This window comes from Pseudomonas sp. PDM18 (assembly GCF_014852585.1).
Taxonomy (GTDB): domain Bacteria; phylum Pseudomonadota; class Gammaproteobacteria; order Pseudomonadales; family Pseudomonadaceae; genus Pseudomonas.
This window is the reverse complement of the sequence record NZ_JACVBX010000002.1, coordinates 627,028-683,671: the sequence shown is the minus strand read 5'-3', so window position 1 is coordinate 683,671 and position 56,644 is coordinate 627,028. Positions and strand designations below refer to the sequence as shown.

Sequence of the window (56,644 nt, the reverse complement as noted above, 5' to 3'; positions counted from 1 at the left end):
TGCTGGAAGGTGCGCCCTATACCGTCGACTGGAAGCACTTCCAGTCCGCCGCGCCGGTTGCCGAAGGCCTGCAGGCCGGTGCGCTGGACCTTGGCTTCCTCGGCGACTCGGGCTTCATCTTCCTCGCCGCCAAGGGCGCGCCGGTGAAGCTGATCGGCATCTCCCGGCAGAACCCCGACACCATCGCGCTGCTGGTGCCCAAGGACTCGCCGGTGAAGACCATCGCCGACCTCAAGGGCAAGAAGGTCGCCTACTGGCCCGGCGCCTGGAGCCAGCAACTGACCCTGCGCGCGCTGGAAAAGGCCGGCCTGCCCAGTGACTACGTGGAGTTCGTCAAGCTGATGCCGATCGACGCCGCCGCCGCGTTGCCGCGTGGCAGCATCGACGCCTTCCCGGTGTGGGAGCCGTACATCTCGCAGCAGATCGTGTTCTCCGGCGCGCGCCCGATCCTCACCGCTCGTAACCTGATGCCGGGGCTGTCGAGCATCGCTGCCAACGCCGACTCCATCGAGCCCAAGCGTGCGCAGATCGCCGACTTCCTCGCTCGCCTGCAGAAGGCCCGTGCCTGGGTCGAGGCGCACAAGGAGCAATACGCCGACATCTGGGCGAAGAAGGCCAACCTCGACCAGTCCGTCTCGCGCCACTGGATCGGTCAGGCGGCGATGAGCGTCGGTCCGGTTGACCAGCAGGCGGCTGCCGATTACCAGGGCACCGCCGATTTCCTCCTGCAGACCGGGGCACTGCCCAAGGCCTTCGATACCTCCAGCGTGATCGACGCCTCGTTCGCCGGCTCCTTCCACTGAGCAACGAGCTCACCACCCAAAAGCGACCCGCGTGCAGGGGGCCATGTCCCGTTTGGCGCGGGTTGCGTATTGGCCAGGCAGTGCCGGCGCCGGCATTAGTTAAGAACCAGAAATTCTTTATTCGTTGTTTTTTATATCTGTAATCTCGAGCGACCGGACCACCGGAGTCATCCCGTCTTATCCGACCTGTCCTGTGGTCCGCCCTCGCTCAGCGAGCGGCCACGCCGTTTCCGAGGAGCCGTATCCATGTCCCGCCCGCTTTTCCTGCGCCGTTTAGCCATAGGCCTGAGCGCCTCCGCCGTCCTGTTCGGTGCCCTGACCGCGCACGCCGAAGAGACCCTGCGCATCGGCTTCCAGAAGTCTTCCACGCTGCTCACCATCGTCAAGGCGCAGGGCAGCCTGGAGCGAGAGCTGGGCAAGCAGGGCATCAAGGTCACCTGGCATGAGTTCCCCAGCGGCCTGCCGCTGCTCGAATCGCTCAACGTCGGCAACGTCGACCTGTCCGCCGACGTCGCCGATACCGTCCCGGTGTTCGCCCAGGCCGCCGGCGCGCAGCTGACCTACTTCGCCCGCGAAACCCCGTCGCCTACCGCGCAATCGATCCTCGTCCCGCAGGACTCGCCGCTGAAGTCGCTGGCCGACCTCAAGGGCAAGCGCGTGGCGGTGACCAAGGCGGCTGGCAGCCACTACCTGCTGATCGCTGCGCTGCAGAAGGCCGGGCTGAAATTCTCCGATATCCAGCCGGCGTACCTGACTCCCGCCGACGGCCGCGCCGCCTTCGAGAACCACAAAGTCGATGCCTGGGTGACCTGGGACCCGTACGTCGCCAGCGCCCAGCGCCAGCAGAACGCCCGCGTACTCGCGGATGGCAAGGGCCTGGCCAGCTACCAGCGCTACTATCTGGCTTCCACCGCCTATGCCAAAGCGCACCCGGAAGTGCTCAAGCAGGTCTTCGCCGAATTGCAGAAAACCGGCCGCTGGGTGAAGGAACACCCGACCGATGCCGCCAAGGTGCTCGGCCCGCTGTGGGGCAACCTGGATGTCGCCACTGTTGAGCAGGCCAACGCCCGCCGCAGCTACGACGTGCAACCGGTGCGCGCCGACGGCCTCGACGAGCAACAGCGCATCGCCGACGCGTTCTTCGCCGAGGGCCTGCTGCCCAAGCCGGTGGACGCCCGCGCGGTGCCGGTCTGGCAGCCGGACGTAGCGAGCAACTGAGTGCGGGGTCGCTTTCGCAAGGGCGAGCACAGCCTCGCTGTGACCAGGCGCGGCCAGATCTTCATCCGCTAGACGCAGTGAACTGCAGGGTGACATGCCGCTGACTGTCCAGCCGACGGCGGGGTTGCCGGGATCACGCCTGGATTGCCAGCGCGACAAAGCAGCAAAGTGGTGTGCCCCGTCGGGTCAGGGGCAGCATTTCCAGTATTCGAAGGCTGGCCGGCAACCTCACCTGCCATCGACTCGACGCGACCGGCCGAAAATCTTCAGGCACGCTGCGCTCGCAAGAGGGCGCGCGCCTGGATAGAACTGCGCGCCTTCAAATCTGCGGGTATTCCGTCAGAAGCAGAAACGCCCAGCCTGCTACATCAGCCGTGACGGGAAGTCCGCCTGCACGGCCACGGACACCGCATCCGGCCGCCAGAATTCCTGGTCGAACTCCACCAGCAAGCCATCCTCGACGTAGTTCAGCCGCTCCAGCACCAGGTTGCTGGCGCCAGAGGCCAGTTGCAGCAACTCGGCATGGTCGTCGTTGACCGTGCCCAGGCGCAGGTTGAGCGTGCAGCGCGTCTGCACCTTGCCGAAGCGTTCGCGCAGCACGGTCGTCAGTGAGCGATCCAGGCGCGCGTCGAGCAGGTCCGGGCACCAGCTGGCGAGCAGGGTGTTGATCTCCACCAGCACCGGGCGGCCGTCGATCAGCCGGCGGCGGTGCAGGCGGAAGACGGGTTCGTCCGGTGATGGCAGGTTCATCCGCGCCGCCAGCCAGGCGCCGGCGCGGCGGCGTTCGGCGCTCAGGCACTCGGTGAGGGGCTCGCGGCCCTGCAGGCGCACGTAGTCCATGAAGCTGACCAGCCGTGTCGGGTCGTAGTCGATGCGCGGCGGGCTGAGGTACCAGCCGCGGCGGTTCTCGCGGTAGATCAGCCCCTCGGTTTCCAGTTGCTGCAGGGCCTGGCGCAAGGTCACGCGGGTGCACTCGAAGCGCTCGGCGAGGTCGCGCTCGGGCGGCAGTTTCTGGCCGGCGAGGAAGCGGCCCTGGGCGATGTCCGCGGCCAGCTGGTCGCGGATGCGCGCGTAGTGCGGCGGGATGGCCTGGTAGAGCATGGCGATCCTCAGGAATGGCCGGCCGCGAGTGCCGGAGGTTCGTCATGCAGCTCACGCCGCCACGCCAGCAGGCCGTAGATCGCCAGCACCACGAAGCCGGCGTAGAGCCCGGCGGTGAGGTACAGCGACTTGTAGAGGAACACCCCGGTGTAGACCACGTCGAGGATGATCCACAGCCACCAGCTGGCGACGTACTTGCGTGCGGCCCAGAAGCTCGCCACCAGGCTGAAGGCGGTGAGCGCGGCGTCCAGCCAGGGCAGGGCCGCGTCGGTGTGGGTGTGCATCGCCCAGCCCAGGGCCAAGGCGCCGACTGCGCCGGCTAGGCAACTGGAAATGGCGGTGGAGGAGGGCAGGCGTTCGACGCGCACCTTGCCGTGGTCGCTGCCGCCCTGGCTCCATTGCCACCAGCCGTAGAACTGCAGCACCACGAAGACCAGTTGCAGGAGCATGTCGGAATAGAGCTTCACGCTGAAGAAGATCCACGCGTAGAGCAGCACCGCCACCACGTTCACCGGCCAGCACCAGCGGATGCGCCGGGCGGTGAGCCAGACGCCGAGCACGTTGACGATCACCGCGATGATTTCCAGAGTAGACATACGCGCTTACCTCAGAAGTTGACGCTCGCCGTCAGGCGAGCCGTGCGCGGCGCACCCTGGAACAGGTAGCCGTCGCCGAAATATTCACCGACATCGCGCCAGTAGCGCTTGTCGAACAGGTTGTCGACACTCAGCCGCAGCGTGGTCGGGTAGTTCCCGATCCGTGTGCTGAAGCGTGCGCCGGCGTCGTAGACGGTGTAGCCGCCGACCTCCACCGCGCCGTCGCGGTCGGCGTACTTGGCGCCGCTGTAGCGCGCCGCGCCAAGTAGCGACAGTCCCGGCACCGCGGCCAGCGCGTAGTCGGCCTGCAGGCTGGCGCGCAGGCGCGGGACGTTGATTGCCTGGTGGCCTTCGTAGTCGTCCGTGTCGCTGCCCACCACCCGCGAGCGGATGGCCGCGACGCTGCCGCTCAATTGCAGCGCGGAGGTTACCCGGCCACTGGCGGACAACTCCAGCCCGCTGTTCTTCTGCTGGCCCTGCTGCACGTAGGTGAAGGTGCCGTCGCCGTTGGGCCGGGCGAACTGGTAGGCCTGGTGGATCTGGAACAGCGCGGCGCTCCAGTCGAAGCCGGGCAGCTCCTGCTTGATGCCGAACTCGACCTGGCGCGAGGAAGTGGGCGCCAGGGTATCGCCGGCGTTGCTGGCGAACCAGGGCGCCTCGCCGCCCAGCGACAGGCCCTTGCTGTAGCTGCCGTAGATCGAGATGTCCGCGCGCGGCTTGAAGATCAGCGCGCCATTGGGCAGGAACTCCGAGCGCTGGGTATGGCGGGTGGTGTCGCCGTCGCTGTCGAAGGTGCGTTCGTCCAGGCGCACCTGGCGGCCGCCGAGCACCAGCTGCCACTGTTCGCTCAGGCTGATGCGGTCGCTGGCGAACAGGCCGTACTGGCGGCTGTCGAGGTGGCGGTAGCTGTGACCGGGCTCGCCGTCGAAGGGCTCCACGGGGCCGATGCCGGTGTAGATGTTGCCGGTGCCGACCCATTCATTGAGCTCCGGGCGGCTGTCCAGCACGCGGCGGAAGGCCGAGGTGCCGACGGTCAGCTCGTGGCGCAGCCAGCCAGTGGCGAACTGGCCGTGCAGCGCGGCCTCCAGTTCGTCGTTGCGGCGGGTGTCGTCCGGGCTGCGGAAGTCGTAGAGGTCGTAGTCGCCTTCGGGGCTGAAGTAGTTCGGTACGGCCGAGTCGGCACAACTGGCGGCGCCGTAGCAGCCCCAGGGGAAGGCGCTGTAGTCGTCGATCACCACCTTGCTGCGCGAGGCGCTGAGGGTGCCGGTCCAGGCGTCGTCGAAGCGGTACTCGAAGCGCGTATTGAGATTGAGCGATTCGATGCGCACCGGGTCGGCCCAGCTCTGGTAGCCGAGGCGGTCGCGCGGGTCGATGCCGTGGGGCAGTTTGCTGCCGCCAAGCAGTTGGTAGCCCGGCGCCGAGGGCTGGCGACGGTTCTGGTATTCGGCGTCGAACTGCCAGAGGGCGTTGGGCGAGAGGTTCCAGTCCAGCGCCAGGGAAGCGAAGTCACGCTTGCCATCGGTATGGTCGATGTAGGAGCGCAGGTCCTCATGGGCGAGGTTCACCCGCACGCCGACGGTTTGCTCGGAGTCGAGCCAGGCGCCGACGTCGGTGGCCAGGTAGCGACCGCCTTCATCGTCGGTGCCCAGGGTCACCGAGCGCACGTCCTGCGGCCGCTTGGTGACGTAGTTGATCACCCCGCCGGGTTCGGACACGCCGCTCTGCAGGCCGGACAGTCCCTTGAGCACCTCGACCTGTTCCTTGTTCTCCAGCGCCACGTTCTGCTCGCCGGTGATGGTGCGGCCGTTGATCTTGTAGCTGCTGGCTGCGTTGAGCGAGTAGCCGCGGATCTCGAAGTTCTCGTAGTAGCCCACCGGCGCGTAGGCCTCGCCGGTGGAGGCGTCGTTCTTCAGCACGTCGCTGAGCAGGCGCGCCTGCTGGTCCTTGAGCAGCGCCTGGTTGAACACCGAGATGGAGGCGGGCGTGTCCAGTAGCGGCGCCTCGCCGAAGCCGCCGACCGAGGCGCGGTCGCTGGCGTAGCTTCCTGTGTCCTGGCCGATCACCGTGACGGTATCCAGGGTGGTGGCTTCCTCGGCGTGACCGGGGCCGCTGGCCAGCAGCACGGCCAGGGTCAACAGGCTGAGGGGAAATCGCGTGCGCGCTTGGCGCGGCAGGTACTGCATGGAACGCTCCTGAATATTGCCGGGGCGTGCGCCGGGAATGTGCGGGGCATAGCCCCTCCCGCGCGAAACGGATGGCCGTGGATGTAAGACGTGATTGCCCGCGGGCGGGCTGTCAGACCGGAGCTGCTCCGGTGGTCAATGGCAGCGAAGGCTCTGCGGCCCACTCCTGCAGCGAGCCGTCGTAGATCGCGACCCGTGTTTCCCCGGTCATTGTCAGCGCCAGGGCGAGGGCGGCGGCGGAGATGCCGCCGCCGCAGTACAGCAGCAAGGGCGGTTCGGCCTGGCGCAGCCCGGCGAGGGTTTCGTCCAGCGCCGCGCCACGCCGGTAGCAGCCGTCGTCGTCAAACAGGCTGCGCGCCGGCAGGTTGCTGCTGCCGGGGATGTGCCCGCGACGTGCGTAACGGGTGACGGCGCTGCCGTCGAACAAGACGGCGGACAGGGCGCAGACCAGCGTGCCGTCCGCTTTGCCGGCCACGACCTTCTCGACGTCGTGACGGTCGATCCAGAAGCCGTCGCGATACTGCGCCGGGGCCGACAGAGCCGCGCTGCTGATCGCGGGCGGCGCGCCTTCGTCGAGTGGATAACCGGCGGCGATCCAGGCACGCAGGCCACCATCGAGTACCGCCGCATCGATGCCCAGGCTGCGCAGCATCCACCACAGACGCGCGGCCCAGAAGCCGTCGCTGCGGTCGTAGATCACGATCAGCGCATCGTCATGGATGCCCAGCTTCCGCAATGCATCCAGTGCCGCTTGTGCCTCCGGCAGGGCGAAGCTGAAGGGCGCGCTGGCATCCGCCAGATCGCCCAGCAGGTCGGCATGCCGCGCGCCGCGAATGTGCCCGGCGCGCCAACCGGTGTGGCCGCTCTGCACGCGGTAGTCGCCGTCGAACTGCGGGGCGGCCAGTTCGACGCTGGCGTCGAGCAGGCACAGGCGTGGGTCGTCCAGCAAGGCGGCGAGCCCATTGGCGCTGATCAGGGGGGCGCTCATCTCAATCCACCTTCGCCGCCAGTTGGCGCACATGGTTCAGCAAGCGCTGGCCTTCGCTGCCGAGGAACCAGCGGGTGTGGCCGATCAGGTAGTTGTCGTAGGCCAGCGAGGCGCTCTCGGCCGAGCCAAGGATGCCGTGGAAATAGATGACCTCTGACAAGGCGAAATCCGCATGCACCAGCGGCAGCAGAGCCGCCAGAGCGAGCAGATCGTCGCGGCTCAGCGAGCGAACGCTCGCGTAGCCAGCGAGCAGTGCGTCGAGGGCATCGAGATCGGCCTCGGCGGCGCGACCCTGGTCCAGCTCCAGCCAGGGCACGAGGTTGCGTTCGATGGCAGTGGCCAGGTCGAACAGCGCGAAACTGCGGTCGCTCAGGCCGAAGTCCAGCACCGAGACCACCTGTGCCCGCGGGCCGCTCTCGCTCCACAGGAGGTTCGAGGCGTGCCAGTCGTTGTGGGTCCATAGTGCGGGCTGGCGCTGCAGGTAGGGCAACAGCGTGCGCTGCAGCGGCAGGTGCAGCTCGCTCAGAGTTTCCTTCCACGGGCGCGCCTGCAGATAGTCGGCGAGGGCGGGCGCCAGGGGGAAGGTCGCCTCGATGGCGGCGAGCGGGTCCGCCGCGCCGAACAGGTTCAGGTTGCTGAGCAGCACGCCCGCGCTGCGCGAGGGGGCGTCGAAGCCTTCGGCGGCGCGGTGCAGTTTGGCCAGCGCGGCGCCGGCGGCGAAGGCGTGGGCGTTGTGCTGGAAGGGCGTCCAGGATAGCGCGTCGCGGTACAGGTCCAGGCCTTCAGCCTTCTCGTGGACTTCGTAGGTCCAGCCGTCCCGTTCGATGGCGCTGCGGCCCTGGTCATCGCGCAGAACCCGGGCAACTGGCGCACCTCGTCGGGCCAGGTGATCGAGGAAGGCGTGTTCTTCTGCCAGCCAGCCAGCGTTGCGTACGCTGGGGTGGTGGCGCTTGACGAACAGCGTGCCGCTGGCGTTCTCCACCAGTGCGGCGGCGGAGAATGGCCGGGGGCTGTGCCAGCTCAGACGGGCCTCCGCGCCCTGCGGGAAGTCAGCCAGCAGAGCAGCGACCTCCGCTTCGGTCAGCGCCGGCCAGTCGGCTTCCACCGCTTCCAGGCCCATGCCGTGGCTCAGGCGTTTGGTCATGCTGGGTTCTCCACTTGCCAGGCATTGCTGGTGGCGCCGCGCCAGATTTCCGGGTCGCGCAGCACACCATATTCATGCAGCCACTGGGCGTAGGGCTGCAGCAGTTCTTCGCGCTGTTCGCCCCAGCAGCCCTGATGCAGCCAGCTGGGCGCGATGCGCCGCAGGGATTCTGCCAGCATCTCGCGGGGAAAGTAGGGAATGGTGCGCTCGTAGACCGGCAGAGCGGCTTCCGGCTCGGCCGCGGCGGCGAGGAAGCCGCGTGCGGTGACGGCGAGAAAACGCCGCGCCACGTCCGCATTTGCGTCGAGCCAGTCCTCGCGAGCGCCCAGCAGGTAGCTGTGGTAGGGCGGTGCGCCGATCTCGTCGACCGGCAGCACCACGCGGCGATCTTCGGCGATGGGGCTGGGCAGCAGCGCTTCCCAGGCCCAGTAGCCGCCGAAGCTGGCATCGGCGAGGCCGGCGGCCAGGTCTTCCGGGCGCAGTTCGCGGAAGCCGGCATCGACCAGCTCCACCGCATCCGGATCGCCGCCATCGCGGGACACCAGGTGGCGCACCATAGCCAGGCCGCGCGGCGTCGGGTTCAGCGCGAGGCGCTTGCCCTGCAGATCACGGGGTCGGCGGATGCCGCTGTCGGTGAGCGTCTGGATCGACTCCAGGCCGCGATGGTTGATCGCGGCCACACCGATCAGAGGCTGGCCCAGCTCGCGGCGCACCAGCAGACGGTTGCTGGGGAACACGCCGAACGCGGCGGCACCGCGCGCCAGGTGCTCCAGGGTGTCGCCGTGATAGGGATCGTGCACCACCAGCTCCACGTCCAGCTCCGCGTCGCGGTACCAGCCGCGTTCACGGGCGAGGTAGAAACCGGCCGAATTGGGCCAGGGATGGAAGTATTCGAGCATGACCCGCAAGGCAAACATGAAACCTTTCTCCGATACGGCCAGCGGCCGGCGACTGCGATGGAGCGTATTGAAGGGGAGAGTATTTGGTATATACCAATATGAATTTCACTGGTTTTTATAATCGCATGGAATAAAAGACCCGTCGGCAAGCTGGAGTCACGCCAGCAGGAGGCGAGAACGGGGAAATTCACTCAAATCGCTCTGGCACGGGCGTTACGGGTTATGAACTCATGCGATTTGGATATTTATGGTTATAAGAAGTAGAAGATAAAGTAACGGCTTCATCTAAGGCAGGTTGCAAGCAGGACCCATGAGCCAATCACCCTGGGGCGCGACTCCCGTCCTGACCTTGCCGCAGGGCGAGAAGCAGCCGCTGTCCATTCGCGCCAAGGCGCTGGTGTTCGCCGATCCGCGCTCGCGCCAGTTGCTGGAATTCCTCGACCGCGTCGGCCCCAGCGAGGTGCCGGTGCTGATCAATGGTGAGACGGGCACCGGCAAGGAGCTGGTGGCGCGCTACATCCACAGTGCCAGCGGGCGCAAGGGTGCGTTCGTCGCGGTGAACTGCGGCGCAATCAACGAGAACCTCGCCGAGAGTGAGCTGTTCGGCCACGAGGCCGGGGCCTTCTCCGGCGCGACCGGACGCCGTGCCGGTTGGTTCGAGGAGGCCGACGGCGGCACCCTGTTCCTCGACGAGATAGGCGACCTGCCGATGCCGCTGCAGGTGAAACTGCTGCGCGCCTTGCAGGAGCAGGAGATCGTCCGCGTCGGCTCGCGCAAGCCGATCAAGGTGGACATCCGCCTGGTCACCGCGACCAACGTCGACCTGGAGCAGGCAGTGGATGCCGGCAATTTCCGTCTCGACCTGTTCTACCGTATTAACGTCGCCCAGGCCCGCGTGCTGCCGCTGCGCGAACGCCCGCTGGACATCATGCCGCTGGTAGAGCACTTCCGCCGTATCTACGCCCAGCGCCTGAAGATCGCCGAGCCGATGTTCTCCGAGGCTGCCGTCAGCGCGCTGCTGGACTACGCCTGGCCAGGTAACATCCGCGAACTGGAGAACGTCGTGCACCTGGCCCTGCTGGTGGCGGGGGAGAAGGCGGTGCGACCCGAGCACCTGAAGTTCTCCGCCGCGCTGTCCGCTCAGCGCATGGGCGCGGGAGCGCCGACCGGATTACCGCAGGAGATCATCCGCGACCAGTTGCAGCGCCTGTTCGAAGTGCCGGGGGAGACCCTGCTGCATGATATCGAGGACCTGATCGTCCGCGAGTCCTTCGCCCACTGCGGCTTCAACCAGCTGCGCACCGCGGCGCTGCTGGGCATCAGCCGCAACGCCATGCGCACGCTGCTGGTCAACCACGGCCTGCTCAAGGGCCGCGCCAAGGCCTGATCAGTCGCGGCTGCGCTGGCGGGCCTTGGCAGCGGCGGCGTCGCGGCGCAGCAGGGGCAGCAGCTCCTCGCCGAGGTGGATCGCCTCTTCCAGGTGCGGGTAGCCGGAGAGAATGAAGGTATCCACGCCCAGTTGGTGATACTCCTCGATTCGCTCGGCGACTTCTGCGTAACTGCCCACCAGCGCCGTGCCAGCGCCGCCGCGCACGAGGCCGACGCCTGCCCACAGATTCGGTGAGACTTCCAGGTCGCGCACGCGATGCGCGCGGCCCTGAGTCAGGCTGATCTGACGTGATTGCCCCACCGATTCGTAAGCCGCCAGTTGCTGCTGGGCGCGCTCGATGGCGTCGCGGGGAATCTCGTCCAGCAGGCGCCCAACGTGCGCCCAGGCCTGCCGCGAATCGGCGGCGGCGAACACGTGCAGGCGCAGGCCGAAGCGCAGCTCGCGGCCGTGGGCGGCGGCCAGTTCGCGCATGCGCAGAATGCGCTCGCGGATCATCGCCGGTGGTTCGCCCCACATCAGGTAGGTCTGCGCGTGACTGGCGGCGATGCGCTCGGCGACGTCCGAAGCGCCGCCGAAACAAATCGGCGGCAACGCCGCCTCCCGGGGAATCGGCACGGGACTGCCGGTGCGGTAGTGCCGCCCGTGGTGCTCGCGCCCGGCCCAGGTGGCGCGGAATACGTCGAGAAATTCGGCACTGCGGGCGTAACGCTCGTCGTGTTCGAGGAAGTCGCCCAGGGCGCGTTGTTCGAAACGGCTGGAGCCGTTGACCAGGTGCAGCAACAGGCGGTTGTCGCTGAGCTGTTGCAGGGTGGCGGCCTTGTGCGCGGTGTAGGCGGGCAGTTCGACACCTGGGCGCAGGGTCAGCAGGAACTTCAGTCGGCGCACTTCCTGGACCATCAGCGCGACGATCAGCCAGGGGTCTTCGAAGCCGCTGGCGGTGGGCACCATGATGCCGTCGAACGCCGCCTGCTCGGCCGCGCGCACAACCTGGCGCAGGTAATCGAGGGTCGGCGCGCGCTCGCCCTGCTGGAACAGCCCGACCTTGGGCAGGCCGCTGCTGGTGAGGTGGTGGCCGTCGCCGTTGGTGGGCAGGAACCAGTCGATCTCGAGGGGTCGGCGTTTGGGTTCAGCGGCCAATCCGGGTGTCCTTTTCAGCTTGTTGGCGCAGCAGCGGCAGGACCCGTTCGCCGAAGCGCAGGACCTCGCGCACCGAGTTGGGCGCATGCAGGATTATCTGGTCGAGGCCGGCACCGTGTAGCTCACGCAGGCGGCTGGCGACCTGGTTGTAGGTGCCCACCAGCACGGGCGACTCGCCGGGGGCGGGCAGCCACAGGTTCGGATGGATCTCGCGGCGTCTGGCGGGGTGCTCGGCGCGTTCGGCGAGCAGCTCGACCACGCTCGCCTCGGCGCGGCGGCGCTTGCTCCTGGCCGGTGCGGCGAAGGCCTGCGCCTGCCTTGCGGCCTCATCCCAGGCCTCCTCCTCGCTGTCGCGGGCGATGATTCCGAAGCTGGCGACATGGCCCAGCGTGCGCCCGGCAGCCTGGGCGGCTCGGTTCAGGCGCGTGATGGTTTGGCCCAGCTGCGCGACGTCGGTGGCTGGAACAAAGCAAAAATCGGCGCGGTTGGCGACGCGTTCGGCGCCCAGGCTTTCGTCCAGCAGCAGGAGCGCGGGCGGCAGGTCGCGCAGGCCCAGGCCGGCGTTCTCCAGGTGGAAGTAGCGGCCGTTGTGGTCCAGCGGTGTGGCGGGGGCGTGCAGCAGGCGTTGCAGGATGTCGAGGAACTCGTCGATGCGTTCGTGGCGCTGATCGCGATTGAGCACTTCGCCGAAGGCCCGGCGCAGGCTGCCGCGATCACTGTCGGGCAGGTGCAGGCGTACCCGTCCGGCGGACAGCGATTGCAGGCTTTGCAGGGTAGCCGCCAGTGCCGCCGGGAGCATGGCTTCCGCCGGCAGGCTCAGGGTCAGACCGAGCAGTCGGGTATGTGCGCACAGGGCGGCAGCGACCATCAGGCTATCCGGCTGGCTGGGGCCTCCGGGCAGGTAGAGGTCGTCGAAGCCTGCGTATTCCACGGCCTGGGCCAGCTGCACCCATTCCGCCGGCTGCGCCTGCCAGTCCAGCCCACCCCTTGCACCGCTCGCGCAGAGCTTCCAGGCGAAGCGCAGGCTCATCCGGCCACCGCGAGCGCTTGGCCGGCGGGCGTCCAGCCCAGCGCCGGGGCGATGTCCCGGGCAAGCTGTTCCAGGCGCCGCAGTACCTGGACCTGGGTGGAGCTTTCCGACTGCACCACGGCAATGAAGTAATCCGCGTAGGGCAGCAGCGACGGGTCGTTGCGCACGCTGGCGATCACTTCCTCAGGATGGCCGTGGTGCACGTTGAGCAGTCGCAGGTGGCTTTCCAGGTCGGCGGCCTCGTCGATCAGTCCCTCGCGGATCAACCGCGGCACGTGCAGTTCGATGTCCGGTGCGAGCTCCGCGCGGGACTGGTTCTTGTCCTGCGCCGGGAACACCGCGCGGACCACGCCGATACGCGGCCGCCGGGTTTCGTCCTGCCAGGCGCTAAGGTAGGCGTCGGCCAGCGGCTTCTGCACCGTCAGCGGATCGTGGGTAGCGGTGCCCAGCAACAGTCCGTTGCCTTGTTCGGCGGCGTACACCGCGCCGGCCGCGCTGCCGTGGGAATGCCAGAGCCGTTCCCGCAGCCCGGCTGCCGGCGGATGCAGGCGCAGTTGCGCCTCACCCGGCAGCGGCGCGCCGAGCAGGGCGGCCTGCAGGGCGCGCTGGGACCGCTGGAAGTCCTCCTGGCGGCGCTGGGCGTCGCGGTTGAAGGCGCTGAACATGTCCAGGTTGGCGCCCCCGCTGCCCAGGCCCAGTTGCAGGCGGCCAGCGGACAGTGCGTCGAGTACGGCGGCGTCTTCAGCCAGGCGCAGCGAGTCTTCCAGCGGCAGGGTGACCACTGCCGTGCCCAGTTCGATGCGCCGGGTGCGCGCGGCGATGTTGGCGAACAGCAGCAGCGGCGAAGGCAGTTGGCCGAAGCCGCCGCTCAGGTGGTGCTGGGCGATCCAGCCGCCGTCGAAGCCCAGCGCCTCGGCGAACTCGAACTGCTCCTGCAGGTCGCGGTAGACCTGGCGTGGGTCGCTGCCGAAGGCGTGGGTGAGGAAGCCGAGCTTGAACGGCTTCTGCGGTTTCACTGCGCTCATGCCGGGATCTCCTGTGCGGTGGCACGCTGCTGGCGCGGTTGCCAGCCCAACGCGGGGGCGATGTCGCGGGCGACGGTTTCCAGGTGGCGCAAGGCTTCGCCGAAGCCGGTCGAAGTGGTCTGCACCTGGACGATCAACTGGTCATTGGCACCCAGCGGTGCATCCGCGCGCAGCTGTTCGGCGATCTTCGCCGGGTCACCGTGCAGCACGCCGAGGGCGTCGAGCACCGCTTCGAAGCCCTGTGCCGGGTCGGCGTGGCCGATGCCGATTCGGCGCTGGCGCTCGACGTAGGTGAGGATGTCCTGGCGCAGGGTCGAGCCGGCTGCGGCAGCGTCGGCACCGGGGAAGACTGCGCGCACCAGGGCAACGCGGGGCGCTCCGGCGTGGGTGGGATTCCACGCCTGGCGGTAGCGTTCGATCACCTGCGAGCGCGGCTCGGCACCGGCGTTGGGGTTGGGCGCGAGGATCAGTCCGTTGCCGCGCGTGGCGACCTGTTCGACGCGGGACGTCGCCTCCCACAAGCGTTGTTCAAGGCCATTGGCGGCGGGGCGCAGCACGCGCCCTTCGGCATTCAGCGGCTCGCCGGCCAGCGCCTGGCGCAAGCGCTCCAGGCGCTGGTCGTACTGCGTGTGGCGGCCCTCCAGGCGCTGGCCGAAGGCGGCGAAGCTGTCCGGGTCGAAGCCGGCGCCCAGGCCCAGTTGCAGGCGGCCCTGGCTGAGCAGGTCGAGCACCGAGGCGTCCTCGGCCAGGCGCAGGGCGTTCTCCTGGTTGAGCACGACGATGCCGGTGCCCAGCTGGATATGCCGCGTGCGCTCGGCCGCCGCGCTGAGCAGTACCAGCGGCGAGGGCAGGCGGCCGTTCTCGCTGGCGAAGTGGTGCTGGGCCAGCCAGCCGCTGTCGAAGCCCAGCTCCTCGGCGGCTTCGAACAGCTCCAGGGTCTGCTGGTACAGGCGCGGCTCGAACTGCGGGGCATACACGCGGTTGAGGAAGCCCAGGCGGAAGGTGCGGTGGTGAGTGGGGGGGCTCATGGTTGGCGCTCCTAGTCGATCTGCCCGAGCAATGGCGCCAGCGCGACGCCGAGGCCTTCGCTCGCGGCTGGCGCGCCGGGCAGGGCGTTGAACGGGCTGAGGGTGAGGTAGCCCTTGGCGACCCACACCGCTTCGTCCTCGGCGTTGCTGGCGTCCGGTGGTGGCGACCAGGCGAAGCCGATGCCCGGCTTGCCGGCCAGCTTCGCGTCGAGCTTGCCGAGATCCTCGGTGTAGAGGGCGTGGAAGGGCACGTAGCTGCCGATGCGGGTCAGCCGCGCGCCCTGGAGTTTTTCCAGCGGCGGCAGGTTGAGGTTCAGGCCTACGCCTTTGGGTAACAGCGCACCGCCGGCTTGTCGGTGCTTATCCAGCGCGTCCACCAGACGGGTGACGATGGCGGCGATGCGCGCGCTGTCCTGTTCCTTTAGGTCGGCGCTGACGGCCAGGGCGGGCACTCCAGAGAGCACCGCGACGCTGGCGGCGTTGAAGGTTCCCGAGGCGCTGTTGAGAGCGCCGAGGTTGTTGCCGGGGTTGGGGCCGACTATGACCAGGTCCGGATGCGGCACCACTTTCTCCAGCCCCAGCAGCACCGCCATCACCGGCGTGCCGCTGATGCGGATGTCCACCTGCTGGCCCGCGCAATTAGTGCTTTCGCACTGGCCCTTTTCGGTGGTGGTCAGGTAGTAGCTGTCCGGATAGGCCGGGTCATCGTCGCGCCCCACCTGCGTCTCGCGGCCGAAGAAGAAGGCGCCGCCGCGCGCGCTCTGGTCGCTGTAGGGCGCGGCGATGCGTACGGTGTGCCCGTCGGCCTTCAGTGCGGTGTACAGCGCGCGGATGTTCGGGTGGCGGTAGCCGTCGTCGTTGCTGAGCAGGATGTTCAGCGCGAACGCCGGCTGCGCAAGGGCGCAGCCGGCGGCCAGCAGCAGGACGGCGAGCCTCATGCCGCGCTCCCGGCGAAGCGGTTGGCCGGGCGCGCCAGGCCGAGGTTCTCGCGCAGGGTCGCGCCCTCGTACTCGCGGCGCAGCAGGCCGCGCTCCTGCAGCAGCGGCACCACCTCGTCGACGAACACCTCGATGCCGCCCGGCAGGTACGGGAAGAACACGTTGAAGCCGTCGCAGGCGCGGGCCTGGAACCAGGCGTCGAAGGTGTCGGCGATGTCCTCGGCAGTGCCGATCACCGGGTTGCCGCCGGCCAGGCGCAGGTACAACTGGCGGATCGTCAGACCCTCGTTGCGCGCCAGTTCCAGCACCTTGTCGCGGCGGCTGCCGCGCTGGCCGACCGGGGTTTCCGGCAGCGGGCCGTCGAGGTCATGGACGGAGAGGTCGATGTCTTCGCCGAGGGTATCGGCCAGCAGGCGCAGGCCGAGCACCGGGTCCACCAGGCTCTGGAATTCCTCGAACAGCTCGCGGGCCTCTTCGCGGGTGCGGCCGATGAAGGGGGTGACGCCGGGGAGGATCTTGATGCCGTCCGGGTCGCGGCCCAGCGCGGCGGCGCGTTGCTTCACGTCGCTGTAGAAGGCCTGGGCGGCGGGAACTGTCTCGGCCATGGCGAAGATGACTTCCGCCACACGCGCGGCCAGCGCCTTGCCGGCATCCGAGGCGCCGGCCTGCACCAGCACCGGGTGGCCCTGCGGCGGGCGCGCCACGTTGAGCGGCCCACGCACCGAGAAGTACTCACCCTTGTGATCGAGCACGTGCAGCTTGGCCGGGTCGAAGTACTGTCCACTGGCCTTGTCGCGCAGGAAGGCGTCGTCTTCCCAGCTGTCCCACAGGCCCTTGACCACGTCGTGGAATTCCTCGGCGCGGCGGTAGCGTTCAGCGTGGTCAATGTGGGCTTCGCGGCCGAAGTTCCAGGCTTCGTCGGAGACCACCGAGGTCACCAGGTTCCACGCGGCGCGGCCCTTGGACAGGTAGTCGAGCGAGGCGAACTTGCGAGCGATGTGGTACGGCTCGTTGTAGCTGGTGGTGGCGGTGGCGATCAGACCGATGCGGCTGGTGACGGCGGCCAGCGCGGCCATCAGGGTCAACGGCTCGAAGTGCTCGCCGCGCGCGGTGCGGCTCAGCGCGTCGAGGTGATGGCCCCAGAGGGCGACCACGTCGGCGACGAACAGCGCGTCGAAGCGGCCGCGCTCGGCGGTCTGCGCAATCTGCTTGAAGTAGTCGAAATCCAGGCTGGCATCGGCCTGGGCCTTGGGGTGGCGCCAGGCGGCGACGTGGTGGCCGCTGTTGGCGAGGAAGGCGCCGAGCTTGAGCTGGTCGGTGCGGCGGGTCATGTCTTGTCTCCCGTTCGGGCGGGCGCCGCGTGGGCGCCCGCTGGCTTGCGCCAGGTCAGAAGTTGTAGGCCAAGCCCGTGTACCAGTAGCCGCCGGTGGTGCCGTAGGGCGAGAAGTTGCCGTACGGGAAGGCCCCGGAGGTGCTGGGCAGGTTGGTGCGGTCGGGGTAGACGTTGAACAGGTTGTTCGCCCCGGCGGTGAGGGTCAGGTTGCGGGTCAGGTGGTAGTCGACGTTGAGGTCGGTGATCCACTGCGGGTCGAAGGTGCGGTCGTAGACCTCGGCCGTGCCGTACTGGGTGTACTCGCCGTAGCGGGTCAGGTTCAGGCTCACGTCGAACTGGCCGATGCTCCAGTCGGCGCCCAGCAGCAGACGCGATTCGGGCTGGCCGTGCTTGAGGTTGCCCTGGCGCTGGCGGTCGTAGCCGCCGTCCGGGCCGAGGGCGGACTGGGCTACGGAGGAGGCGTGGATCTTGTCGATCTCGGTAGTGTTCCAGTTGAAGCCGGCGTTGTAGCGGATGCTGCCGTAGGCGCCCAGCTGCTGGCGGAAGTCACCGACGATGTCGACGCCGCGGGTGGTGGTGTCCAGGGCGTTGGTGAAGTAGGTGACGGACTGATTGGGGTTGAGTCCGGCATCGACGAGGATTCCGCGTATGTAGTCGGTGCCGCCCAGGTAGCCGGTCTGTGCGATGCGGTCGCGGATCTTGATCTGGTACGCGTCGATGGTCAGGCTGCTGGCGGGGGTCGGCTGCAGAGTCAGACCGACGCTGTAGTTGGTGGATTTCTCCGGCTTGAGCGTGGACGCGCCCAGGGCTTTGGCCACGTCGGAATTCACCGCGACGTTGCGGTAGTCGATCAGGTTGCCGTTGACGCTGCTCTGCGACGTCGAGCTGTAGATCTGCTGGGCCAGCGAGGGCGCGCGGAAGCCGGTGCTGGCGGTGCCGCGCACAGCCAGGATCGGGGTCAGCTGGTAGCGCGTGGAAAGCTTGCCGTTGGTGGTCACGCCCGAGCCGTCGTTGTAGTGCTCGTAGCGCCCGGCGAGGTCGACATGCCATTTGTCGGTGAAGTCCTGGCCGATCTCGCCGTAGCCGGCGTAGCTGGTGCGACCCTTGGAGGCAGCGTCAGCCGGCGTGGTGCCGGCGCCGGAGATGGTGCCGGGGGCGATCAGCGCGCCGTTGGCGCCGTACTGGTAGTCGCCGTAGCCGTAGGAGGCGTACTCGCCCTTGCCGATCTTGTAGTTCTCGTAGCGATGCTCCAGGCCCCAGGAGATCTGCGTGGGCTTGGCCAGGCCGAGGTCGAAGGCGCGGGTCAGGTCGAGGTTGCTGGTCCACTGACTGAAGGTCTTCACGCCGGTGTCGACGTTGGTCGGCGAGTCCGCGCCGTAGCTGAGGTTGTAGGTGTCGGTCAGCGTGGCACGGGCGTGGTCCTGGCCGTAGGTGGTGGACAGGTCGTAGTCCCAGCCGGCCGCCTCGCCCTTGCCGCCGAAGGCGAACTGGAAGTCGTTCTCGATGAACCGCAGGTTGTCCTCGATGCCCTCGGGGTAAGGGGTCGGGATGCCGTTGAAGCTCGCCGGCTGATGGAACGCCAGCGGCTTGGAGGATTCGCGGTTGGTGTAGGTGGAGAAGGAGTACAGGGTCAGCGCGTCGTTCACCGGCAGCTCGGCGTTGTAGCCCAGGCTGAAGTTCTCCACCTTCGGCAGGCCGGTGCCGTAGTAGGTGTGCTGCAGGCTGGTGTTGCCGGCGGAGTCGGTATAGGGCGCGTTGTCGGAGCGGTCGGAGACGTTCTGGTGCTTGTAGTCCAGGGCGAAGTTGACGAAGCCCTCGTTGCCCAGTTCGAAGCCGATGTTGCCGCTCTGGCGGGCGGTCTCGCCATCGCCATTCTCGTAGTTCTGCCCGTAGGTGGTGGCCAGCCGGCCGCCGTGGTCGGTCTGCTTGAGCACCACGTTGATCACCCCGCCGATGGCGTCGGAGCCGTACTGCGCGGAGGCGCCGTCACGCAGCACTTCGACGTGGTCCACCAGGGCGGTGGGAATCATGTCCAGGTCCACCGGCTGCGAGCCGGAGTTCAGGTAGGTGCCGTTGTTGAGCAGGGCGCTGTTGTGCCGGCGCTTGCCGTTGACCAGCACCAGCACCTGGTCGCCGTTGAGGCCGCGCAGGCTGATCGGGCGCACCACCGAGGTGGAGCCGAAGCCGGACGACGCCGGCAGGTTCAGCGAGGGCAGCACGCGGCTCAGGGCGCGGGTCAGGTCGCCCTGGCCGGTGGCCTCCAGCTGCTTGCTGGAGATGACGTCCACTGGCGCCGGGCTGTCGGCCAGGGTGCGCGCCTGGCCACGGTTGCCGACCACCACCACGGTGCTCAGGCGGTTGTCGGTGGTGCTGCCGTTGGCGCTGGCATCGGCATCGGCGGCGCGCGCCGGCAACGCCTGGGTAACGGCGAGGAACAGAAGGCTGTGGGTGAACAGCGTGCGGGCGCTCGATGCGCTCCGGGCACGGGTGACTGCGGTCATGGTTACGCTCCAAGGTTTGCTCCCGGCTGGCGCCCGTCTGGGTGGCCGCTGCGGGTTATCGTGTCGACGGCATCGGGGCCGCGTTGGCGAACGGCTTGTTGCTGGGAGGGACTGGTCGCGTTCAGTCGGAAGGCAGGCTCAAGCTCATGGTGCTGACAAGGCAAGCGCTGTGCCAGTCTGCAAAGGCCTTGTTTTTCATGGGCTTGCACGGGGCGCTGAAAATTCCCTGCTGGGTTTGCAGCAGCGCCGATCCAGGCTGTTGCTTTTCTCCCAGCCACGGGCGAGGCGGGATTGGACGATGACGCGATGCTGCATTTGCAGCACAAGGCATACAGGCTGTCCCGGAGGTCTGGCAGTCCGCTGGCACAGGCCTTGCTCCGGCGCTGCTTTCCCTTATCTGCCTGGAGAGACGCATGCCCAGACCCGGCCCGCGCAACCTGATCACCGATATCCCCGGCCTGTTGGTCGGCCACGCCACCGATGAACGTGTGCGCACCGGCGTCACCGTGCTGCGCCCGAATGGCGTGTGGACCGCCAGCGTTGATATTCGCGGCGGCGGCCCGGGCGGACGGGAGTCTGCCGCGCTGGAGCCGGAGAATATGGTGGGGCAGCTGCATGCGCTGGTGTTTTCCGGTGGCTCGGTGTTCGGCCTGGGCGCGGCGGATGGCGTGAGCGCGGAGCTGTCCGCACGCGATATCGGCCTGCACCTGAAGGCCGGCGCACCGGCCATTCCCATCGTGCCGGCGGCCGTGCTGCACGACCTCGCCAATGGCGGCGACAAGGTATGGGGAATCGACCCGCCGTACCGCGAACTGGGCCGTGAGGCGCTGGCCAACCTGGATGTGGAGTTCGCCCTCGGCGCGGTCGGCGCCGGGCGCGGTGCCATGGCCGGCGTGCTGCCTGGCGGTCTGGGGTCGGCCTCGCTGGACCTGGGCGATGGCCTGGTGGTTGGCGCGCTGGTGGTGGCCAATCCCATCGGCAGTGTCTACATGCCTGACGGAGAGACGTTCTGGGCCTGGCCCTGGGAGCAGGGCGGCGAGTTCGGCGGGCGTGCGCCGGCGCAGCGGATGGATTGCAGCGAGCCAATGCCGGAGCTGTCGCGGCTGGATTCCATGGGACGCCTGCAGGCCGGGGCCAACACCACGCTGGCGGTGGTGGCGTGCAATGCACGGCTGACCACCGCCGAGTGCAAGCGCCTGGCGATCATGGCCCAGGATGGCATCGCCCGCGCGGTGCGCCCGGCGCACCTGCCATTCGATGGCGACAGCCTGTTTGCCATGGCGTCAGGCGATGTCGAGCTGGTGGATGGCCAGCGCCGTCAGGTGGAGCTGTCGCGCATCGGCTCGGCGGCTGCCGACTGCGTGGCGCGGGCCATTGCCCGTGGCGTGTACCTGGCCCGTTCCCTGTAGGAACGGGCAATGCCCGCGATCGCGCCCACGGGCGCTCAGTGACTGGGCAAGTACGGATTCTCGCCCAGTACTCGCGCCACCCGGCGGGCCGCGCGAGCGGCTTCCTGGGGGAGGCCGAGGGCGCTATAGACCCGCTCGAGATGGCGGTTGCCAGGCACATCCTGGGCGTCGTAGCGGCGCCGCAGTTCCAGCGCCTGTTGCGCCGCCAGCCATTCCCCGGCGCGCAGTTGCGCATCCAGTTCGATCAGTGCGAACAGGTCGCGCTGGGCATGGCTGCCGCCGATCTCGCCCAGGCGCGGCAAAGCCTGGCCCAGTCGTCGCACCGCCAGTGCGTACTCGCCACGGGCATGGGCGTACAGGCCTTCGGCGGCGGGCAGGGTCACCTCTGCCCAAGCTGCGCGGCTGAAGTCCGGTGCCTGGCGTGCCTGCTGTCGCAGCGCCTCCAGTAGCTCGCCGGCTTCTTCCTGACCGGCGCGGGCCAAGCCGTAAAGGTACTGCAGGCTGAGGAACGGCTGCACGACATCTGCCCGGCGTTCGCGCAGGTAGGGCAAGAGCGCCTCCCAGCGCGGGCCGACGTCGATGCCGGCGAACTCCAGGCGGGCCAGCAGCGAGACGGCGCCGATCTGGTCCTGGGAATACTCGGGAAAGATGCCCCATACGTGCCGGTCGTAGATTTCCAGCACGCGCTGCTGATTGCCACGCGCCAGGTGGAAGAGCGCCAGGTGCCACCAGTTGTGGGTGTACATGAAGGAGTTGAGCCCCTGCCAGCCGGCGCTGGCTTCTTCGAGGAACTGGGTGCCTTCCTCAATGCGGCCGCGTGTCAGCAGCACGTGGGCGAGGGCGTGTTGCGCCCAGGGCTCGCCGGGCAGCAAGTGCAGGGCATAGCGCGCTGCCGCTTCGGCTTCCTCCAGTAGGTGGCACTGCTCGTAGGCGAAGGCCAGCATGCCGTATGCCTGGGGTACTTCCTCCGCGCCTTTCACGGCCTTCAAGGCGATGCGCAGCATGGCCGGCGAGTTGCCGCGGTTGAACTCGAAGTACTGGTTGAGCTTGGCCGCCAGCAGGTCGCGCGGGTGCTCATCGAGCAGCAGTTCGCTCAGGCGCAACGCCTCGGGCAGGTCGTCGGCGCTCCAGGCGGCGAGCAGCGCGGTGTAGCGTTCGGCGCGGGGAATTCCGGGGCCCGCTGCCCAGGCCCGCTGCAGGTAACGCGCGGCCAGGCTGGGCGCCTGCGGCGATTCGGCGAACATCATCAGCAGGCCGGCGAAGGCGTTGGCCAGCACCGAGGCCGGGTCCGCTTCGGCGCCGGCGAGGATGTTTTCCGCGCGGGTCTGGTAGGCGAGCACGCCGCCGGTGAAGTCATCGATGGCCTGGCGGGTGTCTTCGCGCTCGCTGTCGATGGGGTTGCCGAGATAGTCCTGGCTCATGCGTTACTGCTCCAAGTAGAAGATTCAGCCTAGTCGCAAAGCCTGTGCCAGTCGCGCAGGCTCGGTTTGCCCAAGGCCTGCGCCCGTTCGCCGCAATACGCCGCAGCGCCCGCTCTGCGTAGGAGCGAGCTTGCTCGCGAACCGCCGTCCTGCGCTCCTTCAGCTCCGTCATGGAGGACCGGCGTCGCGCGCTTCCGCTGCGAATGAACACTCGCAACGGAGGAAGTGCTGCTTTTCAGGCAATGCGCCGCCCTCACTGTGTGATTTGCACCAGCGGCCTTGCACCCGAACGCCGCGAACCCCACAGCGGCGGGGCTGCGGGGCCATGGCACAGCGCTTGCTCAAGTCCCTGCAAAGCCGATTCGCGGCGTGATCCAGCAGGAGCCTCCATGTCCAGTCCCACCTTCCGCCTTGCGCCCCGACGTCCTCGACACGCCCGGCTGCTCGCCGGCCTGCTGGCGGCCGGCCTGGCCATGGCCGGCGCCGCCGTGGCGGAGCCGACCCGCGGCGGCCAGCTCGACCTGGTGGCGCAGCCCGAGCCGCCATCGCTGTCCCACGCGGTGGTCAGCCACGTCGCCACCCAGTATGTCGGCGGCAAGATCCTCGAAGGGCTGATCACCTTTGACACCGACCTCAAGCCGCGGCCGGTGCTGGCCCGCAGCTGGACGGTGTCGCAGGACGGCCTGACCTACACCTTCGCTCTGCAGCCCGGCGTGAAATGGCATGACGGCCAGCCCTTCAGCGCCGACGACGTGGTTTTCAGCTTCCAGGACTTCTACCCGGAAGTGGACAAGCGCATGGCGAGCATCTTCGGAGAGTACGTGCAAAGCGTGCAGGTCAAGGGCGCCGACCAGGTGGTGTTCCAGCTGAAGAAGCCCTTCTCGCCGCTGCTTTCGGCGCTGGGCAGCGGCCTGCGGCCCATCGTGCCCAAACACCTGTATGCCGGTACCGACTACCGCAGCAATCCCTACAACCTGAAGCCCGTGGGCACCGGGCCATTCGTGTTTCAGGAATGGAAACGCGGCGCTTACATCCGCCTGACGCGTAACCCGGATTACTGGCACAAGGGTCTGCCATACCTGGACGGCATCGTCTACCACGTCATTCCTGACGCCGCAGCCCGCGCGGCTGCCTTCGAGCGCGGGGAGGTGCAGGTGCTGCGCAGCGGCGATGCCGATTTCGCCGACCTCAAACGCCTTTCTCAGTTGCCGGGCGTCGAGGCGTCGGAGAAGGGATACGAGCTGTATCCAGGGCTGGCCTTCCTGCAGATCAACACCCGCAAGCCGGGCCTGGACAACCCCAGGGTGCGCCAGGCGATCCTCTATTCGCTGAACCGCCAGTTCATCGTCGACAACATCTTCTTCGGCACCGGCCGCGTGGCCACCGGGCCGTTCCTTGGCGCCTTCCATGACCCGAAGTTGCCGCAGTACGGCTATGACCCGGCCAGGGCCAAGGCGCTGGTCGCCGAATCCGGCGTGGACGTGAGCAAGCTGCGCGTGCGTCTGCTCAATGGCGAGAAGGGCGGCGCCTGGGAGCGCCTGGCCGAGTACACCAAGCAGGCGTTGCAGCCGCTGGGCATCAAGGTGCAGGTGGCGACCTCGGACGCCGCCACCTGGTACCAGCGCGCCAGCGACTGGGATTTCGACCTGACCTACAACTTCATCTTCCAGATCGGCGATCCCTATCTGACCACCGCCTACCTCTATCGCACCGACTACATCCTCAAGACCTCGCCCTTCGCCAATATCACCGGCTACAGCGACGCCGCCGCAGACGCGCTCTGGCAACGCGTAGCCAACACACCGGAGGGCCCGGAGCGCCAGGCCGTGTATGGCGAGTTGGAGCGCAAGCTCAACGATGACCTGCCGATCGCGCCGATCTCCGAGATGCGCTTCCCCACCCTTTACCAGCAGCGCGTGCACAACCTGATCCGCAGTGCCACCAGCCTCAACGACAGCTACGCCGAGGTCTACCTGGAGCCCGCCAAGCAATGAATGTGCTGCTGTACGCCAGTGCGCGCCTGGGGCGCGCACTGGCCCTGATAGTCGCGGTGCTGGTCGGCGCCTTCCTGCTGCTGCGCCTTGCACCGGGCGACCCCGCGCTGCTGATGGCGGGCGAGGCGGGCAGCGATGACGCCGACTACATCGCCCGGCTGCGCGGCGAGATGGGCCTCGATCTGCCGCTGCCCGTGCAACTGTGGCGCTACCTTGCGCAGATTGCCCACCTCGACCTGGGCTACTCCTACCGCAACCAGGAAAGCGTCTGGCACCTGATCGCCGAGCGTCTGCCGGCGACGTTGCTGCTGATGGGTTCGGCCTTCGCCGTGTCACTGACCTTGGGCGTCGCTCTTGGTGTGTTGGCTGCACGCAGCCAGCAGGGCAGTGGCCGCCTCGACCGCTTCATTGGCCGCGCCGTCTGGGTGCTGTTCGCCACGCCGCCGTTCTGGCTGGCTCTGTTGCTGGTGCTGCTGTTCTCGGTGCAGCTGGGCTGGCTACCGGCCTTCGGCATGCAGAGCATTGGCGCGGACCTGAGCGGCTGGGACTGGTGGGCGGATCGCCTCGGCCACCTGCTGCTGCCATGCCTGTCGCTGAGCTTCCTGTCGCTGGCGATGTACGTGCACCTGACCCGCAGCGCCATGCTCGACATCCTGCCCCAGGAACACGTGCGCCTGGCCCGCGCCAAGGGGCTGGGCGAAGGGCGCATCCTGCTCGCCCACGTGCTGCGTAATGCGCTGGTGCCGGTGGTGACCTTCGCCGGCCTGCAACTGGGCCAGCTCGCCAGCGGCGCACTGCTGATCGAGGTGGTCTACGCCTGGCCGGGCATTGGCCGGCTGCTCTACGACGCGCTCAGCCAGCGCGACTATGCGTTGCTGCTGGGGGTATTCCTGGTGATCTCCTGCCTGGTGGTGGCGTTCAACTTCCTCACTGACCTGCTGTGCCGCCTGCTGGACCCGCGCATTGGCGCGGCGGGGGAGGCGCGATGAGCCTGCGCCGCGCGTTTAACCGCCCCGGGGCGTTGCTCGCTGCCGGTTTTCTGATCCTGCTGGCGGCGGCAGCCATCCTGGCGCCCTGGCTGTGCTCGGCCTCTCCTTGGGAAATGCTGGCGCGGCCGCTGATCCCGCCCTTCAGCGATGCCAGCCACTGGCTGGGCACCGACATGCTTGGCCGCGACATCGCCACCGGGCTCCTCTACGGCGCCCGCACCTCGCTGACCGTCGGGCTGCTGGCGACGCTGGCGACCCTGTTGCCGGCACTATTGATCGGCGCAACCGCCGGCTATTTCGGCGGTTGGATCGACGAATTGCTGATGCGCGTCGCCGAGTGCTTCCAGATCATCCCGCAGCTCGTTCTGGCGGTGGTGCTGGTGGCGCTGCTGGAACCTTCGGTGGGCTCGGTGGTGCTGGCCCTGGCGCTCGTAGCCTGGCCGCCGGTGGCGCGGCTGGTGCGCAGCGAATTCATGAGCCTGCGTCAGCGCGAATTCGTCCAGGCGGCGCTGGTACTTGGCCAGCGGCCGGCACGCATCGTCTTCGTGCAGATCCTGCCCAACGCGCTGTCGCCACTGCTGGTGAGCCTGACCTTCATTCTCGCCGCCGCGATCCTTACCGAAGCCGCGCTGGCCTTCCTCGGCCTGGGCGATCCCGAGGTGATGAGCTGGGGCTACATGATCAACGCCTCGCGCAACCTGCTGCGCGAAGCACCCTCGATGAGCCTGCTGCCGGGCGTGGCGATCCTGCTCACGGTGCTGTCCGTGCAGCGTGTCGGCGAAGCCCTGCGCGAAGCCGTGCAGGCGCCTGGAAACCAGGGAGGACGCCCATGAGCGAGAAACTGCTGGAGGTGCGTGACCTGCGCATCGACCTGCCGCCGGGCGGCGACCGTGCCAGTGCGGTCAGCGACCTGTCCGTCGACCTGGCGGCCGGTGAAGTGCTTTGCGTGGTCGGTGAGTCCGGCTCGGGCAAGTCGATGCTCGCCAATGCCATCCTGCGCCTGCTGCCGGGGCACCTGAACCCGGTGGAAGGCAGCATCCGTTATCGCGGCGAAGACCTTGCCCGGCGCAGTGAAGCGGGCATGCGCGAGCTGCGCGGCAAGGACATTGCGATGATCTTCCAGGAACCCATGAGCGCGCTCAACCCGCTTATGAGCATTGGCCGGCAGATCGATGAAAGCCTGCGTGCCCACGGGGTGACCTCAGCGGCGAAGCGCCGCGAGCGGGTGCTCGACCTGCTCGGATACGTCGGCCTGCCGGAGCCGCAAAGCCTCTATCACAGCTATCCCTTCCAGCTCTCCGGCGGCCAGCGCCAGCGGGTGGTGATCGCCATCGCCCTGGCGCTGGAGCCGGCGCTGCTGATCGCCGACGAACCGACCTCGGCGCTGGACGTCAGCACCCAGGCGCAGGTCCTCGAATTGCTGCGGCGCATCCGCCGCGAGAAGGGCATGGCGGTACTGCTGATCACCCACGACTTCGCTGTGGTGGAGGCCATCGCCGACCGCGTGCTGGTAATGGAGAAGGGCCGCGCCGTCGAGCAGGGCCCACTGCGCCAGGTACTGGATGCCCCGCAACATCCCTATACTTGCCAACTGCTGGCGGCGCTCAATCACGGCCAACGCGCCCCGCGCCGTTTCGAGGCGGACGCCGCGCCTTTGCTGGAAGTGAGCGGCCTGCACAAGCACTACGACAGCCGCCAGAGTTTCTGGCGCCGGCGCCGCGTTACCGCCTTGGCCGACGCCTCGTTCAGCCTGCGTCCGGGCGAGTGCTTGGGCATAGTCGGCGAGTCCGGCTCTGGCAAGACCACCCTGGGCCGCGCGCTGGTCCGTCTGCTGCGCCCAGACGGCGGGCAGATTCTGCTGCACGGCCAGGACCTCGCGTCGGTGTCTCAGCGCCGACTGCGCCCGCTGCGCCAAGAGGTGCAGATGGTCTTCCAGGACCCGTTCGCCTCGCTCAATCCGCGCCAGCGTGTCGGTCGGCAGATCATGGCCGGACCGTTGGCCCACGGTGTTTCCGCCGCCGAGGCGGAACGCCGAGCGCGCGAGTTGCTGCAGCAGGTCGGTCTGCCGGAAGCTGCCTTTGAGCGCTACCCACGGGACTTCTCTGGCGGCCAGCGGCAGCGTATCGGCATCGCCCGTGCGCTGGCCCTGCAGCCCAAGGTGCTGGTGGCCGACGAATGCGTGTCGGCGCTGGATGCACTGGTGCAGCAGCAGGTGCTGGAGCTGCTGGAAAAACTCCAGCGCGAACTGGGCCTGAGCCTGGTCTTCATCACCCATGACCTGCAGGTGGCCGCGCGCCTGTGCGATCGCATCGCGGTCATGCAGGGCGGGCACATCGTCGAGCTGGGGGAGGCGCAGCAGGTATTGCGCGCCCCGCGACATGACTACACACGCCGGCTGCTGGCCTCGCATCCGCTGCGCGACGTGGAGGAGCCTGCATGACGGCGCCGCGACAGATGGCGCTCGGCGCGTTTCTCATGGCCACCGGACATCACCTGGCAGGCTGGCGGCATCCCCGCGCGCACGCTGCTGGCGGGCTGGATGTGGCGCACTACCAGGCACTGGCACGCACCGCCGAGCGTGGCTGCTTCGATGCGATATTCCTCTCCGACACGCTGGCCATGCTGCCTGGCAAGCTGGATGCGCTGAGCCGCATGGCGCGCACCGAGCACTTCGAGCCGCTGACGCTGCTGGCGCATCTTGCCGTCAGCACCCGGCACATCGGGCTGGTGGCGACCGTCACCTCCTCGTACAACGACGCGGCGAACGTGGCCGACACCTTCGCAACCCTCGAATCCCTCAGTGGCGGGCGCAGCGGCTGGAACCTGGTGACCTCGAGCAACGCCGAAGAAGCCGGCAACTTCGGCCGCGACCGACACTTCGACCACGCCTGCCGCTACCGCATGGCTGAGGAGTTCCTCCAGCGCGTGCGCGAGCGCTGGGCGGCCCGCGGCGTGGCACCGGTGCAGGTTCTGGCCGGCGCTTCGGAAGCCGGTCGGGAGCTGGCTGCTCAGCGGGCTGAGGTGCTGTTCACCGCGCAGCCAGAACTGGCCGGCGCCCAGGCTTTCTTCCGTGACATCAAGCAGCGGGCGGCACGCCACGGGCGTGACCCGGATGCGCTGAAGGTAATGCCCGGCGTTCTGCCGATCCTCGGCGCCAGCCGCGCCGAGGCCGACGAGCGCCGCGCACAGCTGCAGGAGCTTGTACAGCCGGTGGTGGGATTGTCCCTGCTCTCGGATGTGGCCGGCGGCTTCGACCTGTCGCGGTTGCCGCTGGATGGCCCATTGCCGGAGCTGCCGCCGACCGAATCCGGTGTGAGTCGCCAGCACCTGCTGCTGGAGCTGGCGCGGCGCGAGGGCCTGAGCATCCGCCAGCTCTACCAGCGCATCGCCGACGCCCGTGGCCACCGCGTGGTCGCCGGCACCGCCGTGGACATCGCCGACCAGTTGCAGGAATGGTTCGAGTCCGGCGCAGCGGACGGTTTCAACATCATGCCGCCGTACCTGCCCGGCGGCCTCGACGATTTCGTCGCACAGGTAGTACCGCAATTGCAGCACCGCGGCCTGTTCCGCCGGCGCTACAGTGGCCGGACCCTGCGCGATCACCTGGGCCTGGCCCACAGCATGGAGACTGCCGAACATGGCTGAACACTGGACGCAAGCCCTGCCGCTGGTACGCGGCGCGCGCGTGGAAATCCGCCCCGGCCGACACATCAGCCTGGCCCACAGCAGGGGGCATAGTCACCCGCAGACCGTGGTGTTCTTCGCCCACGGAGGCGGCGGCAACAAGGACCAATGGCGCGAACAGTGGCGCGAGCTGGAGAACGAAGGCTACAGCCTGGTGGCCTGGGACCTGCTGGGCCACGGCGCCAGCGACAAGCCCCGGCGCAAGACGGACTACGCCTGGGACGAGCTGGTGGCCGATCAAGTCGCGGTACTGCGGCGTTACGCCGGTGAGCGCAACATCCTCGCTGCTCACTCCTTCGGCACCGGCCTGAGCGTCAGCAGCCTGCTCAAGCTTCAGGCCGAAGGGCAGGGCGCGTTGATCGACGCGTCGCTGCTGTTGGGTACCCAGCTTGCGCGGCCATTGGGGCGCGGCGGTCTGCTGTCGTTGCCGGCGTGGCTGCTGGAGTGGTTGCGGCCTGTCCTGTCGAAGGGCTTTCGTGAGCGCGCTTGGCACGCTGACGCCGACCCGGAGTTGGTCGATTACGAAGAGCGGTTGACCCGCAGCAACCGCCTCGATGTGTTCAAGGCGCTGGTGAGCCAGGCTTCCTGGCTACCGGAAGCGGAACTGGATCGCCTGCTGCTGCCGGTACGGATCGTCTCGGGCGACAGCGACGGCCTGACACCCGCCGAGCGTGCCCGGTCCCTGCACCAGCGGCTGCCCAATTCGCACTTCGAAGTGCTGGAGAACTGCGGCCACCAGTTGATGCTGGAAAAGCCGCAGGCCATCAATCAGCACCTGCGCGAGTTGCTGGCACTCTAAAGCGAGGGCGGCGAGTGCCCATCATTCATCGGCTGTGGCACGGACCGGGAAACTGGCGAGCCGCTTGCCGAAGCCGCGTACTCAGTTGGCCGCTCGACGGAAGGCTCCGGGCTGCTGCCCAGTTGCCTTACGGAAGGCACGGGTGAAGGCGGCGATGGACTGGTAGCCGACAGCCGCGGCAACTTCCGCCACTCTCTGGTCGGCTTTCAGTAGCCGGCACGCCTGGCCCATGCGCAGGGCCAGCAACACCTGGCCAGGCGACTGCCCGGAGGTTTCGTTGAAGCGTTTGAAGAAGGCCGAGCGCGACTGCCCGGCACAGGCCGCCATGTCCTCCAGGGTCCAGGGCAATTGCGGCTGCTGGATCATCTGCTCCAGCAGGCCGGCGAACTGCGGCTGGCGGGCGAGGGCGACCAGTCCGCCCAGGGATGGGTTTGCCACCACCTGCTGGCGCAGGACGTAGAGGAACAGCAGGTGGCTCAGGCGTTCGAGCATCTGCTGGGACGGCGCAGGCTGTCGCTGGCACTCTTCCAGGATCAGTTCGAACAGGCTGCGCGCTGCGCGCTGGGACGGTTCCCCGGCACGCAGCACGAGGAAGGCAGGCAGGGCGTCGATGATCAACGCCGACAGGCCGGAGTCGAAGTGGAAGAAGCCACAGACCAGACCAACGCCGTCCTCGGCCTGCCACTCCAGCGCAGTCATGCTCTGGCGCGGCTGGCAGGCAGCGTCTTCGGCGCTGGCCTCGCTGGACAACCGGTAAGGAACGTCGCGCAGGATGAACACTGCGTCACCGCTGTCCAGGCGGCAGGGCGGCTCGTTCTCCAGATGCAACCAGCAATGTCCCTGCACCACCAGGTGGAAGCTCGCCCGTGCCAGACCGTGGGTAGAGGCGTGCCAGCCGCCGCAATAGCGCCCCACATGGAACAGGCTCGCGCTCAGTTCAAGGCTGTCTAATAACCAATCTACCAGGGGGCTGGACGAAATCATCTAATGGAAAGACTCATGAGCAAGTGATAGCGACTTTAGAATATTGAATGGATTTCTTATTACCAACAGACTTTTTCGACACCCCATTTCCCCGGAGTCGAACCATGTCCCGCCTGCCCATCCAGACCCTCGACAGCGCCCCGGAAGCCGCCAGGCCCTTCCTTGAGAACGCCCTCAAGGGCTCCGGTTTCATCCCCAATCTGCTGGGAGTTCTGGCCAACGCACCGGCCGCCCTGGAAACCTATGTGACCGTTTCCGGCCTCAACGGCAAGTCCGACCTGGGCCTGCCGGAACGCGAGGTGGTCCAGTTGATTGCCGCCACCACCCACGGCTGCGACTTCTGCGTCGCCGGGCATACTGCGGTGGCCTACAACAAGGCCAAGCTGCCTGAGGAAGTCATAGCCGCCCTGCGCGAACAGCGCGAACTTCCCGATGCCCGCCTGGAAGCCCTGGCCGCTTTCGCTCGCGAGTCCATCGCCACCCGGGGCGCAGTCAGCGATGCGAGCCTCGCGGCTTTCCGCGCCGCCGGCTTCAGCGACGGCAACGCTCTGGAAGTGCTGCTGGGCATCAGCCTGGCGACCCTGTGCAACTTCGCCAATGTGCTCGCGCAGACCCCGCTGAACCCGGAGCTGGGCCGCTATCGCTGGGAACAGGCCGCCGTCTGATTTCGTGTGACCGGCGGCCCGCGCCGCCCCTGCAAGGAGAGCACCATGCTCGACCCGATCCTGAGCCGCTGGCTCGACGAGCACGCCGAGGGCCTCGACCTCGGCCATTCCGATCCGCAGAGTGTACTGCCGCAACTCGCCGCTGCCGGCCTGTTCGCCATCGGTGTGCCGACAGAACGCGGCGGCAGCGGCGGCACTGTGCTTGATGCGATCGACGCCATCGCCGAGGTCGCCAGCCATTCCCTGACCGCCGCTTTCGTCTTCTGGGGCCAGCGCGCCTTCATCGAATACCTGCTGCAGAGCCCCAATCGCGAACTGGGCGACCGCCTGCTGGGCGAATTGCTCGATGGCAGCCTGGCCGGCGCCACCGGGCTTTCCAACGCCATGAAGTTCCTCTCCGGCATCGAGAACCTGCAGGTGGCCGCCACGCCCGCCGGCGATGGCTGGACGCTGGACGGCCGCCTGCACTGGGTCACCAACCTGCGCAAGGGCCGCTTCGTGGTGGCCGCCGCCATCGAGCGGCCGGGCGCGGCGCCGCTGGTGGCAGCCATCGCCTCCGATAGCGACGGCCTGACCCGTTCGGACGATCTGCAACTGCTCGGTCTGCAATCGAGCAACACCGCGGCGCTGGATTTCTCCGCCGTCGAGCTGCCTCGCGAGTGGCTGCTGCACGACGATGCCCGCCAGTACCTGCCGACCGTGCGCCCAGCCTTCCTCGGCCTGCAATGCGCGATGACCATCGGCCTCACCCGCAAGGCCCTGGAAACCGTGCGCAGCCACTTGAGCGACCGGCGTTCAGTGCTGCGCGAGGAAGAACAGCGTTTGAGCGAGGAGCTCGACGAGCTCATTGCGCAGCTGCGCGACGGGCTGCTGAAAGGCGTCTTTCTCGGCGAGCCGGCGAAGCTGTTCCGCATCCGCATCGGCCTGGCTGAAGGCGCGGCAGCGGCCGTACAGCTGGAGCTGCAGGCCAGCGGCGGCAAGGCCTATCTCAGCGAGTACGGTGCGGCGTTCGCCCGTCGCTGGCGCGAGTCGGCCTTCGTACCGATCGTCACGCCCAGCCTGGTGCAGCTGCGAGCCGAACTGCAGAGGCAGGGACGGGCATGAGCGAGGTGATCCTGCAGGCCAGCGACGTTGCCCTGGGCTACCCCGGCAACAACGGCTGGCGCAGTGTGCTCGAAGGCTTCGCGCTGGAGCTGGCGCCGGGGGAGGTGGTGTCCATCCTCGGCCCCAGCGGCGTCGGCAAGTCCAGCCTGCTGCGCGTGCTCGCCGGATTGCAGAAACCTGCCGCCGGCAGCGTGCGGTTGCTCGGCCAGCCCATCGATGGCCCGCACCCGCGCGTCGCCGTGGCCTTCCAGGACCCGAGCCTGCTGCCTTGGCTGAGCCTGGTGAAGAACGTCGCCTTCGGCCTCGACTTTACTCGCCAGCCGAAACTCGACAAGGCCACGCTGCAACAGCGCGTGGACGACGCCATCGCCGCGGTCGGCCTGAGCCACGCCCGCGACTTCATGCCCGCGCAGCTGTCCGGCGGCATGGCCCAGCGCACCGCACTGGCTCGCTGCCTGGCGCGGCAACCGCAAGTGCTGTTGCTCGACGAACCCTTCGGCGCGCTGGACGAAGTCACCCGCGCCGACATGCAGCAACTGCTGCTCGGCGTGATCCACCAACGGCGCACCGCCGCCGTGCTCATCACCCACGACATCGACGAAGCCCTGCTGCTTTCCGACCGTATCCTGCTACTGGGCGACACCCCGGCGCGGACGTTGGGCGAGTGGCGCATTGACCTTCCGCAACCCCGTGCGGACCTGGTCGAGGAACTGGGCGCGCTGCGGGTCGAGATACTCCTAACCCTACGGCGGGCAAGCCGCACCCACGCAAATATCCCTTCTGCGCAGGAGCCTGCCCATGTGCCTGGACGACCCCACACACTCCCGACGTGACATCCTCAAACTCGGCGCGCTGCTTTCCGCCGCCGGTGCTTTGCCACTGCTGACCAGCCTGCAGGCGCGCGCCGCCAGCGAGCCGGATGCGCCGGTGCGCATCGGTTACCTGCCGATCACCGACGCTACGCCGCTGCTGGTAGCCCACGCCAATGGCCTGTTCGACGCCGAAGGCATCAAGGCCGAACGCCCGGTGCTGCTGCGCAGCTGGGCACAGGTGATCGAGGCGTTCATCTCCGGCCAGGTCAACGTCATCCACCTGCTGTCGCCAATGACCGTCTGGGCGCGCTACGGCAGCAAGGTGCCGGCCAAGGTCGTCGCCTGGAACCACGTCGGCGGCTCGGGCCTGACCGTGGCTCCGGACATCAGTGACGTGAAGCAACTGGGCGGCAAGACCCTGGCGATCCCGTTCTGGTACTCGATCCACAACGTGGTATTGCAATCGCTGCTTCGCGACAACGGCCTGCAGGCGGTGAGCAAACCGGCCAACGCCGCACTGGCCGCCAATGAGGTCAATCTGGTGGTGCTACCGCCGTCGGACATGCCGCCAGCGCTGGCGTCCAAACGCATCGCCGGGTACATCGTCGCCGAGCCCTTCAATGCCCTGGCGGAAAACCTCAAGGTCGGGCGCATCCAGCGCTTCACCGGCGACGTCTGGCGCAACCATGCGTGCTGCGTGGTGTTCATGCACGAGCACGACCTGAACAACCGGCCAGAGTGGTCGCAGAAGGTGGTCAACGCCATCGTCAAGGCGCAGCTGTGGACGCGCGACAATCGCGCCGAAGCGGCCAGGCTGCTGTCCAAGGACGGGGAGAATCGTTATACGCCCCATGCCCCCGAAGTGCTCGGCCGCGTGCTGGCCCCGGCGGTCAGCGAACGCCAGCAGTACCTGGCAGACGGGGCGATCCGCCATGCCGACTGGCACGAGGAACGCATCGACTTCCAGCCGTATCCATTCCCCAGCTACACCGAGGAACTGGTGCGCCGCCTGAAGGACACGCTGATCCAGGGCGACAAGAGCTTCCTCGCCGCGCTGGAACCCACGCAGGTGGCGAAGGACCTGGTGGACGACCGCTTCGTACGCCAGGCGCTGGCCGGCGTCGGCGGACTGGGCGCCTTCGGCTACCCGGACAATTTCGAACGCCGCGAGGAGATCACCACGTGACACCGGTCGTGCTTTCCACGCGCAGCCACTGGGCGCTGGGCCTGGCCGGGCTGCTCGCGCTGCTCGGCCTGTGGTGGCTCGGCGTACGGATGTTCGGCGGCGACGGCCTGGGGCAGCTGTTTTCGCCCCGGACCACCTTCACCAGCCTGGGCGAGCTGCTGGCTCGCCCTGAGCTGTACGAACACGTGTTGGTGAGCCTGAAACGGGTGCTGATCGGCCTGCTCCTGGCGTTGGCCGTGGGCGTTCCGCTGGGGTTACTGGTGGGGGCGTCCCGCCAGTTGGAGGCGGCCACCACGCCGGCGTTCCAGTTCCTGCGGATGATCTCGCCGTTATCCTGGATGCCCATTGCAGTAATGCTGATGGGTGTGGGTGACTCGCCGATCTATTTCCTCCTGGCCTTCGCCGCCGTCTGGCCGATCCTGCTCAACACCGCCGCCGGCGTGCGTCAGCTCGACCCACGCTGGCTGCAGCTGTCGAAGAGCCTGAGCGCCACGCCGTTCGAGACGCTGCGCAAGGTCATCCTTCCCGGCGTGCTCGGCCACGTGCTGACTGGCGTGCGCCTGGCCATCGGTATCCTCTGGATCGTCCTGGTGCCCTGCGAGATGCTCGGCGTCAGCGCCGGGCTCGGCTACTACATCCTCGACACGCGGGATCGCCTGGCCTACTCGGAGCTGATGGCCATGGTGCTGCTGATCGGCGTACTGGGCTTCGCCCTGGATGCGCTGGCGCGCAGCCTGTACCGGCGGCGCGGGTAGTTGGAGATGCACAGGCGGCCCAGGGGAAGACGTTAGGGAAGGCCTTGAAGGCGGCCGGTGACCTGGGTGTGGGTCTTGCCGCCGATCCAGATATGGCCCGCGCTATCGCGTGATACGTGGACCCGCCCGTGCAGGCCGAGTCGGGTTCCCTGCGCGGCGACATAGGCCCCATCGATCACGCCGGTGGAGAACAGCCACTGCGCCAGGGAAGCGTTGAGGCTTCCCGTGACGGGGTCTTCGACGATGGTGCCCAGGTGATTGTTGAAGAACGCGCGGACCTCGACGGCGGCATCGCCCTGGAAGTGCGGCCCGACCACGCCGATGTCGATCCTGCGCGGCCAACTGCGTTGCGGGGCCAGCGCCAGCACTTTTTCCGCCGAAGCCAAGCGGATTCCCAGCCAGCCCGGACCGTTGTCGACCCACGCGGCATCGACAATCTCGCCTGATTCTATCCGCAGGAATGCAATCGCTTCACTCAACTCTTCCTGCGTGGGGCAGCCGCTGCGCATGAGCGGTGGCGCGGCAAAGGAGAGAAGCTCGGGCTCACGGCGAATCGTCACCAGGCCAACGCCGCACTCCTGGACGATCTCCGTCGCTTTCCTCGCGGCGCGCCCGGTGGACAGCCAGGCATGGCAACTGCCGAGGGTAGGGTGCCCTGCAAACGGCAACTCCCTGTCGAGCGAAAATATCCTCACCCGGTAGTCCGCCGCCGGGCGGGTGGGCCGCATCAGGAAGGTGGTCTCCGATAGGTTGAGCCAGCGCGTCAGGCGCTGCATCTCCCCGGTCGTAAGCTCATCGGCGCCCAGCACGACCGCCAAGGGGTTGCCGGACAGAGCCCGGGTGCCAAACACATCGATCATCTGAAATTCATGGGTCACGACACCGCTCCTTGCCTGGGTACGGTTGGATGGGGATCGATTAGGAGCCTCAGTTGGGCGCGACCAGAAGCTTCACGCCCGCGACGGCGAACAGCGTCGAGAAGAGCCCCTGAATCCAGCGGCCGAGCCTGGAATAGACAGCGATCATCCGGGCGGTCGAAAACAGGAGGGCGTAGCCACCGAATATGCAGATCCCGAGCACGGCACAGCCGCCGATGATCGTCGGCAAGGTGCCGCTGGGAGCGCCTTGCTGAAGTCCCAGCGACATGATTGCCAGCCAGGACATGATCGCCTTGGGGTTGCTGATGTGCATCAGCACGCCCTGGCGGTACAGAGGTACATAGCGCGGAGGCGTTCGTGGCGCATCGGCGCGGGTGAAAGCTTCGATCGGCCGGAGGGCTGACCTGCCGGCGCGTACCGCCAGGTAGAGCAGGTAAAGGCCGCCCAGCACCTTGATGACGATGAGCGCCTCGGCAAAGGTGGCCAGCAAGGTGGAGAGACCGGTCGCCGCCAGCCCTGCCCAGGTGAGCGAGCCCGTCATCACCCCGCACGCGAGGACGAGGGCGGGAAGGCGGCCGTCGCGCATTGCCGTGGCCATGATCGCCATGTTGCTCGGCCCCGGACTGGCCGCGGCCAGGAAGTAGGAGCAGAAGGCGAGGGCGATGGTGCTGCTGATCATCTGGCCTCCGTTGCCTCGCCGTGCCAGCGAGGCTGTGGTGGAACGGTTGAATGTCGCCAATCACCCTAATGCACGTTACACTTTTGATCTATTTAAATAGTGTCACGCAACACTATTAATCACTCGGGACACCCAACATGCTTCTTCGATCGCCCTGGACGCCGCGCCTTGCTCAGATTGACGCAAGCGCCGCCGAGCGACTGGTAATGGCGCTGGCCGATGACATCATCGAGGGACGCCTGCGGGGCGGCGACCGCCTGCCGGCCCATCGCGATCTCGCCTGGCAGCTGGAAATCGGCCTGGGCACGGTGACAAAGGCCTATGCGGCTTTGGAGCGGCGGGGGCTGGTGCGCAGCGTCAAGGGCCGCGGCATGTTCGTGGCGATCCGACAGGCCCATGAGGACCGGGTGATCGATCTATCTTCCAACGTGCCGCCGGCGATGCTCTCGGCGCGTCTGCTGGCGCGCACCCTGGCCGGCGTCGCACGGAAGATCGATGCCGATCATCTGAATCTCTACTCGCCTCCCGCCGGCCATCTGGAACACCGGCGCCTGTTGGCCCGCTGGCTCGAGTCGCTGGGGATCGAGGTGGACGCGGCGAATCTGGCGCTGACCAGCAATGCCCGCCAGGCGATTTCACTGGCGTTCGATCTCGCCTGCGGGCCTCAAGGAGTGATTCTGACCGAAAGGCTCACCTATCCCGGCGCCATCGCGCTGGCACGACGCAAGGGTTATCGGATGCGGGGCGTCGCTATCGATGCCGAAGGCATGGTGCCGGAGTCGCTCGCGCAGGCACTGGACGGTGTTGCTTCCGGCACCAACACGGCGGTCTACCTCACACCGACACTGCACAACCCGACCACCGCCACCATGGGCGCGGCGCGCCGGCAGGCGATTGTCGAGGTATGCCGGCAGGCCGGAGCCTGGATCATCGAGGACGGCGTCTACGCGCTGGGGCCGCCTGCACTGCCGGCGCTGGTGACGCTGGCGCCCGAGCGTGTGCTGCACGTCAATGGACTGTCTAAGTCGATCGGTCCCGGCTTGCGCATCGGCGTGCTAGCGTTGCCAGCGGCAATGACCGGCGTGGCCCACGACGTGCTGCAGGACATCCCGATGGCCCCATCGCCGCTGTCCTGTGCCGTCGTCGAGGAGTGGTTGTCCAGCGGTGTCATCGCCTCCATCCCGCAGGACTTACGCCATGAAGCAAGCCGGCGGTCGAGCCTGGCGGTTTCGCTGCTCGGCGCGACCGAACTCGTCGCGCATCCAGACGCCTATCACCTCTGGTTGCCGATGCCCCTCGAGGCTGCCGATCAGCTTGCCGCAGCGGCTGCTTCGGTGGGCATCCGAGTGACGCCGCCTGAATCGGTCATGGTTGACCCGTGCGACCCGGCATCAGGTATTCGCCTTTGTCTCGGCGGTCCATCGCTGGAGGAGGTGAGGGGAGGGCTGGCGCTTCTGGGAAGAATCCTGCAGGACAGTCAGCGCTCGGCCATGTGACGACACACGGGCGCTCGACCTGGGAATATCCAGACGACACGCCCGTGTGCCGCCTGGATATTTCGCCGTCAGCTGGCGAGGAAGGCGCGCTGCTGCGCCTCGTCCTGCTCGGCCTGACGCTCCAGGCCGATGAAGCGCATTATCCGCTCGCCGCAGTCGCCGTTGCGAATGCGCGCCGGCGCCGCGTCGACCTGCACCTGACCGTGCTCCATGAAGATCACCCGGTCGGAGATCGACAGGGCAAAGTCCATCTCATGGGTGACGATCACCATGGTCATGCCTTCCTTCGCCAGATCGCGGATCACGTTGAGCACATCGCCCACCAGCTCCGGGTCCAGCGCCGAGGTCGGTTCGTCGAACAGCATGATCGCCGGCGCCATGGCCAGCGCGCGAGCGATGGCCACGCGCTGTTGCTGGCCGCCGGAGAGCTGGTGCGGGTACTTGTTGGCATGGGCCAGCAGGCCGACCTTGTCCAGCAGCGCGAGGGCCTTCTGCTCGCAGAGGTCGCGCCCGGCCAGGCCGTGGAAGCGCGGCGCCAGGGTGACGTTGTCGAGGATGGTGCGGTGCGGGAACAGGTTGAAGTTCTGGAACACCATGCCGATGTGCTGCACGCCGTCGCGCAGGCGCGCCGGGTCGGGCTTGCCGGCTTCTATATAGGGCTTGCCGAACAGCGCGGTGGCGCCGCCGTCGATGCCTTCCAGGCCGTTGACGGTGCGAATCAGCGAGGTCTTGCCGGAGCCGGACGGGCCGATGATCGACACCACTTCGCCGTTGCCGACGCTCAGGTCGACGCCCTTGAGGACTTCGTGGGTGCCGTAGCTCTTACGGATGCCCTTGAGCTGCAGCGCGGGCGGGGCACCGGCGGGGGCGGCCTCGCGGCTGGCCACGGGAGTTGCCGGGAGGGTCTTGCGCAAGCTGTCCAGGCGCTCGTCCGCCAGGGTGTCCGGTTTGCGCGCGTTGAGGTCCAGACGGTGCTCCAGGTACTGCAGGCCCCAGCCGAACAGGGTCACGATCAGCACGTAGTAGATGGCCACCGCCGAGAGGGTTTCCATCACCAGGAAGTTCTGCGCATAGAGGCGCTCGCCGACCTGCAGCAGTTCGGTGAGGGAGATCACCGAGACCAGCGAGGTCAGCTTGACCACGGTGACGTACTCGTTGATCAGCGTCGGCAGCGAGATGCGGAAGGCCTGCGGAATGACGATCAGGCGCTGGATGCCGATGCTGCCCATGGCCAGGGCGCGGCCGGCTTCCTTCTGGCCCTTGGCCACGGAGATCAGGCCGCCGCGATGGATCTCGGCCATGTAAGCCGCCTCTGTCAGCACCAGGGCGAGCAGGCCGGAAATGAACGGGTTGGACAGCAGGGCGCCGCTGGCCGGGAACAGCTGCGGCAGGTTGTAGACGAACACCACCAGCACCAGCAGCGGCACGCTGCGGAAGAACCAGATGTAAAGCCCTGTCGGCACGCGCAGCCAGCGCGAGCCGGAGAGCTTGGCACAGGCGAGGAAGAAGCCCAGGACCATGCCGATCAGCCAGGTCAGGGCGCTCAGCTCGATCACCGTGACGCAGGCCTTCCAGAAATCCGGCAAGGAGAAGAGGGAGAAGAAATAGGACCAGTCGAACTGCATGGGCACCTCGGCGAGCGGGGTCAGGCGCGAGGCCAGCCCCGTCTTTCATGTTGCGTTAAAGCGGATCACTCGGTCGCCGGAGCTTCTTCGAGAGCGTACTTCTTCAACAGGGCAGCGAATTCGCCGCTGTCCTTGGTCTTCTGGAAGGCGGTCTTGAGTGCGTCGTACAGCTCCTGATTGCCCTTCTTCACATACATGCCCAGGGTTTGCTTGTAGATCAGCTCGCTGGAGCTGACGACCACGCGGCCCTTTGAACGCTCGGCGATCATGTGCGCAGCGCCGGAAATCTCCACCTGGGCCTGGACGTTCTTCGACAGCAGCGCCTGGGTCACTTCCGGTGCGGACGGGTACTCGCTCACGCTGATCGCACCCTTGCCATTAGGAACGCAGTAGGTCTTGGACAGCTCCTCGAACTTCGGTACCCAGGTGGTACCTTTCTCCAGGCCGATCTTCTTGCCGCAGAGGTCTTCGGGCTTTGCCGGGCGCTCCGCGCTGTCGGCCGGGACCATGATGGCTGCGCCCGTCTGCGCGTAGGGGATCGCCAGGGCCTGGGCGGCGCGCTCGGGGGTGACGTACATGCCTGAGATCACCGCGTCGAAATGACCGGCGTTCAGGCCCAGAATCAGCCCGGAGAACTTGGTGTTCACGAAACTCGTCGTGAGGCCCATGTGCTTGGCCAGCAGCTCTGCCAGTTCGGGGTCCGAGCCGACCACCTTGTCGCCGTCATAGGACTCGAAGGGCGGGTAGGTGATTTCCATGCCGACCTTGAACTGCCCCGGCGTGGCGGTCAGGGCGGCGCTGGCGGTCTGCAGGGTGCCCAGGAGGGCTGCGCCGGCGAGGGCGGCAGCCAGGAGGGTGCGGGTGGTTTTCAGCATCGTGATTGCTCCAGTCTAGGGTTGCGCGCGGCTTCAGGAAGGCTGCGTCTGTTTTTTCAGGTGGCCGAAGCTGGACGGCTTGCGCGCCCGCTCCGGCAGTGCCAGCTCACCGTCGGCGACCTTGCGGCGCAGGTAGCTGTAAGTCTGCAGCGCCTGGCTCCACATGTGCTCGCCGATGGCGATGGTTTCGTAGTCCTGGCTGCCGTTGTCGAACTGCGGCAGCGGGCGGATCTGCGTGTGGTAGTCGCAGGCGTAGAACAGCGGGAACGAGTAGCGCTCCTCGCGCACCGTGCGGACGCGGTGCGCGGTGGCCACGAAGGCACCGTTGGTCATCACCTCCAGCATGTCGCCGATGTTCACCACGAAGGCATCGGGCACCGGCGGCGCGTCGATCCACTCGCCGTCCTCGTTCATCACTTCCAGGCCAGGCTGCGTGGCGTGCAGGATGGTGAAGCACTCGTAGTCGGTGTGAGCCCCGATGCCTGGTGCATCCTGCGCAGCGCCATCGAAGGGGTAGTGGATCAGGCGCAGTTTCGACGGCGGCCGGCTCACCAGCGGGTCGAAGTAGCCTTCCTCCAGGCCCAGCGCCAGGGCGAAGCCATCGAACAGCTTGCGGCCGAGGGCGAACACCGCCTGGTAGTAGGCGCTCACCTGTTGCTGGAAACCGGCCACCTCCGGCCAGCGGTTGGGCCCCAGTAGCGGCGTGCCGGCTAGCACCAGCGGATCGTCGGCGGCTACTTCGAAGCCGACGTCGAAGGCCTCCTTGTGGTCCGGCTTGCCCTTGGCATAGACCTCTTCACCTTCCGGGACGAAGCCCTTGTGGCTTTCAGAGACGCCGATGTAGTGGCGCATCTTGGCGTCCAGCGGCTGGGCGAAGTAGGCCCGTGCGGCGGCTTGCAGGCCCTCGATCAGCTTCGGGTCCAGACCGTGGTTGCGGATGTAGAGGAAGCCCACTTCACGGGCTGCCTTACCCAGTTCGACCGCCACCGCCTGGCGCTCGTCCAGGCGTTCGCTGAACAGTCCGCCGATGTCGATGACGGGAATGGAGGTGAAGGCCCTGCTCGCTTGCTCCTGCATGTTCGATGGCTCCAGTTCGGATTCAGGATTGGAGGAAGCGCTGGAAGTGACGCCGTTCTTCTTCGGCTATCCAGCGGTTCAGCGCCCACAGATCGGCGATCGGGGCATTGGTGAAGGGCAGGTGGTGCAAGTAGCCGTCCGGGCCGAATTCCGGAGTCAGCGTGGTGATCTGCTGGCCGCGAGCCTGCTGGGCGCGCCAGACGGCTTCCCAGTGCTTCTGGTGGAAGGCCAGTGCGTTGGCGTATTCCGGCGCGCCGGGATGCGGCACTTGCGGTCCCTGGTCGTAGCCGACGCGGGCCTGGATGTGCTGCACGCGCTCGACGAAAGGCGTGAGGTCGTCGGCGGGGTCGTCGAGCAGACGCTCGCAGACCACCACCCAATGGCTGATGTCGGTGGTGAAGCGCAGCTCGGGGACCTGGCGAATTAGCTCCAGGGTCACCCAGGGGCTGTACAGCGAGCGGGCGCGGTGGATTTCGAAGAGGCAGGTCAGTTCCTGCGCGGCGGCGAGCTCGAGGGCGCTGCCGAAGAAGTCGACCTGCGCGGCCAGTGGCCAGCGGTCGTTGCCGGCCAGGGTGTTGACCAGCCGGGGCGACAGCTCAGCGGCATAGCCAAGCTTGCACCGCAGGTCGTTCAAGTGCACCTGCGGGCTGGCCGACTGGTCGGGCAGCACATCATGGGCGGTGAACAGGGTGGCGATGTAAGGCACATCCTCTGCGGCCAGCAGCTGTGCATACTCGGCGCGCTGGGCAGGATCGAGGGGCAGGCGCGCTTCCAGGCCGTCGAAGCCGGCCTCCCGCAGTTCGGAAATGGCCTGCGGCCAGCCACGGGTATAGCCCCACAGGGTGCGGAAGATCTCGAGTCGCATGAACGAACTCCGGACAGAGTGAACCGCGCCGTCGGGCACGGCGAAGGATTCGGCAGGAGGTTCAGCGCACGGGCGCGGCGACTGAAGGCGTCAGGCGACGAAACGAATCGGCGGACGTGGGGGAGGGTGTCGAAGGGGAGAACTGCACACGCATGGACATGGTGGTATTCCTCTGACAGACCTCTGCTTCGCGGGTCTGTACTCGCCGATTGTTGTTGTATGCCGGGCGTGTTGCCGCCGGGCTTTGGCAGTAAGGAACAACAGCACGGCCGGAGCTTTTCGGGCGCTCCGGTCCGCGTAGACCAAGACCTCTGCGGCTTGGCGTGGATGCAGTTGTCGCAGCTTGATGCGCTGGAAAAAATAGTCCGACGCAAATAATTACTTCAGGCTTTTCTAAAGTAAATCTCCCTGTAAGGACGGGATACTCGCGCCATCGATAGCCAGCCCATGGCGCGGTCGCATCGTCGCCGCGGGTGTCTGGCGACCTGCGGGACATCAACTATCGGCCTCAAAAGGTAAGCCGGCTCCGCTGGCCTGGTCGCCTGCCGCAAAAGTCAGTCGATCGGCTTGCGCAATTGCGGCGAGGTCTCGCGGCTTTCGGGATACACGGCCCGTATCTGCCGTAGCCACTCGGCGCTTTGAATTGCAGCAATCTGAACGGAGTGATGGAGCGTCAGCGCATTACGCAGGGTCTTGCTCCAACTGCAACGATAGGCGGGGCGCAAGGACATGAGAGTCTTGCAGAACTACAGATAACCCTGGATAGCTGCCAGATCGGCCATATGTTATTTAACATAATATACATTATGCGAAGCCTAGGGTAATCCCAACGGCCACCAACACCGGCAACCAGAAGCTGGTGTCGCCGCTTTTTAAAAAATGGATTTTCGTTTTTTGAAAAATGGACTCTTTGATTTCAGAGACTTATGCGTACTTTCGCCGCCGCAGAGCCGTGTCTGTTTCAGTCTCGTTTTTAAAAAACGAGACTGAAACCTTATCAGTGCCACTGACCTAGGAACCTGCGCGCCGAATCTCTAAATGCAGAAATCGGCAGGCAAACGGGTGCAAATGATTTCGCAGTGCGAAATGCGCGAGTTATGGCTCTCACTCCCCGCTTGCCCATACCCGTAGTGAATCAATGCATCCTTGCTGTGAGAGTCCAAACCTTCCGTCACACGGCAGTAAATGGTGTCTGGCCTCAACTGGCCAGCCTGCAGTGTCGTCATCAATAGCAAGCCAACCGCTCAGTCTCGCTCGTGCTGCGTGACGGCAAATCTGTTCGTATCGTGACGCTCCATCCCACCAGCTTTGATCTGCTGAGTTGCGAGCCATTGTGCTGTGCCATGTGGCACTGATTACTCGGTCCCGAATGGCTTCTGGGAGATATCCCCGTGTGCGATGGAAGCCAAACTGGCGAACCCAGCTAGTGCTTAGAACAATACTAACCTGCGGCTGGTCCGCCAGAGCCCGCATCAAAAAAGGGGTCCACATGAACAGTTGGCCCTCGCCGCGAAGCTGCAAGCCTTATAGCCTCGCAGCCACGTCTCGATTTCCATGCCTCAAAATCCCCAGCCACTGTTCGACACCTTTGCCCGCTTTCATGAACTCAGTTTCCTGGGGCTTAACTCAGAGCTTCCTGTCGTTCTCGGCTTCCTGCGGAATTTGCCTGACCAAACCATGGCAATTGACAGCTACCTGGCCGTGCGCGGATTTCTGAAGTCCTACGCAGGCAATGAGGCTACTTACAACTCGTACCGCACCCACGTTGAACGCCTGCTTCTCTGGTCAGCTCTGGTGGCTGAAAAACCATTGATTGATCTGCGTCGAAAAGATGCCGAGGCCTTCATGGAATTCTGCCTCAATCCTCCTGCCGACTGGATCGGCCCTGTGATCAAGTCGCGCTTCGTGCGGGTCGGCGGTCGCAAGAAGCTGGAGTCCGACAGCTGTGTCGTCAATCCAGACTGGCGCCCCTTCTCCAGCACCCTGGCCAAGCGCGAACGCAAGCTTGCTGCCGAGATGCTGAGCGAGTTGCCCGAGCGTCCTTATCGCATGTCCCAGGGGTCGGTGGCGCAGGTTTTCGCAGTGTGCGGCAGCTTCTTCCAACACGCTATGGACGAAGGCCTGACCGAGGTGAATCCGTTCCGCGCGGTCAAACAGAAGTCCATTTATAAGCAGCGCAATACCCTCGACGTCGCCTCCCGCTCGCTGACCCAGTTGCAATGGAACTTCGTCATCGAGACAGCCGAACTGATGGCCGCGGAAGATCCGCAGCACGAACGCACGCTGTTCGTCATTGCCACGCTGTTCTCCATGTACCTGCGTATCTCCGATCTCGTCGGTCGCGATAACTGGGAACCGACCATGGGTGATTTCCGCCGCGATAGCACCGGTAACTGGTGGTTCCACGTGGTCGGTAAGGGCAATAAGGCCGCCAAGATCAGCGTGCGTGACGACTACGTGCAGGACTACCTGGTGCGCTACCGCCGTCACCTGCGACTGCCTCCCCTGCCCTCGCCCCAGGATAAATTTCCATTGCTCACCACCCTGAGAGGACGCGCCGGCCTCTCTGATCGCCACATCCGGCTACTCCTGCAGGAAGTCTTCGATCGATCGCTGAGGCGCATGGCCGCCGAAGGTTGGAGTGACGATGAAATCGACCAGCTACGCTCCGCCTCGTTGCACTGGCTGCGCCACACCGCTGCAACCTTCGATGCCCCCCACCGAGATATGAAGGACTTACAGGCTGATCTCCGCCACAACAGCCTCAGCACCACGCAGAACACCTACTACAACTCGCTCGACGAGCAGCGGGCTCACTCAATCAAGGGATTAAAGGTATAGCGCTAGTGGCGCACTCTGGGTGCTTAGTCTATCCATCCGAGACATTCAGTTGACTCGTGCAGGTGCAACTTCCATGGCTTTGTTGGATATTTCGCGAGATCAGACCTCCAATTAGCTTTTGCACCTTTAGGCCGCCCTGGATCGTTCACTGAGATATTGCGTACCGCTCCTTCTGCTTTGGGCTCCTGCCGCACGGCCACGCCAGAGTGACTCATGCAACCCTTCAAAAAGACAGGAGCAGCACCGGCACGCTCGGCTTGCGCTTGAACGTGCCAGCCGCTCATCTGCTCCTGCGTAAAACGGTATCCGCGGGCTATTGGGCTCAGATGGCCTTTTCCAGCTCCGGCACGAGCTCGAACAGATCGCCCACCAGGCCGTAGTTGGCCACCTGGAAGATCGGCGCCTCTTCGTCCTTGTTGATGGCCACGATGACCTTGGAGTCTTTCATGCCCGCCAGGTGCTGGATGGCGCCGGAGATGCCCACCGCTATATGTTGCTCCTGAGCGGTATTCGGGCCGACCGAAACCACCACCACTTCGCTGGCGACGCCCTACTCTTTCAGGCGCACCGCTTCTTCCACGGCGATTGCACAGAACGGATTGAGGGCCATCTTCACGTTGGCGAGGTCGACGCCGCTGTCGTCCGCCTTGACGCGAACCTTGACGTTGAAATCGACCACGCGCTCGACTGCGACGAGGATATTCATCGGGGAAACGGGCCACGTGCGGCCCGGACCAAGGAAAGGCGCTGGCGGGTTTACTGGGCGGCCGGCGGTGCCGGCGGCGCGGTCAGATTTTGCAGGCGCATCATCGCCTGCTTGGCCGCCAGGCTCTGGTAGTTGATGTTCGCCGGGTTGAGATTCTCCCCTTCCTGGAACGGGTACTGAGGGATGGTCGCCATGAACTTCTGGATCTCCGCCCGGATCGGCACGAACAGCCAGAGCTGGTCGGCGCGCCAGCGCATGGCCATCTGCGAGTCGTTGTTGGCGGTCTCGAAGGGGTCGGCTTTGAGGTTGGTGATGCGCGGGAAGTTGGTCACCTTGCGCGTGCCCGAGCCGATATCGCCGTCGACGCTGGCGAAGCTGACCTTCCAGTCCTTCCAGCGGATGGCGTTCAACTCGCCGCCCATGCCGAAGTAGAAGTACTCCTCACGCGGGCTGTCCTTCGCCTCGCCCTTGAAGAACGGCAGGAAGTTGTAGCCGTCCAGGTGCACCTTGAATGGCTTGCCATTGAGGCTGGAGCCCTTGGCCATCTCCGCCACCAGATTGGGGTCGCCGGCCGCGGCGGCCAGGGTCGGCATCCAGTCGTTGTGGGCGATCATGTTGTTTAAGCGGCTGCCCGGCTTGATCACTCCCGGCCATTTCACCAGCAACGGCACACGGTGGCCGCCCTCGTAGGTGGTGCCCTTCTCGCCGTAGAACGGCGTGGTGCCACCGTCCGGCCAACTGACTTTCTCGGCGCCGTTGTCGGTGGTGTAGATGACGATGGTGTTGTCGGCGATGCCGAGGTCGTCGAGTTTCTTCAGCAGCTCGCCGATCTGCCCGTCGTGCTCGACCATGCCGTCGGGGTACAGGCCGATGCCGGTCTTGCCTTCGGATTCCTTCTTCAAATGGGTCCAGACGTGCATGCGCGTGGAGTTGAACCAGACGAAGAAGGGTTTGTCGGCCTTGTGCGCCTTGTCGATGAAGTTCTCGGTGGCCTGCACCAGTTCATCATCGATGGTTTCCATGCGCTTGCGGGTCAGCGGGCCGGTGTCCTCGATCTTGCCGTCGGCGTAGGAGTGGATCACCCCGCGCGGGCCGTACTTCTTACGGAACTCCGGGTCCTTGGGGTAGTAGTAGGTCTCGGGCTCCTCCTCGGCGTTCATGTGATAGAGGTTGCCGAAGAATTCGTCGAAGCCATGTTTTGTCGGCAGGTGGTTGTCACGGTCGCCCAGGTGGTTCTTGCCGAACTGCCCGGTGGCGTAGCCCTGCTGCTTCATCACATCGCCGATGGTCGGCGCCCAGTCGGGAATGCCGTGCTCGGAGCCAGGCATGCCGATGGTCAGCAGGCCGGTGCGGAACGGATGCTCGCCCAGGGCGAAAGCGGCGCGGCCGGCGGTGCAGGACTGCTCGCCGTAGGCATGGGTGAACAGCGCGCCCTCCTTGGCGATCCGGTCGATGCTGGGCGTCTCGTAGCCCATCATGCCCTGGTTGTAGGCACTGAGATTGAAGTAGCCGATATCGTCACCGAAGATCACCAGGATATTCGGCTTGTCGGCAGCCATCGCCGCCAGCGACGCGCCCAGCAGGGTCGTCGCCAGGGCCACGCCTGGCAGCAGCTTACGCAGAAGGTTCATGACAGCTCTCCGGTTTGGTCTTGTTGTGTGTCGAGCGATATGTGCAACGTTGCCTCAGGCGTCCTGCATCAGCGTGCTGTAGGCCTGTAAGTGATAATCGTCGTCACCGAACTGGCGGGCGATCATCAGCAGATGTTTGGCGTGGTGGGAGAACGCATACTCCCAGGTCAGGCCGATACCGCCGTGCAACTGGATACCCTGGTCGGCGATGAAGCGCCCGGCGCGACTAATGATGTACTTGGCGGCGGCCAGGGTCCGGCTGCGGTCGTCGCTGTCCGCCTCATCGGCCACGCATGCCGCCAGCAACGCCATGGAAGTGGCCTGTTCCAACTCGATGCGCATGTCGACCATGCGGTGCTGCAGGGCCTGGAACTTGCCGATCGGCTGACCGAACTGCTGGCGCACCTTCAGGTAGTCGAGGGTCAATTGGCAGGCCGCCTCCATGCTGCCCAACGCTTCGCCGCACTGCGCCGCGATGGCCCGCCCCTGTTGGTAGTACAGCGCCGGCAAAACCTTGCCCTCTCCGCCCAGCAAGGTCGTATTGGCGACGAACACGTCCTCCAGGTACAGGTCGCAGGCCTTGCGCCCGTCCGTGGTCGGGTACTCGCGTCGGCGCACGCCGGTACTCTGCGGGTCGAGCAGAAACAGGCTGACGCCCGCCGCGTCGCGTTCGGCGCCGCCCGTACGGGCGGAAACCAGGATCAGCCCGGCGCTATGCCCACCGAACACCGCGGCCTTGTGGCCGTTCAGGCGCCAGCCGCCGTCGACCTTCTGCGCGCGGGTGCGCAAGTCATGCAACTGGTAATGGCTTTGCGGCTCCTCCAGGGCCACCGCAAGTTGCAGGCTGGCGTCGGCCACTCGCGGCAGCAACGCTTCGCGTTGCGCCGCGCTGCCCAGTTGGGCCAGCAGGCCGCCGCCGAACACCACCGAATGCAGGAAGGGTTCCAGACACAGGCCACGGCCCAGTTCCTTGGCGATCAGCAGGATGTCCACCCCGCTCCCGGCGAAACCGCCATATGCCTCGGCGAAGGGCGCGGCGGTCAGGCCGAGCGCACCCAGTTGCTGCCAGGCATCGGCGCTGAAGCCCAATGGGCTGCGCAGGAAAGTCTCGCGCTGCTCGAAGCTATAGGTGTCGCGAACCAGGCGGGCCGCGGTGTCCTGCAGCATCTGCTGCTCTTCTGTGAGTTTGAAGTCCATGTTCGGGGCCCCTTACAGCTCGAGGATCATCTTGGCGATGATGTTCTTCTGGATTTCGTTGGCGCCGCCGTAGATCGAGGCCTTGCGGGTATCCAGGTACTGGTAGGTGGCGGCACTGCTGTCGGCGTTGTGCAGCAATGCCTGGCCATCGCCGTAACCGATTTCCTCGTCGAGGAAGGGCAAGGCATAGGCGCCCACCGCCTTGCTGATCAGGTAGGCGATCTGCTGGCGCAGCTCGGTGCTCTTGATCTTCAGGATCGAACTCTCGGCGCCGGGCGCACCGCCATCGCGGGCGGCAGCCAGGGTGCGCAGATTGCTCATCTCGGTGGCCATCGCCTGCATCTCGACGTCGGCGATCTGCGCGCGGAACAGCGGGTCCTCGAGCAACGGGCGGCCATTGCGCAGTTCACGGGCGGCCACCCGCTTCAGGCGTTGCAGCATGATTTTGGTCATGCCGATGGCGGCGATGGTGGTGCGCTCGTGGGTGAGCAGGTACTTGGCGCAGGTCCAACCTTCGTTCTCGCGGCCGACCAGGTTCTGCAGCGGCACCCGCACGTTGTCGAAGAACACCTCGTTGACTTCGTGCTCGCCATCCAGGGTGATGATCGGGCGAATGGTGATGCCGGGGGTTTTCATGTCGATCAGCAGGAACGAGATACCGCGTTGCTGCTGCGCTTCCGGGTCGGTGCGGACCAGGCAGAACATCCAGTCGGCGTAGTGCGCCAGGGTGGTCCAGATCTTCTGGCCATTCACCACGTAGTGCTCGCCATCCCGCACGGCGCGGGTCTTCAGCGAAGCCAGGTCGGAGCCGGCGCCCGGCTCGGAGTAGCCCTGGCACCACCATTCGCTGCTGTCGAGGATGCGCGGCAGGAAGCGCGCCTTCTGCTCCGGCGTACCGAACTTGATCAATACCGGCGCGACCATCTTGGCGCCAAAGGACACCACTTTCGGCGCCCCGGCGACAAAGCACTCCTCCTCGAAGATGTGCTTCTGCACCAGGCTCCAGCCGGTGCCGCCATATTCCACCGGCCAGCCCGGGGCCAGCCAGCCGCGCTGGTTCAGGGTGCGCATCCAGGCCACCTGGTGCTCCTTGCTCAGGCGCTTGCCCTGGAGGATGCGCGTGGATATCTCGGCCGGCAGCTCGCTGCGCAGGAAGGCCCGAACCTCCTCGCGGAAGACGATTTCCTCGGGCGTGAAATGTATGTCCATCGGGTAGTTCCTTGGGTATCCGTCGGCGGCGAGGCCGGGTATCGGCTGGGCAGCCCTCGCGGCACCGGGCCGCGAGGGCGATGGCTCACTGGTCGAAAACGATCACCGAACGCGCCAGCTCGCCGCGGCGCAGTTCGTCGAAGGCCTCGTTGATCTGCTCCAGGCGGATGCGCTGGGAGATCATTTCGTCGAGTTTGAGGCGCCCCTGCAGGTAGAAATCCACCAGCCGCGGCAGGTCCACCGGGAAGCGGTTGGAGCCCATCAGCGAGCCTTGCAGGCGGCGCTCGTTGAGCAGTTGGAAGGGGTCGACCTCTATCTTCAGGCCCGGCTTGATCATGCCGATCACTGTTGCCGAGCCACCGCGCGCGAGCATGGCGAAGGCCTGTTCGGCGGTCTGCTTGAGCCCGATGCACTCGAAGGAGTGGTCGACGCCGCCACGGGTCAGTTCGATGACTTGCTTCACTGCGTCGCCGCCCGAGGCATTGACCACGTCGGTGGCGCCAAACTGGCGGGCCAGTTCCAACTTCGAATCGAGCATGTCGACCGCGATGATCCGCCCTGCCCCGGCCAGCGCCGCACCGTTGATCGCCGCCAGGCCGATGCCGCCGCAGCCGAGCACCGCCACGGTTTCACCCGGGCGCACCTTGGCGGTGTTGAACACCGCGCCGGTGCCGGTGGTGACGGCGCAGCCCAGCAATGCCGCGCGGTCCAGCGGCATGTCGCGGCGGATGGCGACGCAGGCGTGCTCGTGCACCAGCATCTGCTCGGCGAAGCCGGAAAGATTGACGAACTGCGGCATCGGCTTGTGCGCATAGGTCATGCGCGGCTCTTCGCCCTTGCCGCGACGGGTTTCCGGCGACACGCACAGCGCCATGTGTCCGGTGACGCAGTGCGGGCAGTGGCCGCAGTAGACGGTCAGGCAGGTGACCACGTGGTCGCCGGGCTTCACCGTGCGCACTTCCGAACCCACCTGCTCGACCACCCCCGCCGCCTCATGGCCCAGCACCATCGGGCCGGGATACGGGAAGGCCCCTTCGATGACGTGCAGGTCGGAATGGCAGACGCCCACGGCATGGGTGCGGATCAGCACTTCACGCGGGCCGGGCTTGCTGATGCCGACTTCCTCGATGCTCAGGGGGGCGCCGACTTGATGGAATACCGCAGCTTTCATGAGTTTTCTCTCGCAACAGGACAGGAAGGCGCGGCGGACCACCGCCACCGCGCTCGTGGAGATACGCAGGGCGAACCTCAGCCCGCGCGCAGCACGGCCTTGGCGTGGCTGAAGGTGCGGAAGCCGTCGATGCCGTGGTAGGCACCCATGCCACTGGCGCCGACGCCACCGAACGGCAGGCTTTCCATCGCGGCGTGCTGCATCACCTCGTTGAGGGTCACGCCGCCGGAGCAGGTGGCGTTGAGCAGCAGCGCCTCTTCGCCGGCGTCCTGGCCGAAGTAGTAGAGGGCCAGCGGGCGCGGCCGCGCGTTGATGTAGGCGACCACCTCGTCGAGGGATTGGTAGGGCTTGATCGGCAGCAGCGGACCGAAGATCTCGTCCTGCATGATCCGCAACTCGTCGCCGGGGTTCAGCAACAGGGTCGGCGCGATCTTGCGCAACGCGGCATCGAGCACTTCGGCGGCCGGGTTCAGTTCGACCAGCTCGACGCCGGCGGCGCGGGCTTCGTCGAGGTAGCCTTGCAGCCGCTGGTAGTGGCGCGCATTGATGATCGCGGTGTACTCGGGGTTGTCCGCAAGCTTCGGCAGGAAGCCGGCGATGGTCGCCTTGGCCACCGCGACGAAGGCATCCAGCGATTCCTCCGGGACGAACACGTAGTCGGGGGCCACACACAGTTGCCCGGCATTGAGCACCTTGCCGACGACGATCTTGGCCACCGCTTTCTTGAAATCGGCGGAGCGGGAAATCACCGTCGGCGACTTGCCACCCAGCTCCAGGGTCACCGGCACCAGATTCTCGGCGGCGGCGCGCAGCACGTGCTTGCCGATGCTGCTGGCGCCGGTGAACAGCAGGTGGTCGAACGGCTGGCTGCAGAAGGCCTGGCCAACCTCGGCGCCACCGGTGATGACGGCGACTTCGTCCTGGGCGTAAGCCTCGGCGATCAGCCGGGCGAACAACTCGGAGGTCTGCGGGGTGTATTCCGAGGGCTTGAGCATGACCCGGTTGCCCGCCGCCAGGGCGCCGGCTAGGCCGTTGAAGAACATGTTCCCAGGCACGTTCCAGGCGGTGACGATGCCGACCACGCCCAGCGCCTGGTACTGCACCCAAGCCTCGCCGCGGGGCACCTTGCGCGGTTGCGGCTGCATCCACTCGGCCAGTTCGTCACGGGTCTGTTTCAGTGTCGCCAGCGGCCCCAACACTTCGCTGAAGCGCGAGAACATCGGGCTGCGCTGGCCGAAATCGGCGGTCAGCGCATCGATGATCGCCTGTTCGTTGCGGACCAGCAGGTCGATCGCTCGATCCAGCAGTTCGATGCGCTGTTCGGCGCTCCAGGCGCCGGCGGCGCGACTGGCGGCGCGTTGCTTATCGAGAATGGCGCGAATGGCGGCGTGGGGCGAAGAGTCAATGGCGCTGGTCACAACGGCTCCTATTGTTCTGATGTCATCGGGCATGGCGCAGCCATCCGTGGTCCGTCCTGGGGGAGCGAAAGGTAGATGGCTGGCCCCGCAGCGGGTTTTCGCCATCTTTGAACCTTTTTTGCAGGAGGGCCCCACCCGCCTCAGGTGGTAAGGAGGGTCGCTGCACCCGCGCCTCAGATCAGCCCCATCGCCTTGGCGAAGACAATCGCCTGGGTGCGCCGGGTGCTGCCCAGCTTGGCGTTGATGTTCTTGGCGTGGTACTTCACGGTGTTCACCGAGAGGAACAGGCTGTCGGCGATCTCCTGGTTCGACATGCCGCGCGCCAGCAGCGTCAGCACCGCGGACTCACGCGGGGTCAGGTCTTCCAGGCGGGCGCAGAAGCTCGCCTCTTCCGCCACGTCCGGGCTGGCCTTGAGGGGGCTATCGAACGATGCGGCGACAGTCTTCTCGGCAACCTCGGGCAACTGCCTGAGCAGCGCCCGCGCCTCGCGCTCAAGCAGGCGCAAGCGACGGCTGGCACAGTCCCCGGCCAGGGCATTCAGGCGCAGGCGCGCCTGTTGCGGCAGGCCCAGGGCGATTTCCGCTTGCGCCACGATCAGCTCTATTTCCTGCGGCAGGCTGGGATGCAGCAGCGACGGCTGGCATGCCTCGGCACTGCCGGCGCGGCGCAGCAGCGTGCGCCACTCGCCACGGCGGGCGAGCACGCGCAGCGAGTGCAGCAGCACCGATCCGCCGTAGCACTGGCTGTCGATACGGCCGCAATGCATGCGCCGCTCGGTCTCATGCAGATGCAGCAGCGCCTGCTCATGCTGGCCGGTGCGGCTGGCCGCTTCCGCCAGCAGCAGGTGGCCGAACTGGATGTACGGCGCCGAACTGTGCTGCGCGTGAGCCAGCCCCGCGCGCAATGAATCCTCCGCCGCCCCGACGCGGCCACGGAGCAGGTGCAGTTCGCCCTGCAGGAACAACAGGCGAGCCAGCAGCGGATCGCGCGGGATATGCGCCGACGTTCGCCACTCCAGGGTTTCCGCCAGCAACGCCTCGGCGATCGAGACTTCATCGAGCAGTATCAGCAGGCGCAGGCGATCGGTGTTGATCAGTACTTCGCTGTCCAGGCAGCCCTCGCGGCGCGCCAGTTCCACGGCTTCGTCCAGCAGCTCGCGGGCCTCGGCGAGTCGGCCGCCGGCCATGGCCAGCCGGGCCAGTGTCGAATAACACACGACGATGGAGATCCAGTCTCCCGACGGCAGATGGCGCAAGGCTTCCTGACAGGCCTGGCACGCCTCCTCGGCCTGCCCCCGTGAGGCCAGGCCGAGCCCCCGCAGCGCCTGCCAGTTGGCACGCAGTCGCACGTCCAGTTGCGGGTCGGCGCAAGGCAGGAAGCGTTCCAGTTTCGCCAGGCACTGATCGGCCTCGCTCAGGCGCCCGCTGCCGTACAAGGCCAGGGAGCACAGATAGATCAGCCGCGGGGTGCTTTCGAGCAGATAGCCGGGCAACTGCTCGCGCCACTCCAGCAGGCGGTGCAGGTTGTGCTCGGCCAACTGCCAGCTCGGCAGCAGCTTCTGCATGTAATTGGCGGCCACTTCCGGCTGCTCGGCTTGCAGCGCCTGCTCGATGGCTTCGTTCAGGTGACCGGCGATGCTCAGCATCCGGCACGAGTGCAGGCGCAAACGCGACAGCTCGGCCGCCTCGACCCGCTCCTGCAGCGCTTCGGCCACCACCGGCAGCACGCGGAACCAGGCGCCGCGCGCCTCCAGCGGGAAGATGAAGGCCTGGCATTGCAGCAGCCGCCGCAACACCTGGCGGCCGCCGTGCTCCTCCCACAATTGCGCGCAGAGATCGGTGGAGAACCTCGGCAGGTGGGTCAGCCCGTAGAGAATATTGCGTTCGGCATCGCCCAGGCGGGCCAGCAGTTCATGCTCCAGGTAGTCCCGGATCAGCCCGAGGCCTTTGCCGGGATCGCTGTCCGCGCCGCCGCTGAGCAGCAGTCGGATACCCGCCCACCAACCTTCGGCACGCTGCCAGAGGTGCTCGCGCGCGGGCGCCGGCAAGGGGCTGGAAGAAACCTCGAGCAAGCGCTCGAACTCTGCGCGGGTCATCGCCAATTCGGCGGCATCCAGCTCCAGCAACTCATTGCGCAGCATCAGCCGCGGCAGGTTCCAGTTCGGCCGCTGGCGGCTGCTGACCCACAACTGCAGGTGGCTGCTGGGCAACGCCAGCAGGTGGTCGAACCAGTTGTTCAATTCTATCGACAGCTCACCGGGCAGATCGTCCAGCACCAGCTTGAGCGGTGCCGGATGGGTGGCGAAATACCTCAGCAAAGTGGCCGGCCCGGCGCCCTGAGGCAGGTTCAGATCGAGCTCCAGGGCGATACGCGCGGACAACGCCTGCAGCGATTCGACCTGTCCGCCCAGGCTCAGCCAGACCACCTGCTCACCCGCTGCAAGCTGCGCCAGGCTCTCGCCGAGCAGAACGCTCTTGCCGTAGCCGGCCGGTGCGCAGAGCAGGCACAGACGCTGGCGGCTGCCACGTAAACGCGCCTGCAACTGTTGCCGGGGAACGTGCCCTGACGGCAGGGCCGGCAGGCAAGCCCAGCGCCCATTGGCGTGCGGAAGAGTGGCACCCAGACCTTGCATGACATACCTCGATCTATGGCGTTAGACGAAGCGATCACTCCAGCCAAGGAACGCAATCGCGCTCCTGTGCTGCATTGGCAAGCATCTTGGAAGTGCCGGGAGGCGCGGACGCCCCCCGTATCAGGTGGCCGCGGGAAGTCCCCGCCGCCCTTTGATGCAGAGCAAGGTTCTGAGCGTTCGGAAAGTGCGGCGGCGCGCGCGGCGGCCGCCGCACTGGCTCAGCGGATGCCGGCGTTGCGCAGGGCCGCCGGGGTGAAGTCGTTGTTCTTGTACTGCTGATCGAACTGCGGACCGCGCTTGGACTCGTTGATCATGTTCATCGCCATGTAGCGTCCGGCGATCAGGTCATAAAGAGTCTGTACCGCGTAGGCTGCCTGGCCGTGCTCGTAGTCGTTGACCTGATGGCCCTCGGCGACGCGCCAGAGCTGGCCACGGCTGTCGTAGTGGTCGATCTCGACCAATGCCCAGGTGTCTTCGTCGAAGTACATGTGGCGCTTGGCGTAGATATGCCGCTCGCCCGGCTTGAGGGTGCCTTCGACTTCCCAGACGCGGTGCAGCTCGTAGCGCGTCAGGTCCTGGTTGATATGCCCCGGCTTGATGATGTCGGCGTACTTCAAGGTGGGCGACCACAGCTTGTAGCTGTTGTACGGGATGTACAGCTCCTTCTTGCCGATCAGCTTCCAGGTGTAGCGGTCCGGCGAGCCGTTGTAGAGGTCGGAGTTGTCGGCGGTGCGCATGCCGTCGGCGGCGCTGCCGGGGCCGTCGTAGGCTACCTCGGGGGCGCGCCGCACGCGGCGCTGGCCGGCGTTGTAGGTCCAGGCCTGGCGCGGCTCCTTGAGCTGGTCGATGGTCTCGTAGGCCAGGTTGACGGTGCCGGTCAGGCGCGACGGGGCAACGATCTCCTGCTTGTAGTAGTACATGATGTTGCCGGTCTTGCTCGGGTCGTTGTCGGCGATGTACTGCGGGAAACCGAGGTTCTCCTTGAAGCCGACCACGGTGAAGTCACCGTTGGTCTGCGGCACCGCCTGGGCGCTGAAGCGTTCCATGTTGGTGCCGCGATAGCGGGTCTCGTGGTTCCACACCACTTCCACGCCACTCTTGGGGATCGGGAACGGGTAGTAGTGGGTGTTGAAGTCGGCCAGGCCGTTGCCATCGTTGATCAGCTTGACCACGGTAGCGCCCTTCTTCACCGCGTCGTAGACCGCCTGGGGAGCGGCGGCCGTGCGA

At 66.6% G+C, this 56,644-nt stretch carries 47 protein-coding genes and 2 pseudogenes (2 of these 49 running past the window's edge); 17 read left to right on the top strand and 32 right to left on the bottom strand.

The window, feature by feature from the left end; translation table 11 throughout:
* On the top strand, positions 1–803 hold the 3' portion of the coding sequence (locus tag IB274_RS07860; protein ID WP_192431434.1) for an ABC transporter substrate-binding protein. Its footprint begins 142 nt before the window's first position; only the last 803 of its 945 coding nucleotides appear in the window; its start codon lies off the left edge, out of view; the stop codon is at positions 801–803.
* Positions 804–1,049: 246 nt separating this feature from the next.
* Positions 1,050–2,021, top strand: coding sequence for an aliphatic sulfonate ABC transporter substrate-binding protein (locus IB274_RS07855; protein WP_192431433.1), 972 nt, complete (start codon positions 1,050–1,052; stop codon positions 2,019–2,021).
* Positions 2,022–2,384: 363 nt separating this feature from the next.
* Here IB274_RS07855 and IB274_RS07850 read toward each other — a convergent pair whose 3' ends face one another.
* The 6 genes from IB274_RS07850 to IB274_RS07825 all read right to left on the bottom strand — a co-directional run bounded on the left by IB274_RS07850 (position 2,385) and on the right by IB274_RS07825 (position 8,950).
* Positions 2,385–3,122, bottom strand: coding sequence for a UTRA domain-containing protein (locus tag IB274_RS07850; protein ID WP_192431432.1), 738 nt, complete (start codon positions 3,120–3,122; stop codon positions 2,385–2,387).
* Between the two features lie 8 nt (positions 3,123–3,130).
* Complete coding sequence (gene pnuC / locus IB274_RS07845) at positions 3,131–3,718, bottom strand: nicotinamide riboside transporter PnuC (protein ID WP_192431431.1); 588 nt, start codon at positions 3,716–3,718, stop codon at positions 3,131–3,133.
* Positions 3,719–3,729: 11 nt separating this feature from the next.
* Positions 3,730–5,901: a TonB-dependent siderophore receptor gene (locus IB274_RS07840; RefSeq protein ID WP_192431430.1), complete on the bottom strand. Its 2,172-nt coding sequence runs from the start codon at positions 5,899–5,901 to the stop codon at positions 3,730–3,732.
* 112 nt (positions 5,902–6,013) lie between these two features.
* Positions 6,014–6,889, bottom strand: a complete 876-nt coding sequence (locus tag IB274_RS07835) for a sulfurtransferase (RefSeq protein ID WP_192431429.1) — start codon at positions 6,887–6,889, stop codon at positions 6,014–6,016.
* Position 6,890: 1 nt separating this feature from the next.
* Positions 6,891–8,033, bottom strand: a complete 1,143-nt coding sequence (locus tag IB274_RS07830; RefSeq protein WP_192431428.1) for a phosphotransferase enzyme family protein — start codon at positions 8,031–8,033, stop codon at positions 6,891–6,893.
* The gene (locus IB274_RS07825; protein ID WP_192431427.1) at positions 8,030–8,950 is read right to left on the bottom strand and encodes an ABC transporter substrate-binding protein; all 921 of its coding nucleotides are present in this window, start codon (positions 8,948–8,950) and stop codon (positions 8,030–8,032) included. Before IB274_RS07825 ends, IB274_RS07830 begins: the two co-directional genes overlap by 4 nt.
* A gap of 292 nt (positions 8,951–9,242) precedes the next feature.
* Here IB274_RS07825 and IB274_RS07820 point away from each other — a divergent pair, with 292 nt between their 5' ends.
* Complete coding sequence (locus tag IB274_RS07820) at positions 9,243–10,319, top strand: sigma-54 interaction domain-containing protein (RefSeq protein WP_192431426.1); 1,077 nt, start codon at positions 9,243–9,245, stop codon at positions 10,317–10,319.
* Here the strand turns inward: IB274_RS07820 and IB274_RS07815 are convergent, their stop codons facing one another.
* The 7 genes from IB274_RS07815 to IB274_RS07785 are packed head-to-tail and all read right to left on the bottom strand — an operon-like array spanning position 10,320 to position 19,314.
* Positions 10,320–11,459 carry an LLM class flavin-dependent oxidoreductase gene (locus IB274_RS07815; RefSeq protein ID WP_225614715.1) on the bottom strand — a complete coding sequence of 380 codons (1,140 nt, stop codon included), beginning with the start codon at positions 11,457–11,459 and terminating at the stop codon, positions 10,320–10,322.
* Complete coding sequence (locus IB274_RS07810) at positions 11,449–12,489, bottom strand: LLM class flavin-dependent oxidoreductase (protein ID WP_192431424.1); 1,041 nt, start codon at positions 12,487–12,489, stop codon at positions 11,449–11,451. Before IB274_RS07810 ends, IB274_RS07815 begins: the two co-directional genes overlap by 11 nt.
* Positions 12,486–13,514 (bottom strand): LLM class flavin-dependent oxidoreductase, encoded by a 1,029-nt coding sequence (locus IB274_RS07805; protein ID WP_192431423.1) that lies wholly within the window; start codon positions 13,512–13,514, stop codon positions 12,486–12,488. The genes IB274_RS07810 and IB274_RS07805 overlap by 4 nt, the downstream gene beginning before the upstream one ends.
* On the bottom strand, positions 13,511–14,542 hold the full coding sequence (locus IB274_RS07800) for an LLM class flavin-dependent oxidoreductase (protein ID WP_192431422.1): 1,032 nt from the start codon (positions 14,540–14,542) through the stop codon (positions 13,511–13,513). The genes IB274_RS07805 and IB274_RS07800 overlap by 4 nt, the downstream gene beginning before the upstream one ends.
* Before the next feature lie 11 nt (positions 14,543–14,553).
* Positions 14,554–15,480, bottom strand: coding sequence for a 5'/3'-nucleotidase SurE (locus IB274_RS07795; RefSeq protein WP_192431421.1), 927 nt, complete (start codon positions 15,478–15,480; stop codon positions 14,554–14,556).
* The gene (locus tag IB274_RS07790) at positions 15,477–16,811 is read right to left on the bottom strand and encodes an LLM class flavin-dependent oxidoreductase (protein ID WP_192431420.1); all 1,335 of its coding nucleotides are present in this window, start codon (positions 16,809–16,811) and stop codon (positions 15,477–15,479) included. The genes IB274_RS07795 and IB274_RS07790 overlap by 4 nt, the downstream gene beginning before the upstream one ends.
* A gap of 55 nt (positions 16,812–16,866) precedes the next feature.
* On the bottom strand, positions 16,867–19,314 hold the full coding sequence (locus IB274_RS07785) for a TonB-dependent receptor plug domain-containing protein (protein ID WP_192431419.1): 2,448 nt from the start codon (positions 19,312–19,314) through the stop codon (positions 16,867–16,869).
* A 413-nt stretch (positions 19,315–19,727) separates the two neighbouring features.
* On the opposite strand from IB274_RS07785, the gene IB274_RS07780 reads away from it, so the two are divergent.
* Positions 19,728–20,723 (top strand): P1 family peptidase, encoded by a 996-nt coding sequence (locus IB274_RS07780; protein WP_192431418.1) that lies wholly within the window; start codon positions 19,728–19,730, stop codon positions 20,721–20,723.
* A gap of 35 nt (positions 20,724–20,758) precedes the next feature.
* Here IB274_RS07780 and IB274_RS07775 read toward each other — a convergent pair whose 3' ends face one another.
* Positions 20,759–22,144, bottom strand: a complete 1,386-nt coding sequence (locus IB274_RS07775; RefSeq protein WP_192431417.1) for a tetratricopeptide repeat protein — start codon at positions 22,142–22,144, stop codon at positions 20,759–20,761.
* A 473-nt stretch (positions 22,145–22,617) separates the two neighbouring features.
* Here IB274_RS07775 and IB274_RS07770 point away from each other — a divergent pair, with 473 nt between their 5' ends.
* Genes IB274_RS07770 through IB274_RS07745 form a run of 6 tightly spaced genes read left to right on the top strand, consistent with a single transcriptional unit; the run spans position 22,618 to position 29,610 of the window.
* A complete protein-coding gene (locus IB274_RS07770) occupies positions 22,618–24,138 on the top strand; it encodes an ABC transporter substrate-binding protein (protein WP_318652861.1) in 1,521 nt (506 codons plus the stop codon).
* A complete protein-coding gene (locus IB274_RS07765; protein WP_192431415.1) occupies positions 24,135–25,127 on the top strand; it encodes an ABC transporter permease in 993 nt (330 codons plus the stop codon). Before IB274_RS07770 ends, IB274_RS07765 begins: the two co-directional genes overlap by 4 nt.
* Positions 25,124–25,960, top strand: a complete 837-nt coding sequence (locus tag IB274_RS07760) for an ABC transporter permease (protein WP_192431414.1) — start codon at positions 25,124–25,126, stop codon at positions 25,958–25,960. The genes IB274_RS07765 and IB274_RS07760 overlap by 4 nt, the downstream gene beginning before the upstream one ends.
* Positions 25,957–27,567: an ABC transporter ATP-binding protein gene (locus IB274_RS07755; protein ID WP_192431413.1), complete on the top strand. Its 1,611-nt coding sequence runs from the start codon at positions 25,957–25,959 to the stop codon at positions 27,565–27,567. Before IB274_RS07760 ends, IB274_RS07755 begins: the two co-directional genes overlap by 4 nt.
* Positions 27,564–28,772: an LLM class flavin-dependent oxidoreductase gene (locus IB274_RS07750; RefSeq protein WP_225614714.1), complete on the top strand. Its 1,209-nt coding sequence runs from the start codon at positions 27,564–27,566 to the stop codon at positions 28,770–28,772. The genes IB274_RS07755 and IB274_RS07750 overlap by 4 nt, the downstream gene beginning before the upstream one ends.
* The gene (locus tag IB274_RS07745) at positions 28,765–29,610 is read left to right on the top strand and encodes an alpha/beta fold hydrolase (RefSeq protein WP_192431412.1); all 846 of its coding nucleotides are present in this window, start codon (positions 28,765–28,767) and stop codon (positions 29,608–29,610) included. Before IB274_RS07750 ends, IB274_RS07745 begins: the two co-directional genes overlap by 8 nt.
* Before the next feature lie 81 nt (positions 29,611–29,691).
* Here the strand turns inward: IB274_RS07745 and IB274_RS07740 are convergent, their stop codons facing one another.
* The gene (locus tag IB274_RS07740) at positions 29,692–30,594 is read right to left on the bottom strand and encodes an AraC family transcriptional regulator (RefSeq protein ID WP_192431411.1); all 903 of its coding nucleotides are present in this window, start codon (positions 30,592–30,594) and stop codon (positions 29,692–29,694) included.
* A 104-nt stretch (positions 30,595–30,698) separates the two neighbouring features.
* On the opposite strand from IB274_RS07740, the gene IB274_RS07735 reads away from it, so the two are divergent.
* From IB274_RS07735 to IB274_RS07715, 5 genes are read left to right on the top strand one after another with little or no spacing between them, the layout of a single operon-like run.
* A complete protein-coding gene (locus tag IB274_RS07735) occupies positions 30,699–31,259 on the top strand; it encodes a carboxymuconolactone decarboxylase family protein (RefSeq protein ID WP_192431410.1) in 561 nt (186 codons plus the stop codon).
* 45 nt (positions 31,260–31,304) lie between these two features.
* Positions 31,305–32,363 (top strand): acyl-CoA dehydrogenase family protein, encoded by a 1,059-nt coding sequence (locus IB274_RS07730; RefSeq protein WP_192431409.1) that lies wholly within the window; start codon positions 31,305–31,307, stop codon positions 32,361–32,363.
* Entirely contained in the window at positions 32,360–33,196 is an 837-nt protein-coding gene (locus IB274_RS07725) for an ABC transporter ATP-binding protein (RefSeq protein ID WP_192431408.1), read from the top strand. The genes IB274_RS07730 and IB274_RS07725 overlap by 4 nt, the downstream gene beginning before the upstream one ends.
* The gene (locus tag IB274_RS07720) at positions 33,162–34,361 is read left to right on the top strand and encodes an ABC transporter substrate-binding protein (protein ID WP_192431407.1); all 1,200 of its coding nucleotides are present in this window, start codon (positions 33,162–33,164) and stop codon (positions 34,359–34,361) included. Before IB274_RS07725 ends, IB274_RS07720 begins: the two co-directional genes overlap by 35 nt.
* Before the next feature lie 8 nt (positions 34,362–34,369).
* Positions 34,370–35,116 carry an ABC transporter permease gene (locus IB274_RS07715; RefSeq protein WP_192431487.1) on the top strand — a complete coding sequence of 249 codons (747 nt, stop codon included), beginning with the start codon at positions 34,370–34,372 and terminating at the stop codon, positions 35,114–35,116.
* A gap of 32 nt (positions 35,117–35,148) precedes the next feature.
* Here the strand turns inward: IB274_RS07715 and IB274_RS07710 are convergent, their stop codons facing one another.
* Entirely contained in the window at positions 35,149–35,976 is an 828-nt protein-coding gene (locus tag IB274_RS07710; protein WP_192431486.1) for a PhzF family phenazine biosynthesis protein, read from the bottom strand.
* Between the two features lie 67 nt (positions 35,977–36,043).
* On the bottom strand, positions 36,044–36,673 hold the full coding sequence (locus IB274_RS07705) for a LysE family translocator (protein ID WP_192431406.1): 630 nt from the start codon (positions 36,671–36,673) through the stop codon (positions 36,044–36,046).
* A gap of 137 nt (positions 36,674–36,810) precedes the next feature.
* On the opposite strand from IB274_RS07705, the gene IB274_RS07700 reads away from it, so the two are divergent.
* The gene (locus IB274_RS07700; RefSeq protein WP_192431405.1) at positions 36,811–38,169 is read left to right on the top strand and encodes a PLP-dependent aminotransferase family protein; all 1,359 of its coding nucleotides are present in this window, start codon (positions 36,811–36,813) and stop codon (positions 38,167–38,169) included.
* 68 nt (positions 38,170–38,237) lie between these two features.
* Here IB274_RS07700 and IB274_RS07695 read toward each other — a convergent pair whose 3' ends face one another.
* From IB274_RS07695 to IB274_RS30090, 6 genes are all read right to left on the bottom strand, one after another.
* Positions 38,238–39,794, bottom strand: a complete 1,557-nt coding sequence (locus tag IB274_RS07695) for an amino acid ABC transporter permease/ATP-binding protein (RefSeq protein ID WP_192431404.1) — start codon at positions 39,792–39,794, stop codon at positions 38,238–38,240.
* A 65-nt stretch (positions 39,795–39,859) separates the two neighbouring features.
* On the bottom strand, positions 39,860–40,669 hold the full coding sequence (locus tag IB274_RS07690) for an ABC transporter substrate-binding protein (protein WP_192431403.1): 810 nt from the start codon (positions 40,667–40,669) through the stop codon (positions 39,860–39,862).
* Positions 40,670–40,702: 33 nt separating this feature from the next.
* Positions 40,703–41,746, bottom strand: a complete 1,044-nt coding sequence (locus IB274_RS07685) for an isopenicillin N synthase family dioxygenase (RefSeq protein WP_192431402.1) — start codon at positions 41,744–41,746, stop codon at positions 40,703–40,705.
* Positions 41,747–41,768: 22 nt separating this feature from the next.
* Positions 41,769–42,611 carry a sugar phosphate isomerase/epimerase family protein gene (locus tag IB274_RS07680; RefSeq protein WP_192431401.1) on the bottom strand — a complete coding sequence of 281 codons (843 nt, stop codon included), beginning with the start codon at positions 42,609–42,611 and terminating at the stop codon, positions 41,769–41,771.
* 554 nt (positions 42,612–43,165) lie between these two features.
* Positions 43,166–43,342 carry a hypothetical protein gene (locus IB274_RS07675; protein ID WP_192431400.1) on the bottom strand — a complete coding sequence of 59 codons (177 nt, stop codon included), beginning with the start codon at positions 43,340–43,342 and terminating at the stop codon, positions 43,166–43,168.
* 373 nt (positions 43,343–43,715) lie between these two features.
* Positions 43,716–44,084: an HAD domain-containing protein gene (locus tag IB274_RS30090; protein WP_225614748.1), complete on the bottom strand. Its 369-nt coding sequence runs from the start codon at positions 44,082–44,084 to the stop codon at positions 43,716–43,718.
* Positions 44,085–44,165: 81 nt separating this feature from the next.
* On the opposite strand from IB274_RS30090, the gene IB274_RS07665 reads away from it, so the two are divergent.
* A complete protein-coding gene (locus IB274_RS07665) occupies positions 44,166–45,452 on the top strand; it encodes a tyrosine-type recombinase/integrase (RefSeq protein ID WP_192431398.1) in 1,287 nt (428 codons plus the stop codon).
* Positions 45,453–45,774: 322 nt separating this feature from the next.
* Here the strand turns inward: IB274_RS07665 and IB274_RS07660 are convergent.
* The 9 genes and pseudogenes from IB274_RS07660 to IB274_RS07620 all read right to left on the bottom strand — a co-directional run.
* Positions 45,775–45,948 (bottom strand): annotated as a pseudogene (locus IB274_RS07660) (electron transfer flavoprotein subunit alpha/FixB family protein); the annotation flags it as partial.
* Between the two features lie 57 nt (positions 45,949–46,005).
* A pseudogene (locus IB274_RS07655) lies at positions 46,006–46,158 on the bottom strand (electron transfer flavoprotein subunit beta/FixA family protein); the annotation flags it as partial.
* A 50-nt stretch (positions 46,159–46,208) separates the two neighbouring features.
* Complete coding sequence (locus IB274_RS07650) at positions 46,209–47,789, bottom strand: arylsulfatase (RefSeq protein ID WP_192431397.1); 1,581 nt, start codon at positions 47,787–47,789, stop codon at positions 46,209–46,211.
* 54 nt (positions 47,790–47,843) lie between these two features.
* Positions 47,844–48,986, bottom strand: coding sequence for an acyl-CoA dehydrogenase family protein (locus IB274_RS07645; protein ID WP_192431396.1), 1,143 nt, complete (start codon positions 48,984–48,986; stop codon positions 47,844–47,846).
* 12 nt (positions 48,987–48,998) lie between these two features.
* On the bottom strand, positions 48,999–50,195 hold the full coding sequence (locus tag IB274_RS07640) for an acyl-CoA dehydrogenase family protein (protein ID WP_192431395.1): 1,197 nt from the start codon (positions 50,193–50,195) through the stop codon (positions 48,999–49,001).
* Between the two features lie 85 nt (positions 50,196–50,280).
* Positions 50,281–51,366: a Zn-dependent alcohol dehydrogenase gene (locus IB274_RS07635; RefSeq protein WP_192431394.1), complete on the bottom strand. Its 1,086-nt coding sequence runs from the start codon at positions 51,364–51,366 to the stop codon at positions 50,281–50,283.
* A 77-nt stretch (positions 51,367–51,443) separates the two neighbouring features.
* Positions 51,444–52,784 carry a coniferyl aldehyde dehydrogenase gene (locus IB274_RS07630; protein ID WP_318652857.1) on the bottom strand — a complete coding sequence of 447 codons (1,341 nt, stop codon included), beginning with the start codon at positions 52,782–52,784 and terminating at the stop codon, positions 51,444–51,446.
* 173 nt (positions 52,785–52,957) lie between these two features.
* Positions 52,958–55,417: a LuxR C-terminal-related transcriptional regulator gene (locus IB274_RS29930; protein WP_192431392.1), complete on the bottom strand. Its 2,460-nt coding sequence runs from the start codon at positions 55,415–55,417 to the stop codon at positions 52,958–52,960.
* A 218-nt stretch (positions 55,418–55,635) separates the two neighbouring features.
* Positions 55,636–56,644 carry the 3' portion of a DUF1329 domain-containing protein gene (locus IB274_RS07620; RefSeq protein ID WP_192431391.1) on the bottom strand. It continues 356 nt past the right edge of the window, so the window shows 1,009 of its 1,365 coding nt (coding positions 357–1,365); the start codon falls outside the window, past its right edge; it ends in the stop codon at positions 55,636–55,638.

Bases quoted from the DNA above. Each gene is read 5' to 3' on its own strand.
- IB274_RS07855 (WP_192431433.1), top strand. From the start codon at position 1,050: ATGTCCCGCCCGCTTTTCCTGCGCCGTTTAGCCATAGGCCTGAGCGCC.
- IB274_RS07850 (WP_192431432.1), bottom strand. From the start codon at position 3,122: ATGCTCTACCAGGCCATCCCGCCGCACTACGCGCGCATCCGCGACCAG.
- pnuC (WP_192431431.1), bottom strand. From the start codon at position 3,718: ATGTCTACTCTGGAAATCATCGCGGTGATCGTCAACGTGCTCGGCGTC.
- IB274_RS07840 (WP_192431430.1), bottom strand. From the start codon at position 5,901: ATGCAGTACCTGCCGCGCCAAGCGCGCACGCGATTTCCCCTCAGCCTG.
- IB274_RS07835 (WP_192431429.1), bottom strand. From the start codon at position 6,889: ATGAGCGCCCCCCTGATCAGCGCCAATGGGCTCGCCGCCTTGCTGGAC.
- IB274_RS07830 (WP_192431428.1), bottom strand. From the start codon at position 8,033: ATGACCAAACGCCTGAGCCACGGCATGGGCCTGGAAGCGGTGGAAGCC.
- IB274_RS07825 (WP_192431427.1), bottom strand. From the start codon at position 8,950: ATGTTTGCCTTGCGGGTCATGCTCGAATACTTCCATCCCTGGCCCAAT.
- IB274_RS07820 (WP_192431426.1), top strand. From the start codon at position 9,243: ATGAGCCAATCACCCTGGGGCGCGACTCCCGTCCTGACCTTGCCGCAG.
- IB274_RS07810 (WP_192431424.1), bottom strand. From the start codon at position 12,489: ATGAGCCTGCGCTTCGCCTGGAAGCTCTGCGCGAGCGGTGCAAGGGGT.
- IB274_RS07805 (WP_192431423.1), bottom strand. From the start codon at position 13,514: ATGAGCGCAGTGAAACCGCAGAAGCCGTTCAAGCTCGGCTTCCTCACC.
- IB274_RS07800 (WP_192431422.1), bottom strand. From the start codon at position 14,542: ATGAGCCCCCCCACTCACCACCGCACCTTCCGCCTGGGCTTCCTCAAC.
- IB274_RS07795 (WP_192431421.1), bottom strand. From the start codon at position 15,480: ATGAGGCTCGCCGTCCTGCTGCTGGCCGCCGGCTGCGCCCTTGCGCAG.
- IB274_RS07790 (WP_192431420.1), bottom strand. From the start codon at position 16,811: ATGACCCGCCGCACCGACCAGCTCAAGCTCGGCGCCTTCCTCGCCAAC.
- IB274_RS07785 (WP_192431419.1), bottom strand. From the start codon at position 19,314: ATGACCGCAGTCACCCGTGCCCGGAGCGCATCGAGCGCCCGCACGCTG.
- IB274_RS07780 (WP_192431418.1), top strand. From the start codon at position 19,728: ATGCCCAGACCCGGCCCGCGCAACCTGATCACCGATATCCCCGGCCTG.
- IB274_RS07775 (WP_192431417.1), bottom strand. From the start codon at position 22,144: ATGAGCCAGGACTATCTCGGCAACCCCATCGACAGCGAGCGCGAAGAC.
- IB274_RS07770 (WP_318652861.1), top strand. From the start codon at position 22,618: ATGGCCGGCGCCGCCGTGGCGGAGCCGACCCGCGGCGGCCAGCTCGAC.
- IB274_RS07765 (WP_192431415.1), top strand. From the start codon at position 24,135: ATGAATGTGCTGCTGTACGCCAGTGCGCGCCTGGGGCGCGCACTGGCC.
- IB274_RS07760 (WP_192431414.1), top strand. From the start codon at position 25,124: ATGAGCCTGCGCCGCGCGTTTAACCGCCCCGGGGCGTTGCTCGCTGCC.
- IB274_RS07755 (WP_192431413.1), top strand. From the start codon at position 25,957: ATGAGCGAGAAACTGCTGGAGGTGCGTGACCTGCGCATCGACCTGCCG.
- IB274_RS07750 (WP_225614714.1), top strand. From the start codon at position 27,564: ATGACGGCGCCGCGACAGATGGCGCTCGGCGCGTTTCTCATGGCCACC.
- IB274_RS07745 (WP_192431412.1), top strand. From the start codon at position 28,765: ATGGCTGAACACTGGACGCAAGCCCTGCCGCTGGTACGCGGCGCGCGC.
- IB274_RS07740 (WP_192431411.1), bottom strand. From the start codon at position 30,594: ATGATTTCGTCCAGCCCCCTGGTAGATTGGTTATTAGACAGCCTTGAA.
- IB274_RS07735 (WP_192431410.1), top strand. From the start codon at position 30,699: ATGTCCCGCCTGCCCATCCAGACCCTCGACAGCGCCCCGGAAGCCGCC.
- IB274_RS07730 (WP_192431409.1), top strand. From the start codon at position 31,305: ATGCTCGACCCGATCCTGAGCCGCTGGCTCGACGAGCACGCCGAGGGC.
- IB274_RS07725 (WP_192431408.1), top strand. From the start codon at position 32,360: ATGAGCGAGGTGATCCTGCAGGCCAGCGACGTTGCCCTGGGCTACCCC.
- IB274_RS07720 (WP_192431407.1), top strand. From the start codon at position 33,162: ATGTGCCTGGACGACCCCACACACTCCCGACGTGACATCCTCAAACTC.
- IB274_RS07710 (WP_192431486.1), bottom strand. From the start codon at position 35,976: ATGATCGATGTGTTTGGCACCCGGGCTCTGTCCGGCAACCCCTTGGCG.
- IB274_RS07705 (WP_192431406.1), bottom strand. From the start codon at position 36,673: ATGATCAGCAGCACCATCGCCCTCGCCTTCTGCTCCTACTTCCTGGCC.
- IB274_RS07700 (WP_192431405.1), top strand. From the start codon at position 36,811: ATGCTTCTTCGATCGCCCTGGACGCCGCGCCTTGCTCAGATTGACGCA.
- IB274_RS07695 (WP_192431404.1), bottom strand. From the start codon at position 39,794: ATGCAGTTCGACTGGTCCTATTTCTTCTCCCTCTTCTCCTTGCCGGAT.
- IB274_RS07690 (WP_192431403.1), bottom strand. From the start codon at position 40,669: ATGCTGAAAACCACCCGCACCCTCCTGGCTGCCGCCCTCGCCGGCGCA.
- IB274_RS07685 (WP_192431402.1), bottom strand. From the start codon at position 41,746: ATGCAGGAGCAAGCGAGCAGGGCCTTCACCTCCATTCCCGTCATCGAC.
- IB274_RS07680 (WP_192431401.1), bottom strand. From the start codon at position 42,611: ATGCGACTCGAGATCTTCCGCACCCTGTGGGGCTATACCCGTGGCTGG.
- IB274_RS07675 (WP_192431400.1), bottom strand. From the start codon at position 43,342: ATGTCCTTGCGCCCCGCCTATCGTTGCAGTTGGAGCAAGACCCTGCGT.
- IB274_RS30090 (WP_225614748.1), bottom strand. From the start codon at position 44,084: ATGCGGGCTCTGGCGGACCAGCCGCAGGTTAGTATTGTTCTAAGCACT.
- IB274_RS07665 (WP_192431398.1), top strand. From the start codon at position 44,166: ATGCCTCAAAATCCCCAGCCACTGTTCGACACCTTTGCCCGCTTTCAT.
- IB274_RS07650 (WP_192431397.1), bottom strand. From the start codon at position 47,789: ATGAACCTTCTGCGTAAGCTGCTGCCAGGCGTGGCCCTGGCGACGACC.
- IB274_RS07645 (WP_192431396.1), bottom strand. From the start codon at position 48,986: ATGGACTTCAAACTCACAGAAGAGCAGCAGATGCTGCAGGACACCGCG.
- IB274_RS07640 (WP_192431395.1), bottom strand. From the start codon at position 50,195: ATGGACATACATTTCACGCCCGAGGAAATCGTCTTCCGCGAGGAGGTT.
- IB274_RS07635 (WP_192431394.1), bottom strand. From the start codon at position 51,366: ATGAAAGCTGCGGTATTCCATCAAGTCGGCGCCCCCCTGAGCATCGAG.
- IB274_RS29930 (WP_192431392.1), bottom strand. From the start codon at position 55,417: ATGCAAGGTCTGGGTGCCACTCTTCCGCACGCCAATGGGCGCTGGGCT.